The 57671-nt window shown below is 45.2% G+C and carries 43 protein-coding genes and 1 pseudogene (1 of these 44 running past the window's edge); 25 read left to right on the plus strand and 19 right to left on the minus strand.

All coding sequences use genetic code 11. The annotated features are described in order from the left end of the window. The first annotated feature begins 23 nt into the window (after positions 1-23). Positions 24-998, plus strand: a complete 975-nt coding sequence (locus AAEU32_RS10995) for a transposase (RefSeq protein WP_421970703.1) — start codon at positions 24-26, stop codon at positions 996-998. 425 nt (positions 999-1423) lie between these two features. Here AAEU32_RS10995 and AAEU32_RS11000 read toward each other — a convergent pair whose 3' ends face one another. Genes AAEU32_RS11000 through AAEU32_RS11010 form a run of 3 tightly spaced genes read right to left on the minus strand, consistent with a single transcriptional unit; the run spans position 1424 to position 9864 of the window. Beyond that, a complete protein-coding gene (locus AAEU32_RS11000) occupies positions 1424-2362 on the minus strand; it encodes a hypothetical protein (RefSeq protein WP_421970572.1) in 939 nt (312 codons plus the stop codon). Next, positions 2359-6810, minus strand: coding sequence for an RHS repeat domain-containing protein (locus AAEU32_RS11005; RefSeq protein ID WP_421970573.1), 4452 nt, complete (start codon positions 6808-6810; stop codon positions 2359-2361). Before AAEU32_RS11005 ends, AAEU32_RS11000 begins: the two co-directional genes overlap by 4 nt. 21 nt (positions 6811-6831) lie before the next feature. Continuing rightward, positions 6832-9864 (minus strand): FG-GAP repeat domain-containing protein, encoded by a 3033-nt coding sequence (locus AAEU32_RS11010; protein WP_421970574.1) that lies wholly within the window; start codon positions 9862-9864, stop codon positions 6832-6834. 155 nt (positions 9865-10019) lie between these two features. Here AAEU32_RS11010 and AAEU32_RS11015 point away from each other — a divergent pair, with 155 nt between their 5' ends. Then, a complete protein-coding gene (locus tag AAEU32_RS11015; protein ID WP_421970575.1) occupies positions 10020-10349 on the plus strand; it encodes a hypothetical protein in 330 nt (109 codons plus the stop codon). An 18-nt stretch (positions 10350-10367) separates the two neighbouring features. Here AAEU32_RS11015 and AAEU32_RS11020 read toward each other — a convergent pair whose 3' ends face one another. From AAEU32_RS11020 to AAEU32_RS11030, 3 genes are all read right to left on the minus strand, one after another. Beyond that, positions 10368-10793: a hypothetical protein gene (locus AAEU32_RS11020; protein WP_421970576.1), complete on the minus strand. Its 426-nt coding sequence runs from the start codon at positions 10791-10793 to the stop codon at positions 10368-10370. A gap of 165 nt (positions 10794-10958) precedes the next feature. After that, positions 10959-11408, minus strand: a complete 450-nt coding sequence (locus AAEU32_RS11025; protein ID WP_421970577.1) for a MarR family winged helix-turn-helix transcriptional regulator — start codon at positions 11406-11408, stop codon at positions 10959-10961. Between the two features lies 1 nt (position 11409). After that, positions 11410-11892 (minus strand): glutathione peroxidase, encoded by a 483-nt coding sequence (locus AAEU32_RS11030; protein ID WP_421970578.1) that lies wholly within the window; start codon positions 11890-11892, stop codon positions 11410-11412. Positions 11893-12029: 137 nt separating this feature from the next. Here AAEU32_RS11030 and AAEU32_RS11035 point away from each other — a divergent pair, with 137 nt between their 5' ends. Continuing rightward, positions 12030-12536, plus strand: coding sequence for a GNAT family N-acetyltransferase (locus AAEU32_RS11035; protein WP_421970579.1), 507 nt, complete (start codon positions 12030-12032; stop codon positions 12534-12536). 16 nt (positions 12537-12552) lie between these two features. On the opposite strand, the gene AAEU32_RS11040 is transcribed toward AAEU32_RS11035, so the two are convergent. Continuing rightward, positions 12553-12927 (minus strand): TonB-dependent receptor, encoded by a 375-nt coding sequence (locus tag AAEU32_RS11040; protein ID WP_421970580.1) that lies wholly within the window; start codon positions 12925-12927, stop codon positions 12553-12555. A 184-nt stretch (positions 12928-13111) separates the two neighbouring features. On the opposite strand from AAEU32_RS11040, the gene AAEU32_RS11045 reads away from it, so the two are divergent. After that, complete coding sequence (locus tag AAEU32_RS11045; protein ID WP_421970581.1) at positions 13112-14305, plus strand: iron-containing alcohol dehydrogenase; 1194 nt, start codon at positions 13112-13114, stop codon at positions 14303-14305. A 19-nt stretch (positions 14306-14324) separates the two neighbouring features. Here AAEU32_RS11045 and AAEU32_RS11050 read toward each other — a convergent pair whose 3' ends face one another. Further along, the gene (locus AAEU32_RS11050; protein WP_421970582.1) at positions 14325-15203 is read right to left on the minus strand and encodes a LysR family transcriptional regulator; all 879 of its coding nucleotides are present in this window, start codon (positions 15201-15203) and stop codon (positions 14325-14327) included. A 196-nt stretch (positions 15204-15399) separates the two neighbouring features. On the opposite strand from AAEU32_RS11050, the gene AAEU32_RS11055 reads away from it, so the two are divergent. Beyond that, positions 15400-16098, plus strand: coding sequence for a cation efflux transmembrane domain-containing protein (locus AAEU32_RS11055; protein WP_421970583.1), 699 nt, complete (start codon positions 15400-15402; stop codon positions 16096-16098). An 87-nt stretch (positions 16099-16185) separates the two neighbouring features. Here the strand turns inward: AAEU32_RS11055 and AAEU32_RS11060 are convergent, their stop codons facing one another. Then, positions 16186-17271 (minus strand): M24 family metallopeptidase, encoded by a 1086-nt coding sequence (locus tag AAEU32_RS11060; protein ID WP_421970584.1) that lies wholly within the window; start codon positions 17269-17271, stop codon positions 16186-16188. A gap of 583 nt (positions 17272-17854) precedes the next feature. On the opposite strand from AAEU32_RS11060, the gene AAEU32_RS11065 reads away from it, so the two are divergent. From AAEU32_RS11065 to AAEU32_RS11075, 3 genes are all read left to right on the plus strand, one after another. Continuing rightward, positions 17855-18424, plus strand: a complete 570-nt coding sequence (locus AAEU32_RS11065; RefSeq protein ID WP_421970585.1) for a hypothetical protein — start codon at positions 17855-17857, stop codon at positions 18422-18424. Positions 18425-18441: 17 nt separating this feature from the next. Then, complete coding sequence (locus tag AAEU32_RS11070; RefSeq protein WP_421970586.1) at positions 18442-19989, plus strand: S8 family serine peptidase; 1548 nt, start codon at positions 18442-18444, stop codon at positions 19987-19989. Positions 19990-20200: 211 nt separating this feature from the next. Next, positions 20201-21412, plus strand: coding sequence for a M24 family metallopeptidase (locus AAEU32_RS11075; RefSeq protein ID WP_421970704.1), 1212 nt, complete (start codon positions 20201-20203; stop codon positions 21410-21412). 66 nt (positions 21413-21478) lie between these two features. Here AAEU32_RS11075 and AAEU32_RS11080 read toward each other — a convergent pair whose 3' ends face one another. Continuing rightward, a complete protein-coding gene (locus AAEU32_RS11080) occupies positions 21479-21865 on the minus strand; it encodes a cupin domain-containing protein (protein ID WP_421970587.1) in 387 nt (128 codons plus the stop codon). 373 nt (positions 21866-22238) lie between these two features. Here AAEU32_RS11080 and AAEU32_RS11085 point away from each other — a divergent pair, with 373 nt between their 5' ends. Together AAEU32_RS11085 and AAEU32_RS11090 are read left to right on the plus strand one after the other, a co-directional pair. Further along, positions 22239-24257, plus strand: coding sequence for a hybrid sensor histidine kinase/response regulator (locus AAEU32_RS11085; protein WP_421970588.1), 2019 nt, complete (start codon positions 22239-22241; stop codon positions 24255-24257). 9 nt (positions 24258-24266) lie between these two features. After that, positions 24267-25892 carry a sensor histidine kinase gene (locus tag AAEU32_RS11090; protein WP_421970589.1) on the plus strand — a complete coding sequence of 542 codons (1626 nt, stop codon included), beginning with the start codon at positions 24267-24269 and terminating at the stop codon, positions 25890-25892. A 107-nt stretch (positions 25893-25999) separates the two neighbouring features. On the opposite strand, the gene AAEU32_RS11095 is transcribed toward AAEU32_RS11090, so the two are convergent. Together AAEU32_RS11095 and AAEU32_RS11100 are read right to left on the minus strand one after the other, a co-directional pair. Beyond that, positions 26000-26272 carry a hypothetical protein gene (locus AAEU32_RS11095; protein ID WP_421970590.1) on the minus strand — a complete coding sequence of 91 codons (273 nt, stop codon included), beginning with the start codon at positions 26270-26272 and terminating at the stop codon, positions 26000-26002. A gap of 208 nt (positions 26273-26480) precedes the next feature. Continuing rightward, positions 26481-28934, minus strand: a complete 2454-nt coding sequence (locus AAEU32_RS11100) for a S9 family peptidase (RefSeq protein WP_421970591.1) — start codon at positions 28932-28934, stop codon at positions 26481-26483. A 246-nt stretch (positions 28935-29180) separates the two neighbouring features. Here AAEU32_RS11100 and AAEU32_RS11105 point away from each other — a divergent pair, with 246 nt between their 5' ends. The 5 genes and pseudogenes from AAEU32_RS11105 to AAEU32_RS11125 form a co-directional block, all read left to right on the plus strand. Continuing rightward, a complete protein-coding gene (locus AAEU32_RS11105; protein ID WP_421970592.1) occupies positions 29181-30200 on the plus strand; it encodes a LacI family DNA-binding transcriptional regulator in 1020 nt (339 codons plus the stop codon). After that, positions 30197-31426: a glycosyltransferase gene (locus AAEU32_RS11110; protein WP_421970593.1), complete on the plus strand. Its 1230-nt coding sequence runs from the start codon at positions 30197-30199 to the stop codon at positions 31424-31426. Before AAEU32_RS11105 ends, AAEU32_RS11110 begins: the two co-directional genes overlap by 4 nt. A gap of 56 nt (positions 31427-31482) precedes the next feature. Then, on the plus strand, positions 31483-32742 hold the full coding sequence (locus tag AAEU32_RS11115; RefSeq protein ID WP_421970594.1) for a threonine/serine exporter family protein: 1260 nt from the start codon (positions 31483-31485) through the stop codon (positions 32740-32742). 108 nt (positions 32743-32850) lie between these two features. Beyond that, complete coding sequence (locus AAEU32_RS11120; RefSeq protein WP_421970595.1) at positions 32851-33825, plus strand: hypothetical protein; 975 nt, start codon at positions 32851-32853, stop codon at positions 33823-33825. A 9-nt stretch (positions 33826-33834) separates the two neighbouring features. Further along, positions 33835-33981 (plus strand): annotated as a pseudogene (locus AAEU32_RS11125) (threonine/serine exporter family protein); the annotation flags it as partial. Positions 33982-34029: 48 nt separating this feature from the next. Here AAEU32_RS11125 and AAEU32_RS11130 read toward each other — a convergent pair. Continuing rightward, positions 34030-34638, minus strand: a complete 609-nt coding sequence (locus AAEU32_RS11130; RefSeq protein ID WP_421970596.1) for an MlaC/ttg2D family ABC transporter substrate-binding protein — start codon at positions 34636-34638, stop codon at positions 34030-34032. Positions 34639-34943: 305 nt separating this feature from the next. Between AAEU32_RS11130 and AAEU32_RS11135 the strand changes: the two genes are divergently transcribed. Continuing rightward, entirely contained in the window at positions 34944-37004 is a 2061-nt protein-coding gene (locus AAEU32_RS11135) for a S9 family peptidase (protein WP_421970597.1), read from the plus strand. Between the two features lie 50 nt (positions 37005-37054). Here AAEU32_RS11135 and AAEU32_RS11140 read toward each other — a convergent pair whose 3' ends face one another. After that, on the minus strand, positions 37055-37534 hold the full coding sequence (locus AAEU32_RS11140) for a flavodoxin family protein (RefSeq protein ID WP_421970598.1): 480 nt from the start codon (positions 37532-37534) through the stop codon (positions 37055-37057). Positions 37535-37605: 71 nt separating this feature from the next. Between AAEU32_RS11140 and soxR (AAEU32_RS11145) the strand changes: the two genes are divergently transcribed. After that, positions 37606-38061, plus strand: coding sequence for a redox-sensitive transcriptional activator SoxR (soxR, locus tag AAEU32_RS11145; RefSeq protein WP_421970599.1), 456 nt, complete (start codon positions 37606-37608; stop codon positions 38059-38061). A gap of 126 nt (positions 38062-38187) precedes the next feature. Here the strand turns inward: soxR (AAEU32_RS11145) and AAEU32_RS11150 are convergent, their stop codons facing one another. Then, on the minus strand, positions 38188-41106 hold the full coding sequence (locus AAEU32_RS11150; protein ID WP_421970600.1) for a TonB-dependent receptor domain-containing protein: 2919 nt from the start codon (positions 41104-41106) through the stop codon (positions 38188-38190). 390 nt (positions 41107-41496) lie between these two features. Here AAEU32_RS11150 and soxR (AAEU32_RS11155) point away from each other — a divergent pair, with 390 nt between their 5' ends. The 6 genes from soxR (AAEU32_RS11155) to AAEU32_RS11180 all read left to right on the plus strand — a co-directional run bounded on the left by soxR (AAEU32_RS11155) (position 41497) and on the right by AAEU32_RS11180 (position 46070). After that, positions 41497-41952, plus strand: coding sequence for a redox-sensitive transcriptional activator SoxR (gene soxR / locus AAEU32_RS11155; RefSeq protein WP_421970601.1), 456 nt, complete (start codon positions 41497-41499; stop codon positions 41950-41952). A gap of 84 nt (positions 41953-42036) precedes the next feature. Beyond that, positions 42037-43236 (plus strand): Nramp family divalent metal transporter, encoded by a 1200-nt coding sequence (locus AAEU32_RS11160; protein WP_421970602.1) that lies wholly within the window; start codon positions 42037-42039, stop codon positions 43234-43236. A gap of 125 nt (positions 43237-43361) precedes the next feature. Beyond that, positions 43362-43877, plus strand: coding sequence for a hypothetical protein (locus AAEU32_RS11165; protein ID WP_421970603.1), 516 nt, complete (start codon positions 43362-43364; stop codon positions 43875-43877). Positions 43878-43885: 8 nt separating this feature from the next. After that, positions 43886-44377, plus strand: coding sequence for a GNAT family N-acetyltransferase (locus AAEU32_RS11170; RefSeq protein WP_421970604.1), 492 nt, complete (start codon positions 43886-43888; stop codon positions 44375-44377). Between the two features lie 37 nt (positions 44378-44414). Then, positions 44415-45494 carry an energy transducer TonB gene (locus tag AAEU32_RS11175; protein ID WP_421970605.1) on the plus strand — a complete coding sequence of 360 codons (1080 nt, stop codon included), beginning with the start codon at positions 44415-44417 and terminating at the stop codon, positions 45492-45494. A 105-nt stretch (positions 45495-45599) separates the two neighbouring features. Beyond that, positions 45600-46070 carry a hypothetical protein gene (locus tag AAEU32_RS11180; RefSeq protein WP_421970606.1) on the plus strand — a complete coding sequence of 157 codons (471 nt, stop codon included), beginning with the start codon at positions 45600-45602 and terminating at the stop codon, positions 46068-46070. Position 46071: 1 nt separating this feature from the next. Here the strand turns inward: AAEU32_RS11180 and AAEU32_RS11185 are convergent, their stop codons facing one another. The 4 genes from AAEU32_RS11185 to AAEU32_RS11200 all read right to left on the minus strand — a co-directional run bounded on the left by AAEU32_RS11185 (position 46072) and on the right by AAEU32_RS11200 (position 50855). Next, complete coding sequence (locus tag AAEU32_RS11185; RefSeq protein ID WP_421970607.1) at positions 46072-47274, minus strand: anhydro-N-acetylmuramic acid kinase; 1203 nt, start codon at positions 47272-47274, stop codon at positions 46072-46074. Positions 47275-47433: 159 nt separating this feature from the next. Continuing rightward, complete coding sequence (locus AAEU32_RS11190; protein ID WP_421970705.1) at positions 47434-48033, minus strand: substrate-binding periplasmic protein; 600 nt, start codon at positions 48031-48033, stop codon at positions 47434-47436. Between the two features lie 241 nt (positions 48034-48274). After that, entirely contained in the window at positions 48275-49003 is a 729-nt protein-coding gene (locus tag AAEU32_RS11195) for a substrate-binding periplasmic protein (protein WP_421970608.1), read from the minus strand. 298 nt (positions 49004-49301) lie between these two features. Beyond that, positions 49302-50855, minus strand: a complete 1554-nt coding sequence (locus tag AAEU32_RS11200) for a methyl-accepting chemotaxis protein (RefSeq protein ID WP_421970609.1) — start codon at positions 50853-50855, stop codon at positions 49302-49304. Positions 50856-51459: 604 nt separating this feature from the next. Here AAEU32_RS11200 and AAEU32_RS11205 point away from each other — a divergent pair. Together AAEU32_RS11205 and AAEU32_RS11210 are read left to right on the plus strand one after the other, a co-directional pair. After that, positions 51460-54207, plus strand: a complete 2748-nt coding sequence (locus AAEU32_RS11205; protein ID WP_421970610.1) for a bifunctional glycoside hydrolase/polysaccharide deacetylase family protein — start codon at positions 51460-51462, stop codon at positions 54205-54207. Beyond that, positions 54204-57671 carry the 5' portion of a tetratricopeptide repeat protein gene (locus AAEU32_RS11210; protein ID WP_421970611.1) on the plus strand. 30 nt of this gene lie beyond the right edge of the window, so only the first 3468 of its 3498 coding nucleotides appear in the window; it begins with the start codon at positions 54204-54206; its stop codon lies off the right edge, out of view. Before AAEU32_RS11205 ends, AAEU32_RS11210 begins: the two co-directional genes overlap by 4 nt.

Consider the following 57671-nt stretch of genomic DNA (forward strand, 5'->3'; position numbering starts at 1 on the left):
TTCAACTCATGGAGGAGAAGAGCATGGCAACACCGCGTAAGAATCAAATCAGCCTATCTGATACCCCCTACTATCACTGCATATCTCGCTGTGTACGTCGTGCATTCTTGTGCGGATACGATGCATTGACTGGGCGCTCTTATGAGCATCGTCGTGGGTGGGTTGAAGCGAAATTACTCTCCCTCGGGCGTATCTTCTTTATTGATGTCTGTGCGTATGCCGTGATGAGCAATCACACCCATCTTGTATTGTTCGTTAATAGCAAAAAAGCATTGCGTTTAAACGACAAAGCGGTGTTGTTACGTTGGCATAAGCTCTTTAAAAGTTCATTGTTGTGCCAACGCTTTTTAATGGGTGAATTACTCAGTAAAGCAGAGTTATCGGTTGTGCAAACACGCATCGCTGTGTATCGCGAGCGCTTAACCAGTATCAGTTGGTTTATGCGGGTGCTCAACGAGGATATTGCCCGACAAGCTAATAAAGAAGATAACTGCACTGGTCACTTTTGGGAAGGTCGTTTTAAATCCCAGGCCCTGCTTGATGAAGCTGCGCTCGCTGCATGCTTAGCCTATGTTGATTTGAATCCCATTCGCGCGAAAATGGCTGAGGTGCCTGAAAAGTCAGAGTTTACCAGTGCCCAAATGCGTATTAAGGCAACCAAAGAAACAAAGCAACCGAAAAGCCTTCTGCGCTTTGCTGGCAATCCGCGCAAGCATATGCCCAAAGGACTGCCATTTGAGCTCAGCACTTACCTCGAGCTTCTTGATTGGACAGGCCGCTGCATACGAGAAGATAAACGCGGAGCTATTCCCGATGCAGCACGCCCTATATTGGAACGCCTCGATATCAGCCCTGATAACTGGCTTAAACTAACTACAAATCTGACCAAAGCTTTCAAAGCAGCCATTGGCAAAGAGCGTGCTATCACCGACTACACCAACCATATGCATCGACAGCGACGAAGTTGCCTTAGTAATAGCCGAGCTTTGTTTTCTTAACTCGCAGAACACAGCAGATTTGATAAAGAGCCTCCTCTTTGACCTACCTATGTCTGAAATTCGTAAAAACCGATATTTCAGGTGGTTTTTCCGTTTGCGCTAATCACACTGAGTACAAAAACACACGCTTTTACCAGCAAACCATAGAGAAAAGTTATGAACTCTTCTTCCTTTTTAAGGTGGCTGTCTTGTTTAGTTTATTTTTGTTTTTTAGAGTGGGTGTCTTGTTTAGTTATCCTTTTTTGTTTTTTAGAGTGGGTGTCTTGTTTAGTTACGTTTAGAGTGGGTGTCTTGTTTAGTTACGTCCCAGCGACGCTGAGAAAAACGTCATGAACTTTTCTTCTTTTTTAAGATGGCTGTCTTGTTTAGTTGTTTAGTTACGTCTCATTATGAACTCTTCTTCTTTTTTAACGTGGCTGTCTTGTTTAGTCATTCATTGCTCTTTTTTTTAACCTCCCCTTCATTTTTTCTATTATTTCTTGCTTTGATATCAAAGTATTTTTCAATCTATCAAAGGCTTCTTCTGACAACCCATTAATGCGATATAAGGCTTTAGCCTTTTCATATTTTCCAGTTCCCATTAGCTGTTCAACACAAGTATTTAGGATCACACTTTCAACATTAGCGTTACCTTTGGATGCCCCTCTAATGAACTTCACGTAATGCTCTGCACTTATTGACTCACAAAAATTCCTATTCAGATCAAAGATAAAATCTATATCGACCCGATCTAACTGCTTAATTGCATTCAACACAGAGGAGAAGTTACCTATGTAATATAATTTCAGAATATGGTTTTTTGTATTAGTTCCTAACGACCCGTATATAATAACGCTATTTTTTTTGATATTAGGCGGCTTCTTTTTATCCAATTCATTGATGAATTTTTCAAAATCAACTAACTCTTTTTTCTCACCTCTAAGTAGCATTTTTAAATAACTCTGCATTTTTTTATTAGCATGAGGTAATAAAATTTCCATCAAATGCATATCTGCATGGCTAATTGCCCACTCAAAACAGTCTATCGAGTCAGGATAATCAAACTCTAGTTCATATCCCTTATTTAGTAAAACCTTGATTTTTTCGTAGTTTTTAATCTGACATATACCCTGAGCATACGGCACATTGGTATTATAGTCCCCCTCTAGCTCATCATAAGCATTCAAAATTTGCTCATTTAGTTTATCAGTGTATAAAAAGTAATGAGCAATTAAGGGTAAATTATCTATATATAGTTTTGAAGCTTCAATTTGCTTTTCTTTTGCATCAGCTAGCATATTAATATAAATAACATCCTTGTTTGATGCATAAGAGGTGTCGCATAAAACTAATATGCTAATGTAAATAAAAACTAATACTCTCACTCAACACCACATCCCACAATCACCTCCTCACTAACTGAACATGCAGCCGCAGCTTTATAATACGTCAAGGCAGCACTCACTAAAGTTGGAGCAAATCCGTTGGTAACATACCAGCCAACTCCCTGTACCCTTAAGCTCGGAAAATCGTTGACAGTTAATCCATTTTTCAAAGTGAACCTTGGTTTTGCACTTGACATAGCAATTGGAGTCCACACTTCTTTAGCTGCTTCAGTTAAACATATCTGCATTGCCGCACAGTTAACTTTCTTAGCTGAATCATCTCCCCAAAAAGCAATCTCTGATTGCCCACCTTCTCCCGGATATCTAGTCGCTATAGTACCGTCATGATTATATATTAAATTACCATTTTCATCTCTGGCCGCTACCTGACTACCTAAATCTTCCATACGTCTTGTTCTAGGATTCCATTCATAATTTGACAACTGATTGACAATAAATTGGATAGCGCTAGTCACCGCACCGTTTGCAAATTTACCACCTGTTAGACGGGATACAGTGCCTCCAGCTATAGCTTGGATAATCACTCGTCCGTACGAAGCTTGAGTCTGAATTTTTCCGACACCTTTCATAATACCTGCCGAAATAAATCCATGACCAAACTTACCTCCTTGAATATCAGACAGAACTCCGCCAGCGGTGGCATGTGCGGCCATTTGTACTCCCGTATTTTCAACTCCGTATGCTTTAAAACTTCCGCCAATAGCTCCGAACACGGCCCCGGAAAGTGCACCTGTCGCGGCCCCCTTTAGTGACCCCGTCGCGACAAAACCACCCGCAGCCCCGGCTATGGCACCGGACATGGCCCCAACAAAAATACTTCCTGCCGTCGACAACATAGTCGCTGACGCACCAGCCATCGTAATTGTAGTTGTCATACCCGCGCTAATAGCCCATCCAGTTGCCCACTGTGCCGCCAAACCAGCCGTAAAATAAGTAACAACCGCAGCTGCTATCACCCGCCAATACTTCTTCACAAACTTGCCAAGCGCCTTGAAAAAATACCCACTTGGATCGGTATAGCTCAACGGATTATTCAAGACATACGAATAACGGTTATAGTTTTGACTATTCGTTGGTGCTTGAATATGTGGATCAGCCTGCAAAAACCTCCCCAAAGTTGGATCGTAGATCCGACCGTTCATATGAATTATCCCTAACCCCGAGATTTCCTTATGCCCCGTATATCCTTTGCTTTCTGCTGGGCTTTGCTGTTGCAATAACGGCAGCAATAAACCACTGCTGTAGAAACGGTTTTGTTTGCCCCACGCATCATAGTTAATATGCTGCACTACGCCGCCACCGGCATCAGTGATGGTCACCGCTGAGCCAAGGTGGTCTTTGTGCATGTATAACGTTTTGTTTTGGCTGGTATCGGTGCTGTCTATCACCACCGTATCACCCACATAGTACTTACGCTCGACATTCCCCGTTGGCAGGGTTAAACGCTCATATAAACCCTTTACATACAATGCCTCAGTACGCCCTTCACTGCGTTGGTCAATACGCTTATACAGGTTGCGGTTATGGTCATACCCAAACTCACTGTAAATAGTGCCTTTGGTGATGCGTGACGGTTTATCAAATGGGGTGTACACAAAACTACGGCTACCGTCTGATTCGACGTTGCCACGGTTATCATATTCGAAGGTGTGCGTTTGTGTGCCCGATGCATTCTTAATCGCCTTCAGTGCGTATTTATCTGTCACATCTGTGTAGTGATACGTGCCCACACCTTGTTTGTAAGTGATGTTACCAAAGGCATCATACTTCATGTCTTGGGTCGCCGTAGCTCCCCCTGAGCAACTGGTTGTGCCCGCATGCACCGTCGTGTTATCCAAGCGGTATAAGTTGTCGTAGGTGAATGACTCACAAAAATCCGAGCCGCTGCCGCCATAACCAAAGTTATGCGCACGTTGTGTCAGGTTACCCACCGCATCAAAGGTGTAATCAAGATTGTGAAGCATGGTGCTGCCGCGTGAGACCGACAGTACATCAATGCGCCCCGTCTCAGCTTGATAGGTGCGTGTTTGGCGCACACCATTGGCGTAGTCCATCACTGTCGCTTGACCACGGGCATCGACATCCACTAGACGTTGATACACCTTGCCATAGTCACGGTGACCTTGTGTGGCATTGACCGTCGAAACGGGCATACCGATGGCATTATAGTTTTGCTTAGTCACAAATTGACCATCTGGGTAACGAGTGTAGTACGGACGTAAATGATCATCGTAATACTGCTCGGTCACAAACTCTTCGCCGTCAATGGTGGTGGTGGTTCTAAATACCTGACCACTGGCTGTATATTGGTAGTGCTCAGCATAATTGGCATCAGCAAGCGCTCCGCAGCTACTGTAGCTTTGGTTTGCCCCTTTCTTGTAGACAACCGACAGCAGTGCCCCTTGATATTGGCTGCCCGTGTTGTCATACGCCCAACACGTGAGGCCATCAGCGTCCACACGCCCTGTTTTGCGCCCTGCACCATCATAATATAGGTGCGTCGTATGCCCATCGCTGTTTTGCTGCCACACCAACTGACCAAAGCCATTGTAGCTATACTGCCAGGTGCCTTTGGTGTCATCCGTCATCTTGGTTTTACGACCAAGGTGGTCATAGGTAATGGCGTTCACTTCAACACCATTGACCACGGATTTCACTAATTCATTATTGGCACTGTAGTGCATCGCTGTAGACGCAATCACCGCACCGGTGTTGTCCAACGATTCGGATAACACCACCTGCCCCGTGAAGTCGCGGGTAACACGGCGCATTTGCGCCCATTCACTGCTGGTATCATTGGCTTGCTCGTCGTAATGCACCGTAACAAGGCCTTGGCGTGACGTAGTCACATCACCCGTAGGGCGTGATTCTTTGATAACCCGACCAATGCGGTCGTAAAATAACTCCGTTACATGGCTACTGCCTGCACCAAAACCCGGCTCAGATACCGTTTTGGCACGCCCTTGCTCGTCGTACGTTTTATCAATCACGGTCCAGGTGTTTTTAAAGTTTTGCACTTGGCTGCGCACTTCACGACCAAAGCGGTCGATGAATACCTGCTTCTCAGGCACACCTGAGGCCACCTGCGTGGTGCGAATAAAGGCCCCTGCTGGGCATGCACCAGCCAAGTTACTGCAGTATTGTGTATACGTTCGGCTTTGTAGCGTAATCGGGCTACTCCCCGCTTGCGACGTTTTTAGCCCCGGCTTGTCGAAATCACCAAATTGGGTGGTGCTGTAGTTGCCGTTAGTGTCCGATGTAGTCAACGACTTAATACGCCCTTTGGGCTCTGACGAGGAATGGTTGTACACATAGGTGGTGGTGATGTTATCTGCACCAGTTTTGCTCTTGACATAACGACCGCCCGCGTAGTACTGCACACTACTCACCCGCTCATTGCTGGCACTGTTGGTGGCATCTGCCGCACGGAAGGTCTCTGCGGTTTTATTGCCCCACTGGTCATAACCATAGGTGGTAGTGCCAAGCTCAGTGACGCTAGTGTTCAGCATTAAATCACTGTTATAGGTAAACGATGACGTGCGCACAATGTCACCCGCCACACCATTGACGGGGGCTTTTATGCCATTTTTGGTTAAGCGCTTGGTGACCGTAGTTTTGCTTAAACGACCCAGCTTTTTATGAGTCGTGCTGCTACCGTACACGTTGCTGGTATGGGTGTAATGTGTGTTGGCTGTGCTTGTACTTCCATCATCCATCACAACCGTCACCCCAGTCACATTACCATAGCTATCCTGCGCATTGGTCGTGGTGGTACGACTCAGTAATGTGCTCGATGATAAGTCGTCACTTAAGCTGTATTGATGCTCTTCAGAGCGTTGTAGATACACACTCACACCACCGTTGGCTGAGCCCTGCTCGCTCCACGTGTTGGTCGCTTTGCTTATCACCGGCGCGCCATCTTTGGCACCCAACGTTTGTGTGGTCCATTTCGGCATCCCCGTGTACGGGAAACGTTGGTTATACACCGTCTCTGTGGTGATGCAGTTATCGTAGTTGGTGTATTCCACCAGAACCTTCCTGAAAAGGTCATTCCCCTCACTATCTTTACCCATGTACTGAGATACGTACTCTCGGGTTTGTGTACACGTTTGCGGGTCGATAGTGCGCAACACTTCAAAACCTAAATTACCATGGCCCTTTTTATGCATTAACAAGCCGCCATACTGGTAAATCACCGACACCGCCGTATCACTATTAATGTCACTGTCAACACGGTTCACCACAAAATAACCTGTTTTGGGGGCTATATAGTCGTTATTAACAACTTCGCCATCCCAACGGGCACTGGAATCTATGTTTAGGTAGGTTTTTACAACGTTTTGGCGGAAATTATTATACCTCGCGGTAATGCCCGAATAATGAATGCTATTGACCACGTCATGACCATTATTTGAGGATGAAATCACATCCAACAACTGGCTGGGGTATCATGACAAACGCACATTAACCTTGTCGGTATCCATACTAAAGAGATCTAACTTGCCATCACCATCGGCATCACCAAATTGCATGCCTCGGTCTTTTTCGAAGGAATATGTGCCACGACGTTGAAATACTACCTTAGACGGGTTGCTCGGCAACGGCATGACCATATACATACTCCAGTCATCACCCGAATAACTGCTGGTTGCATCCGAAATGAGCAAATCAGAAATACCATCCCGTGATACATCCATGAAATAGGAGTTCTTTTCTTGGTCTTCACTAAACGCGAGGGTGTATTCATACCCATTACTGTTACTCACAACGGCTGTTTGGGTATCTTCAAAACTAACGCCATTTGAAATGCGGTATTTGAGCGTCGACCCCGCACGCCACATGATGTCCGTTAAACCATCGCCGTTAAGGTCTACGGCGCGAGGCTTAGTGATGGAATAATAGGAGAGCTTATCTGCTGGTTGAGACCAATCTTTACCTGAATATAATAGCCACTCTGCATAAATATCTTCCCAGATGCAGCTATTAATGGCTTGGGTCGTGACGCCACCATCATTGAGGCCTCCTGCCCCCTTGGATTTGCCTTGTTTGTTGCCTTTGGTGTCACTTTGAAATGTGTCGTTTTGCGTCGTATCGCTTTGGACTGATGGGTCTGTACTGAACGGTTCCATTCCGCCGTCGTCGCACGTTCGTCCCTGGGATTTCACTGCAAACAGCAAATCCGTAATACCGTCACCATCAAAATCAAGTACGGTCGCATTTTTTGCTTCAGCTGTTTTCTCATGCAACCCGTTCGAGCTCGAGATACTATGTAGCACTCGGTCATATCGATACATTGCAGCACCTGAAATCGGCACGCTGAATAGTAATTGCGACGGAGCGAAATAGCCGTCTTTTATGTTTTTATAATAATAAAACGCCGGACCGCTATCGGTTGTGTGGTACACAATGTCTTGCAAACCATCACCGTCAACATCGGCAACTTGCGCGCTAGTGGTTAAACCTTTTGCCACAATACCCAGATTAATTGCTTTTTTAGATGTTGTGACAACTTCACCTATTCGCTCATCATATTCGCTACTTTTCTCTGGCACACTGGTTAACGCATACCAGTTTTTGGTGCTCGACTCTGCGACCAATAAGTCGAGGACACCATCACCATTGTAATCGATGATTTGTGCATGCTGAGCTTTATCATCCAACGCCGTAATGCCTGTAATTACTTCGTTCGAATAGTAATGCGGACCATAGCTTACGCGCCAACCACTGTTAGGGTAGACGATGTCCGCATAGCCATCTCCGTTGAAGTCAAACACAAAGCCATTACCCACTTTTGAGTGTGAGGCCACTTTGCTATTTGTGCTTTGGAATGGTTTAAACGGATCGGTGACTGGCTGCTCCCAACACTGTATGCTTTTCGGAGTTGTATCTTCGACCGTACAATACTCCTCGGTATTGGTAGTGATGGGCGCTGATTTTTGCCACTCAAACGTCATCACCGCAGAGCACTCTTGACCATCACACTCTTGAATGCTCTCTAAGTAACTGCGCTCATCCATGTAAGTCGATTCATAGTAGCCTAGCGTGTAATGACGATATTCTGCACCATCAATTGTGACATCGATGCTTCTGAGCATACTCGTCATTGCATACGGTGAACCCGCTCGCCATCCTACGCGTGGTTTAGCGTGGTTTTTATCATCTGTTTCATTACCTTTCGTATACACAAACTTAATAACCGCGTAAGGGGTGGCATCAGCAACATATCTATTGCCCGTGTATTCAATCGACTCTATGCGGCTCTCACCAAGGTGGTCATCATACTTACTAAAATCAGAATAGCGGTACAGAATGTAATTGCCTTTGACATCCTCAATCGCTTTGAGTAACCACGCGTGGGCCGCATTGGCATTTGTTTTTGCTTTTAAAAAGGCGTCATTGTAACCCGTTTCATTTATGCCCAATGAGTTTTTAAACCCCGTCGCAAACGATTTACCAACTAAACTTGTACCGTTAAATTGGCTAACATCACCAAAGTAACGCACTTCGCCCGCTTTATTCTCTACCGTAAAACCACGCAATGACCCACCATTATAGTGTGGTTTAACCGTAATAAAGCCATCAATGGCTGTGTGGTACTCCGCTGTCGTTGCCCAATATTGTGCATCTTGGTGATTTTTATCAAAGTCATGGGGGGCATCAGTGGTGTCACTTAAAATCAAGCGTTGACCATTGATACACAGACGGTCATTAGTACTTAAATCAACCCCGCCTTGCTCATCGTCAAAGACAAAGGATTTACCACAGCGACTAATTGACTCCAAACCGCTGACATTCCAGCCTCGGCCCATAATGCCATCACCGCCTAGTGAGTTGTACGACAGGGCTAGTTGCGGCTGCACCCCGGCAGTGCCTGGTGGCAATGTAATTGGCACATTGTAGGTCGCTGCACCTTGCTCATTGACTCTAAATTCTGCGTTAATTGTACCAACATGCTCATCATTCAGGTTACTGGTTTTAGTTTGTAGCGGGCGCGTACCTTGTACATCACCTATCTCAACATCCGTTGTTTGGGCATAGCCTGAACACGCAAGGTTGCCTTGGGTAAACGCTGACACATCACAGCCCTCCCCAGTCATACAAGCCGATACCTCAAATGAATACGTGCCCTGAGCAATGTAGTTATCAATAACAATTTGATTATTACTGGCTGCAACTTGCTCCGCACTTTGGCACTGCCATGCGCCATAGGAACCTGTCACCGCATCTTTAGTGCGAAAGTAAAATGCCTTACTGGCCCCAATATCCTCAACATTAATGTATAAGTCACCTTGAGTAGTGCTTGCACTATACGGGGCATTACCACTAAGAGCTACCCGCGGCAAAGGCACTATCGTCGTAGTATCACCCGTACCAATCGGTAACCACACAGAGCCCGATTCTGACGCTAAAACAGATGAGGAAGCGGTTGCTGTAGAGAGTATTGTTGCGAACAATATACGAAGTGCACTAATCCTTTGCATAATTGGACCATCAATGTTGGGTCTTGAAACAACATCATTTTCAAGATAATTTACACGTTCCTAAAAAACTAACATTCGAAAGTGGCATTATCAATGTTTAATTCAAATGCGCTATAATAAAAATTGAAATAGATTTATGAAATGGAATTTAAATAATGAAAAAATCAATTATATTATTACTGTTTTTTGTTAGCTTTATTTTAAATGCATACGATGGCTGGTCTGGAGCCAATAAAGTCTCAACGATAAGAGTATACTCGGGTGAGTATGTGCTAATAACAATGGCTAATGCTAACAACCCCTCACAATGCAGCGATAGTAATTACATAATGTTAAAAAATACAAACACTGAGAGTGGCCAAAGGCAATACTCCGCCTTACTTAGTGCATATATGGCAGGAAAACAGGTAAACTTAGCACTCACGGGGTGTAGCCAAGGTGGAACGAGCGGATATCCATTAATTGAGCAGGTTTGGTTGCAGTAGAATTGTAACTACCATTAACTAATCGTTTTGGTATGAATGTTTATCTGTGTCTTTACATAACGCTTTAACCATCCCCAGTGCCACCACAACATCAAATGAGATACACAGGTATACATACCAAAGCGGTGCGAATTGACCGTCTTGAACAATCAGGTGCAGACCGACGTCCCACACTGGATGCAACAGCCATCCGATTGCCAGAAAATAAATGCTATAGCGCTTTGCTAACCAGAATAAGAGTGAGCACACCCCTACTCCTGCAAATTCAATAACAAGCCAAGTCGTGTTTGCATACAGTAGTGCGAAGAAAACGTAAATAAGGGCTGCAATAATAAGCCCTGCGCCGAGGATGTTGCTTGGGTGCTCATTACCTTGGCGATACGCAAATAGAGTAAGAACCCAGCCCCCAAGTGTGCCCACAAGCAAACACAAAAGCATCAACATCAGCAAACCTCCCTTGCAATTGTGACCTGCGCCGCACACATACACAGCAGTGTCGCTGCAACAAGTGCTTTGTGATACGGTATTTGCATGACTCTTCCTTGAATAATATTAGGTTTCCTAAATAACAAACAGCAACGTTCAACACGCCCTTAAGATGCTCTGTTCTTAGGGCTGCACATCGAGTAAATTTATAAACTCATCCAGCTGCGCTGCTAATTGTGACAACGCTTGCTCATGACACAGCAGGCCTTCGCTTAATTTAGCACGCCATTGCTGCGCTTTTGGCATAAGATCCACGCCCTTATCGGTCAGTGTTAGTTGTAACTGGCGCTCATCAATTTCACTGCGAACACGCGTTATTAGTTCAAGCTGCTGCATACGTTTTAATAAGGGTGTTAGCGTGCCTGAATCAAGATGTAGTTTATCGCCCACCGCTTTGAGTGATAATGGCAGTGCGGCTTCTTCGTGCGCTTGCCAAAGCACCATTAACACCAAGTATTGGGGATACGTCAATCCTAGTTCTTTGAGCATGGGTTGGTAGCCTCGCACCACTAAGCGCGAGGCCGTGTACAGTTTAAAGCACAACTGGTTATCAAGATGCAAAGACTCACTCATATTAGGCGCCTAATAATGCCTCAATGTCTTTGCGGATTGCTTCTGGCTTGGTCAGTGGTGCGTAGCGCTTCAATACCTTACCGTCTTGGTTAATCAGGAATTTTGTGAAATTCCATTTGATTTTCTTACTTCCCATAATGCCCGGCGCGTGGCTTTTTAAGTAGGTAAATAATGGATGAGCGTTATCACCATTAACGTCAATCTTGCTCATGATAGGGAATGACACGCCGTAGTTGAGCTCGCAAAATTCACTGATCTCACTGTCACTACCTGGCTCCTGTGCACCAAACTGATTACACGGAAAGCCCAATACCACAAGACCTTTGTCTTGGAGGTCTTTATACAAATCATTTAACCCCTGATACTGTGGAGTAAAACCACACTTACTCGCGGTGTTAGCAATCAGCATCACTTTGCCTTGATACTGAGCCAAACTAACCTCTTCACCGCGATTATTCGTCGCTGAAAATTCGTAAATAGACATGCGTCACCTCTGATATTTATATTGTGCACAATATAATTGATCAAAATGTACTTGAAATCAAACTCACAGCTTGTGACACACACATAAAAGTGAGATAAAAGATGCCATTAGCACTATCAAAATAAATAATTAAAAACATGAATTTAGTTACCCCTAATCCGGCATTACACAACAGTTATTGCAGCTATATTGAAGAGCTAGGTAGCGAAGAGCGCTACCCTTTCCCGTTAGATTTTGATTACAGCGACTTTACGTCTTTGCTTACACGCTTAGAGGAATTTGCAAACGGCATCAATCTGCCCCAAGGGTATGTACCAAGCTCCACTTTATGGTTAGTTGAAAACGATGAAATTGTCGGTGTTACCAATATTCGTCATTCATTAAATGACGACATCAAAGAGTGTGGGGGCCACATAGGATTGAGTATTCGCCCTTCAATGCGCGGGCAAGGTTTAGGAAAAACACTCATGGCAAAATCAATTGCCTTTTTACACGAGCGCGGCGTTAATCACGTGCACATTCATTGCTACAAAGACAACGCGGCCTCAGGCAATACCATTCTCGCCTGCGGTGGTGTGCTAGATTCTGAGCTGTTCGTTGGCGATAAATGCGTGCAGCGCTATATCGTGGAACATAAAAGCTAGTCGCTGCTGGGGGAGTTTATTCTTTAGTGCAACGAATAAACTCTATTTTCATCAATACCATACCTGAAAATACTGCAATTGATGCCAGAGCCAATACGGGGTCTATCGTCTCAATTGGCACAAACTGACCGTAATACAAAAACAAACCGACTAACACGACAACCGCACCCAGTTGATGCACGTAGAATTGCACTATTGCTATTTTCGACGTCGAATTATTGAGCCATAACTTATGGCATAATCCATAAATAAAAGAGAGCAAGAAGCCAATCAGCATAAAGTGTGCATGAGTAACATGCTGTGCGGGGTTCTTCGATGCCGCCATGTAAATGCCTAATAACAAACCCAAAATGGCGTAACCAAATGCCGATAAAATGAATTTGCGATCCATGTTCACCTCTTTTTATTATCTTTGTATTGCACTAGGGCGTGCCCTAGAGACAGTGTAGTTCATGGCGTAAAAATGGACACGTTACAGCTCATTACATGCTCACGAAGACATAGGCTATAGCTTTACCTGTGCAAATCTGTTTATATAAAAGTCAATTATTCAATAAGTTACAAGCGGTGACAGCGTGGGGTTCAAACATCTTTATTATCGTACTTATCACTTTGGACTCAAGCTCGCTGCGTTATTTCTACCTATTCCAGAACCGCACATTTTTCACGGTAAAAATGTCATTTCTCAATGGCTTACACAACTCAAAGCGAATAAATGCCAGCGAATGTTATTGGTGGTTGACCCCGACATTTTGGCACTAGAGTTACATCAGTCTCTTTATCTCGCTCTGATTGAAGCGCATGTTGAGGTGAGCATATTTAGTCACTTCAGCGCCAACCCAAACATCAATCAAATAGAGCAAGGTGTGTTTGCGTATAAACAACATCATTGTGATTCACTGCTAGCCCTTGGTGGCGGATCAGCCATGGACTGCGCCAAACTCATTGGTGCACGCATCGCCCGCCCAAAAAAATCGCTGCAACAAATGCAAGGCCTGTTTCAAGTATGGGGTAAATTGCCACCCCTTTATGTGATCCCTACTACGGCTGGCACAGGCTCCGAGGTAACCGTAGCAGCTGTTGTCAGTGACACAGAGCGTCATATTAAATTCTCGATTAACGACTTGTGCTTAGTCCCTAAAGGCGTTTTGTTCTTACCCGAGCTGACTACTGGCTTACCTGCCGCCCTAACAGCAACCACGGGGATTGACGCACTCACTCATGCCATTGAGTCTTACATCGGTATTAATGACACTCGCTATACACGGGGCAAAAGTGAACAAGCAATAAAGCTAATTTTTACAGCGTTGCCAATGGCATTTCATCAGCCCAATAATGTGGCGGCGCGCACTGACATGCTATGGGCTGCAATGTATGCAGGACAAGCATTTACCCGCACATCAGTGGGCTATGTGCACGCCATCGCGCACCAACTCGGAGCGCTTTATGGCATAAGTCATGGACTTGCCAATGCATTGGTGTTGCGGGCGATGTTAGATTTTTATGGGCAACGAATTGACACCAAGCTTACGCAACTAGCTAAACAAGTAATTGGGGAGCATAGTAATGCCAACACGCTGCGCTCGCGCATTAATGACTTACTCGAAGAACTACGCATTCCCTCTCATATCGAGCAATTGCGTGAGCAAGACATTCCCCTGATTGCATCGAATGCATTAGCCGAAGCACACCCTGACTATCCCGTGCCGCTTTTTATGAGCCAAACAGACATGGAAGACGTGTTACGTTCTCTGCTTAGCAATAATTAATGTGATGTACGCCAGCTCATCACTGTTGAGCTAAGTATTGTTCTAACTCTTTCGCTAACCACTGGGTGAGTCCGCCCAATTGGCTATAACGATTCTGAATCATGCCATAGGCTTGTTGTTTCATGGCTTGATCGTAATTGAGCACCCTTACACTGCCATCTCGCAAATAAGGCGTGATCAATACCGAGGGGACATTGGAAAACCCCGTGCCGTCGAGCACCGCATTGCGCAGATGCTCGTAAAAAGGCAGCGCAATGTAATTACTCGATGCCGGCTCTACCGCTCGCAGCCCCTCATCATCAATTGTCGCTAATGCAAACTCGGTATAACGAGCTAAATCTGAACTCACGACGTTTGATAGTTTACACAGAGGGTGAGCACTATTCGCCACTGTCATCATGCGAATTTCCCCCAACTTAACATGATGAGTATTGGGAAGTTTATTCGTGTAAGGCAGTAAACAGTACGCAATATCAACCATATTTTGTTCCACCATGTCGTTCAATTCTGGAGGCGGCGCCATGTAAACCGATACACTGGTGTTTGGGAATTGCAGGCTCATTTTATGAATAAGTTCACGCCAATAAGACTCCGGCAACGCATCATCTCGAGCAATACGCAGTACCGACTCCACACCTTGCAGGTGCTGCTGACAGCGCCCTGCAATATCGTTCGCTATCATTACCATGCGCTCACAGTCATTTTTAATGACTTGGCCGATGTTGGTGAGCATCACCTGATTGCCTGTACGTTCAAGCAGCTCAACGCCAAGCTCATCCTCCAGCGCGCTCAATGACGAACTCAACGTTGTGCGACTTTTGCCGATTCTGCGTGCTGCCTCAGCAATAGAGCCAGATTCACTGATCGCAAGAAACATCTCCAATTGGCTTATTTTCATTTTCAGGCTTCCAAAGTGCATTGATGTCGAAGTAATGGTCATCGAGGTAGTAAACGATGAGTGAAACTAATCACCTATAGCGCCGATAATATCGTCGCTCAGAGATTTTGGAAATAACAAAAATGCCCATAAAATGGCCCTCAACCGAGATACGCACTATCAGAAGTGACGAAGTTTCTATTAAACCGAGGTGTTTATGCCAAGCAAGCATTCATTAGAGAAAAAATTACTGACCTTCTCCGTGCTATCTGCCCTGCTCTTTGCATTGATGGGGATTGGCTTGGGTGTTTGGATGGGCTCGTTGGTGATCCTGTTCGACGGCGCTTATTCGTTTGTCAGTTTAATGCTCACCATGGTGTCTTTAGGTGCCACATGGTATATCAATTCGCCTACAGCAAAACGCTCAACCCCACACATAGCCCTGGTAGAGCCACTTGTCATCGCGGTAAAAGGGTGTGCAATTACGCTTATGTGTGTGGCGTCTTTCACCTCTGCGGTGTTCGCCATTATGGCGGGCGGCCGTGAAGTTGATACTGATTTAGCGTTAGTATTTGGCGTAATTAACTTAACTGGCTGCCTTGCAACCTACTGGGTGCTAGCAAATCGCGGAAAACGATCGCAATCCGCGCTCATTGATGCCGAGTCAAAACAGTGGTTAATGGACTCAGTAATAAGCGCGGCGGTAATGGCTGGATTCGTACTTGCGGGTATTCTCACTTACGCTGGTTTATCCCAGTACGCGGTGTACGCCGACCCAATGATGGTGGTGATGGCCTCTGTGTATTTTACAGTCGTGCCGCTAAAAATGATGTTTGCGGCACTCACTAAAGCATATGACATCTACACACAAAGCACAGAAAAGTGCTTTGCACATGCCGCGCACAAAGCGGGATAAACACGTACCCAAATGGCGTTGAATTACGCGATTTTTCAGGTGTTCTTTAATCATAATCCCGCTTTTTGTAGCTTACTCAACAAGCACTTAAGGCCCTAATATAAATTGCTGTGGCGCGTGCGTTAGGCATTCATAACCGTTTTCAGTGACCACAATGTCCTCTTCTAGACGCACACCGCCAAAATCTGGGATATAAATACCTGGCTCAATGGTGATGACATTGCCTGCTTCAAGCTGATATTGCACACCGGGCTTCAAAAATGGGATTTCATGTAAAAACAAACCTAAACCATGACCAAGACCTTCTCCTGCATACTGTGCGAATGGGCTAGCTTGGAGCACTTCATGGGCTTTGGCGTTAAGATCATGGGCTGTGATCCCAGGCATTACGGCATCAAGCGCAGCACGCTGGGCCGCCTGTACAGTATCGAATATGGCCTGCTGCTGTGCACTTGGTTGCCCCCAAACATAACTGCGGGTCATGTCTGAGCGATAGCCATTTACCACGGCGCCAAAGTCTATCAGGATAAAATCTCCCTCTCTTAGCTGTTTGTCACCGGGACTACCATGAGGTAAGGCGCTACGCTCAGCAAAGAGTAAAATCGTGTTGAATGACGTTCCCTTGGAGCCTCGTAACTGCATTTGATAATCGAGCTCGATGGCCAGATCACGCTCTGACATCCCTGTTTTAACCTGAGCCAACGTATGAGCAAGCGCGCTGTCGGCAATCCCAGCCGCTTCTCGAATGAAATCTATTTCATTGGCATCTTTAATACGGCGTAACGATTCCACTAAATCCGTTCTTGGATTGAGTTTCGCTGCGTTTAGTTCGCATGCAATTGCCTGCCATTGCGCCACATTAAAATGCACAGCCTCACAGCCTACATGCAGCTTGGTGCCAGCTATGCGGGCGATACATGCTCCGAGGGTTTCATTGTCGCGGTCTCGCTTGACCACCTCAATATTGTTAGTTTCACTTACAGCGCGTTGGTAATAACGGTAATCGGTGATCATGGTCACCTTTGATGGCGTCACCAGCAGTGTTGCGGCATTGCCCGAAAACCCGCTCAGGTAGGAGATGTTCTCAAACCCCTGAACAATTAGCAGCTCATCTCCAAGGCTTGTTATCAGTTCTTGTAAGCGTGCAAGACGCTTTGAATAGGTGTTCTTCATGATGCCAAATACTCTCTAGGTGGCTACCTTACGATCTCATACACATAGTTAACCAGCGTGCATTCTAACTGCACGCTGATGACCTCAAACTCACAGAAACAATACCCCCATTACAGCTATTTATCTTGGTTTTGAGATGAGTGATGCGCTGCTAACCAAGGGCGTGTTGAGCCCACGTATTTTTACCGAGCATTAAAGCTAGCAGCACAATAAAACAAATATTTAACATTGCGGAAGGCTGTACTAGAAACACCTCTTTTTACGCATTTTTACACATCAATATTTAGACATAACACTCTAAAAAACATAATAAAAACAGACTTTCACACTCTCGCACAATTAAGTACACAATGATTCATCTGTTACCATCACCGGTTAACTTATTCTTAACGCTGAGTTTTTTCATCTGATTATTTTTAGAGCACTGATTCCAATCTTGATTTAGCCATCTGGACATATTGTAAACAACACGATCTTTCTCTAATTATGATGCCAGTCATATAACTCGAGCACATCGGTATTAGAGGTAATGCTGATGAGAAGTACTCGAGAAAGAACAACTAGAAAAACCAAGGAACAACCCATGAAAGCTCCACAATTAGGATTACTCATTCTCGGTGTTGCTGCTGCCCTAAGTGGCTGCGCGAAGCTTGATGGCCGAGTTACAGCAGGTGGCACACTAAACTCCAAAGGCGGTGCAGGTAATGCTGTATTTACAGCCCACGCCGCGCGCTGCGATGGTAATGTTAGCGGCCGAGTAAATTATCAAGATAAAACAGCCATTGATTATCAGCAAACCGGCGGTATCGCATTTAATGCTGAAGTATTTGGCGCTGGCCTGTGTAGCGTGGATCCTGTTTCGCCGGATGGTCTAGAGGATGAAACGCGTCATTGTAAACAAGATATCTGCACAGAAGGCATGTACCAGGTTGAGTTTAACTATGACTCTACAAACCCAAATGCCCCTGGTGAAGGCCAAGGCTTCGCTTGCATGATGGATATTGGTGAGGGTATTAAATCAGGATTTGGTGCCAATGGCATCCTGAACATTATGCTGCTTGAGTCTGGGCCATACGCTGGTTACAGCAACATGGGCACAATCAAAGGCAATGTACAATTGCACGACTGTCCAGCTAGTGATGACGACGCATAATTAAGGGAGCTAACACGATGAATACAATTAAGAAAACACTTCTGGCGGCAAGTATAGGTACATTATTGAGTATGCCAGCAATGGCATCACAATCTTTACGTATGGTGGTTGAAGTAGGCAACGCACAAATGGATGATGTACGTGCTCAACTTATTGCCCAAGGCGTTGAAATAAATCGTGAATTGCCTACTCTTGAGAGCATGGCGATTACGATAAATAAAAGCCAACTGAGCACAGTCGCTGACATCAAGGGCGTACAAGCTATGTATCCTGATGTTGAACGCGAAATGATGTCGCAAGGGCCTACACAAATTATTCCTTACGGCCTAAGACTCGTACAAGCAGACCAAGTAAACTATTACGGTGGACAAAAAGTCTGTGTCATTGACAGTGGCTATGCCCTGACACACCCTGATTTGCCAAACAACACCGTGACCGGTGCCGAAGATGGCGGCGCAGGCGTGTGGTATGAAGATCCATTCGGCCACGGTACCCATGTTGCGGGTACCATTGCCGCTGTGAACAATGATATCGGCACCGTAGGTTTAATTTCTGACAAATCGCTTGATATGCACATTGTACGCGTATTCGCAGGTAATGGCCGCTGGGCCTATTCTTCTGATCTCGCTCACGCAATAGACGAGTGTCAGCAAGCTGGCGCGAACATTGTCTCTATGAGTTTGGGTGGCCCATTCTCAAGCCCGCTAGAAGAAAGAGCATTGGCCCGAAGTGCGCGAGACAACATATTGATGATTGCAGCCGCAGGCAACTCTGGCCAAGCGCAGCACAGTTATCCTGCTTCTTATGATAGTGTCATGTCAGTTGCGGCCGTTGACAGTGTGAAAAAGCGTGCAAACTTCTCGCAGCGTACCAGCCAAGTTGAAATTTCAGCGCCAGGTGTGCAAGTACTGTCAACAACACCTGTTGGACGTGCCCGTTGGGATAAGTTTAACGTTGTTCAAGAAGGTCTAGGCATCGACAACTATCCGTTTATCGGCTCTGCTATGGGCTCTGTCACTGGTGAACTAGCAGATTGCGGACTTGGTACTGAAAGTTGTGGTGATATGACAGATAAAATCTGCCTGTATCAACGTGGCCAAATTCCGTTCTTCGAAAAAGCATTACAATGTGAAGAAGATGGTGGTCTTGGCTTTATCGTTTACAACAACAGTCAAGGTCCATTAATCGGAAACATTTATCCGACACATCTTGTGGGCGGCACAGTGAGTTATGGTGAAGGGCAATTGCTAAAACAAAACATCGGCAAGCAAACCACTATTACCGCTGTAACTATGCCAGATCATGACTTTAAGTCAGGCACATCAATGGCAACACCACATGTTTCTGGTGTAGCCGCATTGGTGTGGAGTAACTTCCCTGAGTGTTCAGCAAACGGTATTCGTATGGCGCTACGCGCGTCTGCTCAAGACTTGGGCGAAGAAGGTTACGACTATGCATATGGTTGGGGCCTAGTACAAGCGAAAGACGCTGTTGATTACATTAATGAGCATGGCTGCGCCGCACCAAAAGGCAACTTGCGCGGTGGCGAAGGTACAGCTCGATAAGATTCACCCTTAATTATTGTCAGTCAAAGCGCTCCTCGGAGCGCTTTTTTTGTAAGGCAACGAAAGTTGTATCACTGCAGGCAACGAGCAAAAGCGCACGCTTGTCGCAAACGAGTTGTCAGTGCAAATACATGCAGTAAAGTGAGCGCGACAATATAAGATTCGATGCGATAACGCATCTTGCGGCAGACACCACTAGGAGCAACAGGTGATGAAAGGTATTGGCTATCAAACACCAGAACAAGCATTGGCGCAATTGAGCGACATGACCGGCGACATTGAACCTATTCAAGAGGCTGAATATCGCGAGCGCATAGCCAAAGCACAAGCCTATATGCAAGCCAACGACATTGACGCGCTCTATCTTAACGCGGGTACCAATATGACCTATTTTACGGGGCTTAAATGGTATGCAAGTGAACGTTTAGTAGGAGCCATACTGCCTGCCAAAGGCGACATTGCTTTTGTTGCGCCTTTTTTTGAAATTGGCTCATTGCGCGACTATCAAGTTATTGATGCACCCATTCACGCATGGCAAGAAGAAGAAAATCCCTACGCACTTGTGCGCGATGTTATGACAACACTCGGCTATGCAGACAACGCCACGTTAGCCATTGATGAAAGCGCGCAGTTTTTCATTGCTGACGGCGTTAAAAAGGCAGCCCCGCATTACGCATTAATCAATGGTGACGAAGTGACCAAGCATTGTCGCATGCACAAATCTGCAAATGAGCTGGCGCTTATTCAACGCGCCATGGACATGACCCTCGAAGTACACAAGGCCGCGGCGTCTATTCTGCATGAGGGGATTTCTACTCGTGAAGTCGAAGCCTTTATCAACGACGCTCACAAGAAGGTGGGAGCCGCAAGTGGTAACTACTTTTGCATCGTGTTGTTCGGTGCAGCCACCAGCTTTCCTCATGGCGTTAAAGACGCACAAATCCTTAAAAAAGGTGACATGGTGCTGATTGATACCGGATGTCAGCTCAAAGGCTACTTAAGTGACATTACCCGTACTTATGTGTTTGGTGAGGCGACAGAGCGACAACGTATGTTCTGGGAAATCGAAAAAAATGCACAACTCCACGCTTTTGCAGCGGCACAAGTGGGAAACACCTGCGGTGATGTTGATTTTGCCGCGCGCAACTACTTGGCGCAGCAAGATCTTGGTCCTGATTACCAGCTTCCTGGTTGCCCCCACCGCACAGGTCATGGCATAGGTATGGATATTCACGAATGGCCTTATCTGGTTAAAGATAACCCGCAAGTATTGGCGCCTGGCATGTGTTTCTCAAACGAGCCTATGCTGGTGATCCCCGGTGAATTCGGGGTGCGATTAGAAGATCACTTCTACACCACTGAGGAAGGACCAAAGTGGTTCACAGCACCGGCTCACAGCATCGATAACCCATTTGGGCTCTAAGCAGCAATAACTAGAGCGTGTTGTTCTTTGAAGTATGAATTTTGTTCAAATCAAAACCAACACGCCCTAATCAACATTCACACGCACAGGCTTGCCCTGCTCATGGACACGAAAAACCATAATAGAAACGGCTTCATCCCCAGTGATTGCGGTGTGAATTTGCTTGAGCGGTATTTTCAGCGTATCGCCCGCTTTCATTAGGTGGTTTTCTTTGCCTTGTTGCCAAAGAGTGACTGTGCCACTGAGAATGTGGACATACTCCTCGCCATGATGCCAATGCTTTGGCAAGGTCGTGTTCGCTGGAATGTCGACTCGACTTACAATCACCTCTGTATTAGCGGCAACCGCTGATGGCTCTTTAAGCAAGTGATTAACCTGAACATCGTTAGCTAGCACCGACCAAGATGACATCATCCACAACGTCATTATCAATACATACTTTGAATTGAACATACGTTTCCTCTGTTTTAGTTTTTATCTGTTTTTAAGCATTAATCTGTGACAGCAACTCTATCACACTGCGACGCAGGCTCTTCCTTGCCCCCCCAATTGACTGCTGCAAAAACAAACAGTAAAGAGCAACACGCCCTAATAATCGTCATCTATACTAAAGCATAAACAGGGTTATTTTGCTTACACTCTAAATTTACAGCAAAAATACCCTGTAACTAACGGACTCTTCACTAACAACGCAAACTGATGCGCACATGTATGTGCCAATACAATGGGAATATAAAAGCATGCATGGGCACAACCGGTTTTTTCAACAATCCGTCTTTATCGATATGTCTCAATTTGGCTATGTACACATATATAAGGCTGCTCCATGACATCAGGGATTGAAACAGTTGAGGCATTACACGCTCGTATTGAGAAGCTAGAACATGAATTAACGCTGGCCAAAAAAGCCAACTGTAACCTCAAGCTACACCAAGATTTATTTGCAACGATGCAACACGAAGTACACATGTGGGAACTTGTTTATAACGCTGACAACAGCATTAAAACGTGGCGTTTAATTACCGCCAATCCAATCACCCTAAAATCTTGGGGTATGCGCTTGGAGGATATCCAAGGCAAGCTTGCAAACGACATATTTAACACCAATGCCACCGAGCAATTCATGCCCATCGTTAGCAAGATATTTGCTGAGCGAAAAGCCTATAGCTGGGAAAGTTTCTTCCCTGCAACTGGGCAACACTTGGGGATGACAAGCATTCCCTTTGAAGGTTATTTCATCAGCATTGGCGTAGATATAACCGATATAAAGGAACGAGAGCTGCTGCTTAAAGACACCTTAGTAAAATTACAAGAGGTGATCACAGCCAGTAACATTGGATTGTGGAGTTGGGATTTAGAAACGAATGAGACCCATTTTTCGCCTGAGTGGAAAGCGCAGTTAGGGTATGAAGATCATGAATTAGACAACACATTTGAACAATGGGTAACACGACTTCACCCAGAGGATTCTGAACATGCGTTAGCCATTGTGGATAAAACCCTGCAAAGCGGCGGCGACTATTACGAGTCAAAATTCAGAATGGCGCACAAGGACGGTTCGTACCGCTGGATTATGGCTCATGGGTCTTTACTGCGAGACGAGGAAGGCGTACTGAGGCGCCTAGTAGGTACTCATGCTGATATCACTAACCAAGTGAAAATGGAACAAGCCTTATTGCGCCAGCAAAAGGTGCAAACACTCGGCACTTTCGCAGGAGGAATAGCTCATGATTTCAACAACTTACTAACTCCAATACTTGGTTACACTCAACTACTAGAATTAGCATTGCAGGGCCAAGATGCTCCTTTGGGGTATGCAAGAGAGCTTGAAAAAACAGCCCTTAGAGCCAAGGATTTGGTGCAACAAATCTTACTCGTTAGTAATACAACCGCAAGCTCTAGCAATGACTTTGAACCAACATTATTGCAAGATCTCATAGCCGAAATTACCACACAACTTAGTACGACTAGTCGTGTTAACGTTGACATATCACTTGATTGTGAACCTCAACTGCCGGCAATCAATGCCAATGCAACTCAAGTACATCGCGCTATCATGAACATTATGACCAATGCGATTCATGCCATGCCACATGGCGGCAAACTTACCGTGACCCTACAACGAAACCGCGTGCTATTAGGAACTGGCGATGATGCGTCTTTGAATCATTGTCTGACCCTTAAAATCGCTGACAATGGCATCGGCATGGACAGTAAAACGCTTGCCCATATTTTTGACCCCTTTTACTCAACGAAAAAGAAAAGCGAACAACGAGGCACTGGACTGGGGCTAGCTATTGTCGCAAATGTTATGGAGCAACATCACGGCAAGGTCGATGTGCACAGTAAAGTTGGTGAAGGCAGCTGTTTTTCATTGCATTTTCCTCTTGTTGAAGGAACTCAATCAGTTACCAAAGTTACCCCATCGCTGCACAAAAATGACGCCATAAAATACATTCTATTTGTAGATGACGAGCTGGCGTTGTGTGAGCTAGGTCAAAACATGTTGACTGAAATAGGTTATTGCACACAGGCGTTGCAAAGTGCCAACGACGCCTTGGTGCACCTCAAAGCCAACCCCACTAAGTATCAATTAATCTTTACCGATTATGCGATGCCAGAGATGGACGGCATTGAGTTTATTCGTAACCTTCGCAAAAACAACATTGATATTCCCGTGGTGATCACCACCGGATTTACCAATATGGTTAGTGCACAAAACCAACAAAAATGGCAATGCCAAGGGATCCTAGCTAAACCATATTCACTCACTGCTTTAAGTGAAGTAATTGCTAACGTCGCCATTGACAGTGGGCTTGCAGATGAAAGTCAACCAGCTAAGTAGCGCGAACCTATGAAAGACACGTCTTATCACAAGTTTTTAAGCTTCAAATATTTTGAATATATTATTGGCCTGTGCTTATCCTTGTTTGTGGCCGCAATGGTCTTTGTCATTTTGGCGTTTATAAGTAAAAGTGAACAACAGCATGGATTAGAGCAAAATTTTAAACTGGTACGCCTATCTCAAGAGCTCCGTTTGAGCTCAGATCAACTCACTATGATGGCCCGCGCTAACGCAGCGACAGCAAATCCAAAATATAAAAGATTCTTTGAGCAAATCCTTAGCATTCGCTCAGGGCAAAGCCCCAGACCCATGCACTTAAACAGAGTCTACTGGGATATGTTAATGGTCGATGGTGGGAAAGCACCGTTTCCAAATGGTCAGCCACAGTCTTTGTTAAGTCTGCTCGAGGAAAATGGTGCCTCCAAGGAAGAACTTGAAGCACTCACGCAGGCTTATGATCAAAGTCAGTCGCTCGTCTTGTTAGAAAATCAAGCATTCAATTTAGTAGAGCAAGGTAAAAACCTTGAGGCGCTCGCTATTTTGTACAATGAAGAGTACTTACAAAGTAAAGTTAGAATAATGACTTATATCAATGAGTTCCTGTTGCTACGCGAACAAAAGCTGGCAGATTTTATCGCGCACTCATCCATGAAACTCACCCTGTATTACCTTGGCGCATTGATATGCTTTTTAGCGTTATTGTGCGTGCTCATCTTCTTTTACAATGCCCGCTCACGCATACGCAGAAATATCATCACCTTCTTAAATAGTGAAGTTAAAGCACAGACCGACGAATTAGTCTCAAAAAATACGGCTCTCAACGAGGCCGTATACGACCTCAAACAGGCTCAAGTTAAATTGTTACACGCTGAAAAATCCTCGACTCTTATGCGGCTAATCCCTGGTTTAGCACATGAAATTAATACGCCTGTGGGTATCGCCGTTACCGCCTCGAGCAGCCAGTTGGTTGCGCTTGCCGAAGTCAAAGACAAGGTGAGTAACAATACCCTAGCAAAAACTGCGCTATTGGAATCTATTGAAAATATCGAAAGCTGCGCAACCTTGGTTGAAAACAGCGCAAATCGCATTAGTAGCATTATCAATAAGCTAAAACTAATCACCCAGGATGGCTTTAAAAATAATGCTCAAGTACTCAGGCTCAAAGAAGAGATATGTGCGTGTCTAGACGAAGCCGACACCCTAGGAAAAACGGTTAATATTAGCCTCGACATAGACGAGGGCATCAGTGTACATGCGCCGGCATTTTTGCTACGCCAACCGATTATCGAGCTCATTGAGAATGTCTACCAACATACGTTTGGCACACACTTTATGGACAAAGCAATCGACGCGCAATTGACCATAGAAGCACGCCAAAACCAGAGCGAAATCACAATCAATGTCATCGATAATGGTGAGGGAATTGATGATGCCTTAGTGCATAACATGTTTGATGCATTTGTTGTTGGTAACCGCCATGCTAAGGGCCTAGGCCTAGGGCTGAGCGTTGCCCTCACAATCGTGAATCAATATTTTTGTGGTTCATTATCATACTCACCTTCACCACAGGGCGGTGCATGCTTTGCTATCACTATGCCTATAGATGGCTTTGAACAAGCATTAAAAGCAAACTAATTTCATACGCTCATGATAAGAATAAAAAAGGCTGGGCATAAGCCCAGCCAATAGACACTCACAAATGGAATCAATGTGATAGCGTAGACTGCACGAGAGAGATTCGTTTACGCCGCCTCTTTGGCTTCTTTGTTTCTCGCTCGCAAATCAAAGCCGTCCAACAGTAACAAAATGTCTGCTGTGTGTTTTCGCAATACCGACAACTCACCCGTTTTTTCCTTTTTAGTGATGAGATAGCGCTCTATCTCAAACAACCTCGCTAACAAACGCTCTAAATCTTTGGGCGAGTCTAAATTCGTGTTCGCTGGCAACTTATATGGTGAAGCCGCGAGCATTTTTGCTAATTCACTTGTTACTTTCTTGATGCGTACAGAAGTCATAGTTATGCCCACTCAGTTATGTATTAGAAAAATGTAGTAGGTCAATTGACTTATCAGCATGATCGAGATCAATGAAACAATCATAAACCAAACCTAAATCAGGTACTTACCTAAATCGTAGACAACTTTGAGCAAAGCTTCCTAGTACGTATGTATTACGGGTGCAAAAAAAGCCACCTTGATGGCGGCTTTATCTCTTTATGCTAGTTCACTGACTCTGTGAGTCATCTAACAAATATTTTTCTAACCACTGTTCTTGTTCCCACAGCACGTGAAGTAAGCTTTTGCGAGCGCGATAACCATGGGCCTCATAAGGCAGCATGACTAAACGTGCGTCCTTACCCAAGCCTTTCATAGCAGCATACATGCGCTCACTTTGCATGGGGAATGTGCCACTGTTAGGGTCTTCCTTGCCGTGGATCATCAGCATGGGCTCATTGATCTTTTCAACGTGGAAAAAAGGCGACATAGCAGCGTACACCTCCTGCCCTTCCCAAAAGTGACGTTCTTCACCTTGAAAACCAAATGGCGTTAAAGTGCGATTATATGCCCCACTTCGCGCGATACCTGTTTTAAATAAGTCGCTGTGCGCGAGTAAGTTAGCCACCATAAACGCACCATAAGAGTGGCCAGCAATGGCAATTTTATCTTTATCTGCAACACCTTTTTCCACCAACACATCAACCGCAGCTTGCGCGCTAGCAACAAGTTGTTTTCTAAAGGTATCGTTAGGCTCTTTACCTTCTACACCAACAATGGGCATTTTCGGGTCGTCAAACACCGCAATGCCTTTGGCAAGGTAGGGCATCGGTCCCCAATAGCCAATATAGGTAAACTCATAAGGTGATTCACGCACCTGTGATGCAACATTTTTGTCTTTATACTCAAGTGGGTACGCCCACATTAGCACAGGGATTGGTCCTTGATTGGCATCATAGTCAGCGGGTAAATACAAAGTCCCTGATAGCTCAACACCATCGTCGCGGGTATAACGTACTTGCTCTTTTTTAATGCCTTTAAACGCTGGATACGGATGCGGGAACTGTGTGATCTGCGTGAGGCTTTCTTCATTCAAATCACGCACAAACAAATTAGGTTGTTCGGTTTTAGACTCTCGTACAGTGATAAAACGACGCGCTTGGTCATCGAGTAAATCCACCACGCGTTCATAGTAAGGCGCCTCACTGCGCCACAGACGCTCAGTGCTGTTGGTTTTCACATCATATCTATCTAAAAATGGGATATTGCCTTGTTCTGAAGCGCCATCACCCCGTAAATAAATATAACGATCGCCTATGACCTTCATCACGCGAGCACCCAAATCATTGAGAGTGTAAATCGGGTCGCCTGGGTCTTTATATGCATCGTTGTAACTGCGTTCAGAGAACAGAACGGGTGTTGCATTGGCATTATCAGGTGCAATCACCCAAGTGCGAACTTGGCGATCGCTAAAGCGCCACTCTGACATCATCGCGACATTGTCATTGCCCCAAGTAAAGCTTGAAAAACGGCGCTCTGTTTTTGCAAACAGACTGGGGTCACGTCTAAATGGTGCGCTAAGTGTATAAATATGGTCGTGATAAGGCACGTCGGTTTTCATATCTCCACCATCTTGCGCCTCGGCCCATATGAGGGTTGCCCCCTTATCAGCGCGCCACTGGAAACGACGGGGGCCGGTACGCACACTATCAAAACCTTGCGGGATGTTATCAGCAAGGGGTTGCTTTGCCAGCACCTTGAGCTCATAGCCGCTCATGCCCCACACAGCCCATGTGCTAGCGAAACGGCTATAAGGCACCTGATACGAAAACGGCTCATCAAGAGATGCAACGAGAATGTTGTTGCTATCGGGTGAAATACTAAAGTTGCTGAAAAGCGCGGGCTTGCCAATGGCTGTAGCTCTGCCATCAAGGCTCACACGCATCAATTGACCTTGGCCGTAAAAAGCGAACAAGGCCTCATCATGTGGGCTCGTTAACAAGTTTTGGTAAGTACGCGCTGGCGCCTTTTCACCGGTTGTTTGCTGAATAACCGGCACCACAGTAGAGGCATTGTCTTGCGGTTGCTCCTTACCCATATTAACTGCATGGTTAATAATAAGTCCGCCGGCATCTGGCATCCAATAATACGGTGTTGCTGTGATCACAGAATTGAGTGCGTAGTCGCTGAGCTGTTTTAATTGCCTCGTTTTTAGGTCATACAGCCACAGCGTCGCCGCTTTAGGCGTTTCATAAACGAAGCTAAAATAGCGGCTGTCACTTGAGAACTGGGGCGATCGCACAATTCCGTCATCAAGATTTGAGACCGTAATGGTTGCTTCACTTTGCAAGGACTGAAAACTCAAGGCCGTGTATTTGTTGCGCACTCGTGAGCGTGAAAAATTATCTGAGTTGAGCTTAATACCAGCGAGTTTAAGCTCTGGCTTAGCTAACTCTTGTAAGCTCTCAACACGCCTACGTTCAAGCAAAGCCAGCCATTGACCATCTGGCGAGAGCATCGACCGTGGCGCAAGCTTGGCATCAACCACCTGAGCTAATTCTGGTGATGGCTCTTGGTAACCGTCAGATTGTGCCGCCTGGATTGGAGCTGCAAAAGCGAGCAAGCATCCCACAGTGGTGGCAAACGCTGCCGCAAACACCCCTGTGGTGAAGTCATATTTCATAGAAAACCCTTTATTATTTTTGTTCCTGTCGCACACAGTTTAACGCGGCCACTGAGGGTAGCAACTTATTGTCGATAAAATGAACATGCCAACCTTATTGGGCATAACGCTGAGCAAGCGCTAAGCCAATACCGCGATTGGCCCCAGTTATGAGCACTGTTTTCATTGTTTACTTGTGTAAATTGGGCTCACGGATCAGCGCTAAACCTGCTAATATACAGAGCTGGATCAACGCATTACAAGACCATGGCCAACACAGCTTCTCGCCCTAGAATCACGATTATAGACGTTGCACGCCAAGCAGGTGTGTCTAAGTCAACGGTTTCCTTGGTGATTAACAATGCTGATAATGTCAGTGCCAATACCAAAGAAAAAGTTCGCCAAGCGATGGCTGAGCTAGGTTATGTGTATAACCGCGGGGCGGCATCGCTGCGCGCAAAGCACTCGACCCAAGTCGCCATTGTGCTTCCATCTTTTACCAGCGCCGTCATGAGTGATTTAGCACAGCAGCTGCAACAAGGCGTATTTGCCATGGGCTACGTGCCTATGTTGTTGTGCAGTGATGACAATACAATCACCCAAAAACAGCTCATTGAACGCCTGCAAGAAGCCAATGTATCGGCCATTATTCTGTGCCCTGCAACCAATACCGATGTTAACTGGCAAAATAGTCTGCATCACCTCGGCATTAAGGTCATCAACGTCTTGCGTGAAGTGCCTTTTAGCGAAGCCCCCTGTGTTTTAGCCGATTGTAAAAGGGCCGCATTCATTGCCACAAAAGCGCTGGTTGATGCTAAGTGCAACCCAACACTAATGATTGGCGGAACCGCACATAGGAGTGACTATGAGCAATACTGCCAAGGCTATGAGCAAGCGTTAGCGCAATATGGTGCATTATCGTCATCCCTGATGCTACCATGCCCCCTTGATAGGCGCGCTATTATGGATATGATTCCACAGCTCATTGCTCTGAATAACCGCGAACAAGCGCTGGGACTTGTATGTTATAGCCACCTTGTGGCGCAAGTTTTAAGTGATGAATTAGCTCACCATGGCTTACTCGCTGGCAAAGACTTCAAGCTCATAGGGTTTGGTGATCTGCCTGATTTGGCATCGCGACACATACCTTTGAGTGCAATCTCTTTTAACACCCAAGACATTGCCAGACACACGTTAGACAACCTAAACGCCTTGCTCCAAGGGAACAATGTAGCAAGGCGCACACTTATTGATGTTACCCATATAAAACGAGCGTCGTGTTCATGACCCAAGTATTAGTAATTGGCTACGTATGGCCAGAGCCTAACTCCTCCGCAGCAGGGACACATATGATGTCGTTGCTCACACTATTTCGCAGCCAAGGTTCGAGTGTCGAGTTTGCATCTCCCGCGCAACGTACCGAGCATATGGAAGACCTGAGCTCCCACGGTATCACTAGCGCTGAGATTAAACTTAACTGCAGTAGCTTTGATGACTACCTAAAGAAGGTGCAACCCGATATTGTCATGTTTGACCGTTTTATGATGGAAGAACAGTTTGGCTGGCGAGTTGATACCTATGCACCTAACGCATTGAAGATACTCGATACCGAAGATTTGCAGTGTTTACGTGGCGCTCGCCATGACGCGCACAAGGCGGGCAGAGCGTTTTCACCTAGCGACTTGCATACTGATTTAGCCAAGCGCGAAATAGCGGCGATTTTACGATGCGATGTAAGCCTAATTATCTCAACTTATGAAATGCAGTTATTGCGAGAGGTGTTCAAAGTAGAAGATGCGTTGGTACACCACCTGCCCTTTTTGGTTGATTTAGATTCATTGCCAAAGCACCCTCGCGCATTCGACGAACGCCAACACTTTATGACCATAGGTAACTTTCGTCATGCCCCTAATTGGGATGCTGTTTTATATTTACAACAAATATGGCCGCTTATTCGTAAGCAACTCCCCAAGGCTGAGCTGCATATTTATGGCTCTTACCCTCCACCTAAAGCGACCGCTTTGCATAACCCAAAAACAGGGTTCTTGATCAAAGGCTGGGCCGACGACGCCCTAGATGTTATGAGCAAAGCTAGGGTGTGCCTAGCTCCGCTTCGTTTTGGTGCGGGCATAAAAGGTAAACTCTTGGAAGCGATGATCACCGCCACCCCATCAGTTACCACAACCATAGGTGCAGAAGGAATGCACAAAGAGTTACCTTGGAATGGTGAAATACATGATCAACCGCAGCAATTTGCTGATGCAGCGGTGCGCTTACACCAAGACTATGACGCCTTTACCTGCGCACAACGCCAAGGCCGAGCTATACTTGAGCAAGTATATGATAAGCAAGCATTATCACTGGTTTTGTTAGACAAGATAGATAACTTACGAGGCAATTTAGCAGCACACCGGCAGGCTAATTTTACTGGGCAAATGCTTAAGCATCACACCATGCGTAGCACCCAATATATGGCGCAGTGGATTGAAGCAAAAAATTCATCAAAAAGTTGATGGAAATCAGTAGACATCGGATGTGATGACACTACAATGCCACGCTTTTGGCGGCCATGGCCAACTACATTATTACCGAGGACCCGTGCGTGGAAGACGCGATTTTTAAAGAAAAACGAAAATTCATCGTTAAGTTAGGCAAAATGCTGCACAAATACGGCACGCCAGCTTATCGTTTAGAAGCGCACTTACTTGAAGTAGCCACCTACTTAGAGCTGAAGTCTTCATTTGTTATGTCACCAACCTCTGTGACTTTTGTGATCTGGACTGAAGGCCATGAAAACGAATACACCCACGTAGCGCGTGTAGACCCAGGCGACCATGACCTCGGTTCGCTGGCCAATACCGACGAAGTCGTCAACTCGCTGCTCAAAGGTGAATTAACCATCAGTGAAGCTGACAAACGCCTAGATGAAATCGCCGTGATGCCAGCGCCCTACAACAAACTCACTACGGCTACTGCTTTTGCTATGTCTGGTGGTGCCTTTGCAATGCTCATGGGCACCAGCTGGAATGATGTTATATGGGCGGGAGTGTTAACCTTGGTGGTGTACTTGTTTGTACTGTGGTCAACCATGTCACGACGCGTTGCCCATATGCTTGAGCCATTGGTTGCTGTGGTATCAGCTATTCTAGCCTGTGCGGTCAGTGTGTATCTTGACCCATACATCAATATTCGGCTGGTGGTGCTATCGAGCATCATCGTATTCATTCCCGGCTTGGCACTGGCACTTGGTCTTGCTGAACTCGCGGCGCGACATTTGGTGTCGGGTACCGCGCGAGTCATGGACTCGTTAATGCTGTTGTTCAAACTCTATTTTGGCGCATTCATAGGGATTGGCATTGGCTTTGCGCTATTTGGGCAGGCTGATTTCGTAACCCCTGAGCCACTACCAAAATGGACTGCTTGGCTCGCTATTTTCCTGCTCTGCTCGTCGCTGGTAGTCATTTTTAGAACAAAAATGAAGCACGCGTTATGGTCTTTAGCTTCTGGCTTTATCGCCTATGGTGCAAGTATTGGCTCAGCTGCCTACCTAGATTACACCTTAGGGACATTCGTTGGCGCACTTGCAGTAGGCGTATTCAGTAATTTATTTAATCGCATTGTGAATGCCCCTGCTTCAATTGTGGCGATGCAAGGACTCATTGTGTTGGTTCCAGGTTCAAAAACCTATATCGGACTTAACTCTTTAATTGAAGGCCAAGACTTTGTGTATGCCGATCACATAGGTCAGCAAACATTCTTGATTTTTATGTCGCTCGTGGCGGGATTAATATTCGCCAACGTGGTGATGCCACCGAAGAAGAGTTTATAAACTTTGGGCTTGAATTAATATAATAGCGATGCCCTCTTGTTGACATTATGGATACACTACGTTTATGGTGTCAGTCAATTTATAAACCTTAGATAAAGGATTAACTAAGTGAATAAGTTTATATTGTCAGGCCTACTGCTCTCTACAGCTGTGTTTGCGGAACAAAATGCATATTTGTGTGATAGCTGTGTGAGCATAGATGCAGCGAAACAAGTCGCTAAAACTTTTAGCCCCTCGCTTAAATGTTCACCTACCTTTAACGAAGATATCTATTGCTATTCAGATACTAAGAACATAACTCTCATTGACACAACGAGCGGTCAATCATACTCTTTTAATGTCCATCATAGTGATGTCGCACCTTGGCCAATATTAGCGCAGGAAATTCCTGTTAATTCGGATACGGCATACGCATATCGTGAAATCGCAAAAACCCACTTCGATTTATTACAAGCAATAAAAAATGCACAAACGCAATCCACCAAGCACTATGACGAATATGCTGACACGTCATATTCGAACTCCGCTACTTGCCCCCAAATAACAGCGCTAACAACTTTAACCGATCCAGCTAAACTGAATGCTTTAAAATCAAATATTACAGCTTCTATCGAACTCTCAATGTCTCAAATCAATCAACAAAATGTTCTCCCTGATTCTACGAGTGAGGGATACTCTCTTCAGTTGGGACCCATAAGTTACTCCGCTAACAAACTACCAACCACAAGAGAGCAGGCCTACGTTGTGACTTATGATGATTCAGAACGACCAATGCCCATAAAAGATGTGTTAGCGTTCGAGGTGGACATACTCGGTTATGATAGTAACAACAAACCTGTTTTAGTGCTTTCGGTTAGTGATGCTTCCAGAGTTGCAGGTTATACTCTTCCTGGTTTGAGAGGCGACTACGGAGCTATAGAGGTTGACAATACATGTGTAGAGAATAACTTAGACAGACTAACAGAGGCTGGGATCATATCTAAAGAATCGGAGATAATCGGTGGGAGCTTTGAGCCTAGTTGTAAATTGGTACAATTTTACCAGTCTGGAAAGCTTTTGTACCGCTTTAGAGTTTGCGGATGATTCCATCTTGCCTTAGCAGTAGGCGTATTCAGTAATTTATTAAATTGCATTGTAAATGCCGATCACATAGGTCAGCAAACATTCTTGATTTTCATGTCGCTAGTGGCGGGGTTAATATTCGCCAACGTGGTGATGCCACCGAAGAAGAGTTTATAAGGCAAGCATCATACACGGGTATTGCTTGCCTTGAGGTTTAACTTTTTGTTAGAGCTTCGCAAGAAGCTCTTGATTTACCTGATCAATACCGACCTCAGAGATACGTGCAACAATTTCCTTTTGTTTTGCATCAAGCAACGAAATCCCTTCAGCAACAAGGTCATACACTCGCCATGTACCCTGCTTGTCTTGACGTAATTTAAAAACGATGTCGATGGTTGGTTTACCCGACTCCACTATTTCTGTTTTGATAGATGCAAAACCATTACTTGATGGTGCATTAGGCTCAATAAAGCGCACTTCTTGGCCTTTGTAACTCATCAATGCATTAGCGTAAGTTGCACCCAAATAAGATTCCACAGACTCAATGAACGCCAGTGCTTGCTCTTTGTTTACCTCGCGGACATGCTTGCCCAATAACTTGAACGACACAAATTTGATGTCGATGTGAGGGATCAATTGTTGCTTTACTAACGTACGCAACTGCTCTTTTTTCTGCTGCTCTGGTACGTCAATTTTTGCAATATCAACAAATAACTGCTCACCTACTTGCTTTAACAGCGTGTAAGGCTGTGTTTGTTGTGCGTTACTAACACCACTGAAAATAAAGGCAAAAATAAAAATCGCTGGAAAAATAAACGTTCGAATGCTCACCAAAATACTCCGCAATTGAGATTAGGGGCGCATCATAAAGGAATCTCTAAAGCATGATAAGTAACAAATTTGCACATCTTAGACTTTATTTATGCACACAGTAGCTACGCCTTTAAATATAGCAAGTAGTTGCCAAAATGATGGGACATATTACACGCGACAAATAACTGTGCCCTGCTGCCATTATGATGCCTTTGAGATTGATATCCCGTTATTGATCCCGAATATCGCTCCCCCTATCGCAAACACTAGCATTGCGACATTGGATTTGTAGAATATGACCCACACCTAACAAGTGAAGGACAGACATGAAACTACTAAAAACAACTCTGGCGTTGGCCATTGGGTTTACAAGTGCCAACGTACTTGCCAATGACACCATTACCGTTGAAGACATCCCCAAGATTAAAAGTGTGATCCAAACGGCTGTAAGCCCAGACGGTGAACATGTTGCATTTACTCGCTCACTACCACGTGAACTCTACGTTGAAGAGAATGGCCTTAACTACAGCGAATTGTATGTAGTAGACGATGAAGGCTCTGAACGTCCTTACATTACTGGCAAAGTAAATATCAAAAGCATCAGCTGGTCGGCTGATGGTAAAGACATTTACTTCCTAGCGAAAATGGCCGATGACAAGCACACTGCGCTGTACCATATTCCTGTGGACGGTGGTCAAGCGCAACAAGTGATGGCGCTCAAAGACCGTTCGATTTCAAGCTATGAGCTGAGCCCGAATGGCAAGCAAGTGGCGCTGCTTGCAATGCCAGCAAAAGACAAGTCTGAGAAAGAGCTTAAGAAGCTCGGTTTTATGGCCGAAGTATACGAGCTTGGCCTAGATGATAAACAGCTTCACATTGTTGACTTAGCTAAGTCAGACAAGCCTCTTAGCCCAGATGCGATAGCGATTAAAGGCTACGTGAGCGACATGAATTACTCAGCCAATGGCGAGAAGTTACTTGTTAAAACGCAACCTACGGCACTGATTGACGACAAATACACCAAGTCACAATGGCACCTATTTGATATTGCAAGCAAGCAAGTCACTATGTCATTCAAGACTGAAGGTAAGCTTGACGGTGCAGAACTTTCACATGATGGTCGCTATGTTGCCATTCTAGGCGCTGAAGATAAGCACGACCCAGCGACTGGACGCTTATTCCTTGCTGATACTGAATCTGGTGAAATCAAAGAGTGGCTGCCGAATTTTATGGGCCACATCAGTGATTTCGAATGGTCTAATAACAGCAATACTCTGAACTTTGTAGCGCAGGTAAGCCCAGAAAGCTTCATTGGCCAAATCAAAGTAGGCTCAGGCAAATATAAAAAGCTGGTCAAAGAAGGCAAATTTATCGCGGGTTCTCTGAGCATTTCTGACTCAGACAAAACCATTGCATTGCGTGCAAATACTGCTAAACACCCAAATGAAGTGTTTATGGTGCGCGGCACTAAAGCGACCCGCCTTAGCGATTCAAACCCATGGTTGAACGACAAGCGTTTTGCTAAGCAAGAAGCGCTGACATTTAAAGCACGTGATGGCGTTGAAATTGGGGGCGTGCTTGTTTACCCACTCGATTATGAAGAAGGAAAACGCTACCCGCTGATCATGGCGGTTCACGGTGGCCCTGAAAGTCACGACAAAAACGGCTGGACGACCAGTTACTCAGATCCAGGTCAGATGGGTGCAGCGCGCGGTTATGCCGTGTTTTACCCAAACTACCGAGGTTCAACTGGTAAAGGCGTAGACTATTCAAAGCTTGGCCAGAACGACTACGCGGGCAAAGAGTTTGACGATCTCGTTGATATGAAGCAATACCTTGTAGATATGGGTCTTGTTGATACCAATCGTGTTGGTATCACAGGTGGTTCATACGGTGGTTACGCATCGGCATGGGGCGCAACGAAACTCACAGAGCATTTCGCTGCAAGTGTTATGTTTGTAGGCGTGACTAACCAGCTGTCAAAGTTTGGTACTACGGACATCTCTAACGAAATGTATCTTGTACACGCACGTTCGTACCCTTGGGAAAAGTGGCAGTGGTACCTAGAGCGCAGCCCAATCTACTGGGCAGGCCAATCTAAAACGCCATTACTTATCATGCATGGTAAAGACGACCCTCGTGTACACCCAGCGCAATCAATGGAGCTATATCGCTACATGAAAGTGCAAGGTAAAGACGTACGTTTGGTTTACTACCCGGGTGAAGGCCACGGCAACCGTAAAGTTGCGGCTCAGTACGACTACAGCCTGCGTCTAATGCGTTGGATGGACAATTACCTGATGGATGGCAACAAAGAAATGCCTGCATTCGAAATTGACCATGCTGCAAAGCTAAAAGCGGTGAAAGACGCTAAAAAACAAGACTAATCTGTGCTAACTACCAAACAAAAGCCACCTTTTCTATAAGGTGGCTTTTTCTATATTGCTTTTCGCTCGACGATACTGGGCTGACTCGCCTTGGCATGGTAATGGGTGACAAATTCCATCCCTAAGTACTGAGCAGTTAACCTAAAAGGCGCCACAAACGCATCTAGCCCTGCGCCATCATTGCTAGTTGATAACACAGACATATTTTTTTGTCGTAAGCGTCGCAGTTCCACCTGCAAGCGTTCATCGTTCAAGTATTGGGTGAGGCGATCAAAAAAGTTACGGTGTGTTACCGTGGTGTTATACCAATAAACTGGCGATGCAAACACCCAATGCTGATACTCCAGCAAATGCACCATCAAACTAATAAAGTCATCATCATAATCATCAATGTCGTATCGGTATGGTTTAATCTCGTAGTTGTCTAAATGAATGATATTTGCCTCAAGCTGCTCGGCCAATGCTTGAGCGGCTACATAGGTATTGCCTTGCTGCCGCGCACTACTAAAAAGAATAATGTGCTCAGTCATGTGTGTACCGACGGTTAATTTAACAGTAGACTCACTGTAAAACCTAAACTTAAGTTAAGGTCAATAGGACTATGACATTAGAAGCAAACTTATCAGTGGGCACAGTGGCTAAACGAGCCAATGTTGCCATATCCGCCCTGCATTTTTACGAAAAGAAAGGATTGATTCGAAGCTGGCGCAATCAAGGTAATCAAAGGCGCTACAAGCGCGACGTGCTTAGGCGCATCGCTGTAATCAAAGCTGCACAGAAAATGGGGATAACCCTCGAAGAAATAAAAGAAACCTTGGGCAAACTACCTGAAAAACGCACCCCAACTAAACAGGATTGGGAGTTAATGTCGCGCCACTGGCAGCGCCAACTTGATGAGAAAATAGCATACATGCAACGTGTTCGTGATTATGTTGACGGATGTATCGGCTGCGGCTGTTTAAGTATGACAAAGTGCCCTATGTATAACCCCGAAGACACTTTGGCAAACGTCGATAAAGGGGCTGTGTTACTTGAGCATCCTGACATCAATCTTTAATCCACAACATTGAGCTTTTGCAGTTGGCTAGGTGCCAACAAACAACGGATTGATAATGACCAGCATGTGAGTTACATAAAAAAGGCCAGCTTTAAGCTGGCCTTATAATTTTTTATGACTGCTTAATTAGAAAGTCACGTTTACGTTAGCATAGAAGCGACGACCTACAACATCGTAGATTGCTTCGTTACCACCGCTCGCCTGAATGTATTCTGGCGGAAGTTTATCAGTTAGGTTACGTAGACCTAGGTCAACTTGCATGTTGTCTGTTAGCTGATAACGAGCAGCTAGATCGTGAGACACGATGCTACCAACGAATGCTGGAGATAGATCCTCTGGAGAATCACCTTCAGGTGATACATCGAATCGAGCTGAACGGTCAGTGTAACGTGTAGTCCATGTAAGGTTTAGGTCTTCCCATGAATACTGAACAGTAAAGCGACCTTGCCACTCAGGGTCACCAACTTCGCCATTTTCCACGTTAACTTTGTCTGGACGGTTTTGGAATTCAAAACTTTCTAGCTCTAGTAAGTGGTTGATGAATAAGTTGAAAGTCAACTCACCTTCAAGATCAAAGCTGCTCAAATCAGTGCGGTAATCAAAGTCAGCATCGATACCACGTGTAGTTAGTGCAGCTGCATTCAAGTAACCAGAGCGTACTAGCTCAATATCGTATGTCGTTGGATCACGGTCGATTTGGTTACAGAAAGATGCATCGAACCCTCCTGGGGCGTCAACACAGTTATCAGCAATGCTTTGAGCAGAGATAAATGAAATTGCATCTTCAATTTCAATGTCGTAGTAATCTACTGTCATTGAGAAGTTTTCTGCAAATGTTGGCGTCCATACGATACCCGCCGTGTAAGAAGTTGATTTCTCAGGCTTAAGGTCTGGGTTACCACCACTTAATGTATCAATACTCACGTTATCGTTAGCTTGGAAGTCAGCAGGGATACCAAGTGCCGCACAGTTAGCTGCACGGTTCGGGTTATCACCGATGTTATCCGCATCACATGGATCTGATACACGACCGAAACCTGGAGATACAGGAGAAAACGCTTCAGCAATGTTAGGAGCACGTTCAGCTTCACCAACTGTACCACGAATACGAATGTCATCGAACGGTTGATACATTAGACCTACTTTCCAAGAGCTACTAGAGCCTGTGTGTGAGTAATCTGCCGTACGGTATGCAGCGTCTAGTGATAGTTCTTTGGCAAAAGACATACCAGCAAGGATAGGCAAGTTAATCTCAATAAAGCCTTCTGATACGTCATACTCACCGTATGAATCTGGTGTAGCAGCTGTAGTTAGGAAACCTGCTTTAGCAAACTCATCAGTGATAGTTGCTGAAGTTTCTTCCCTGTACTCGAAACCAGTCGCGATACCGATAGGACCACCTTGAAGCTCGAAAAGCTCTGCAGTGTCAAATGAGATGTATCCACCGATAACTTCCTGAGTAATTCTGTCTGTGCGTGTAACATCAGCACTTACCCAATCTTTTGCGGCTTCAGACGCTTGGTCATAGCCAAATGGGTTGTAAGGAGCACAGTCACCACCGTTTACACTTGCAGGGTCAGTGTAGCCTGCACCTTGCGCAGAAGGAACTTGGCTACGACATGCTGCTTCGCCTGTTGCAGGATCGATAACAGCATCAAGCGCTGCTACGAAGTTATCAGGGATTAAATCGTTCAACGTGTTACGTACGTTGTCTGTGCGACCAAACACATAATATGTATCGTATGTGAAGTCAGTTTCGCTCAGAGTGAACATGCCCTCAAAGCCACCAACAAAGCGGAACAATTCACGCTTGTTTGCCGCGCTTCGGTTACCTAGTTCACCAAAGAATTTAGAGAAACGAACTACGCTTGCGCCTTGGTCAAGAAGATCTTGACGTAACGTTTCATCAAGATAAGGGTTATCTTGAACATTGATCACAACATTACCAAAGCGGAATGAAGGCTGGAACTGCTGCTTGATGTCTGAACGTACAAATTTAAAGTCACTGTAAAAAGCGTGGTTGTCTGTAAGGTCAAACTTGAATGTAGAGCCAACTGTCGTTTTGTCTAGATCAGGATAAACGTTCTCATAGTCCTGAAGTTTGAAGCAGTATGCACAACCGTCAGGGAAGTTACCAAACGCAAAGCTGTTAGTGTATTGGCGCTCTGGCATCAAAACAGGTGTACCATTTGCATCAAATGTCCAAATTGAACCTGCGGCACCAAATGGATTAATTACACCATGCTCACTGATACGCTCAGACATAAGGTTCGGAACAGTAATACGGTCTGGAATACCATCTTCTTCGCCCGTGTCATTCGGGTTGATTACACTACCGTAGTTATTTACTTGACGAATATCATTCGCCATGACTTCCTTGATGCGGTCTTTACCTGCGAAGAAAGTTACGTTACCGCGACCATCGAAAATCTCACCACCACCGATGATGCTGAAAGAGTGGTTCTTTGTACCTACGCCTTCTGTTGAGTTACCAACAGAACCATTGAATTGGAAGCCTTCAAAGTCGTCTTTCAGAATTACGTTTACTACACCAGATACAGCGTCAGAACCATAGATTGCTGATGCACCACCAGTGATGATTTCAACACGTTCAATCAATGCCGCAGGAATCGTGTTCAAGTCAACTTGAGCACTACCCGGAGCACCTGCTACGTGACGTTTACCATTTACTAGAGTCAATGTACGTGACGCACCTAGACGACGCAAGTCTGCAGATGTTACACCTGCTAGTGCGTTGCTATTGTTATTACCGATCAAGGTATCAGTAGAACCGATAGCTGGTAGTTCAGCAAGCACGCTTCCTAAGTCTGGAACACCAGCTTGAGCGATGTCTTTAGCGCCAATCGTTACGATCGGAGCAGGCTGAGATAGCTTAGGTTTAACGATACGAGAACCGGTAACTTGAATTTTTTCTACTTCTTCTACGCGTTCATCCGCTTCAGCGGCAAACGCAGCTCCCGCTACCATAGAGCTGGCTAGCATCGAGCATTGAATAGCTTTTGTGATTATTGATTTATTAAACATATCAATTCCCTGAATTTGAACTTAGATGTATCGTAACTCAGCATTTACTACACACTAAGCCACAGTCAAAATAACATTTACATAACATCAGCTACATTTTCAACGAAAAGCGGCAAAATAACATCACGATTATTTGTAAAATGTAAATATATAATTACCCGAAGCAATATTTATCCAAAAACAATCTAAATAAAGCATACTGGTGAATTATTTATACATGAAAACCAAAATAACAAACATAAACACCTAACCTCCCCCGTGTTTTCGCACAACCACTTGATGAAGTTCATTAAGATAACAAATGGATACACTGTCTTCGAGCATTGTTTACATCATGATTGATGCACATTATAAGATTCTCTATCGGGTTTAATGTTACTGGACAACAATATGATTACTGAGGCGAACTTATCAGTGGGCACAGTGGCTAAACGAGCCAATGTTGCCATATCCGCCCTGCATTTTTACGAAAAAAAAGGATTGATCCGCAGTTGGCGCAACCAAGGTAATCAAAGGCGCTACAAGCGCGACGTGCTTAGGCGCATCGCAGTAATCAAAGCTGCACAGAAAATGGGGACAACCCTCGAAGAAATAAAAGAAACCTTGGGCAAACTACCTGAAAAACGCACCCCAACTAAACAGGATTGGGAGTTAATGTCGCGCCTCTGGCAGCGCCAACTTGATGAGAAAATAGCATACATGCAACGCGTCCGAGATTATGTTGACGGATGTATCGGCTGCGGCTGTTTAAGTATGACAAAGTGCCCCATGTATAACCCCGAAGACACTTTAGCAAACGTCGATAACGGTGCGGTATTGCTTGAACATCCTGAAATAAAAAAATGACCTCATTACCAAAAGTTGCAACCTAACAACAGTTTATAGTATTGATAGTGACGGCCTCGTAAATAAAAACAAAAAGGTAATGCCATGAAAAAATTTGGTCCAGGGTTACTCGTCACAGCTGCATTCATAGGCCCCGGCACCATTACTACGGCATCGGTTGCGGGCGCGAATTTTGGTTTTGCACTGGTGTGGGCGTTGCTCTTTTCTGTGTTTGCCACAATCCTTCTGCAAACTATGGCCGCTCGTCTGAGCGTTATCTCAGGACTCGATTTAGCGCATGCTCTGCGTCGACATATCCATCACCCAACTATGAAAGCGGTTGCCATATTGTTGGTGATCAGTGCAATAGGCATTGGTAGCGCAGCCTATGAGGCAGGAAATTTAAGTGGCGCAAGTTTGGGCCTGCAAAGCCTCTTTACTTCTGTTGCGTCTTGGGTGTGGGTGCCGGTTATTGCTGCGCTTAGCGCACTACTGTTATTCAGTGGCATGTACAAACTGATTGAAATTGTTCTTATCTCCTTGGTTGTACTGATGGGCTTCGTTTTTGTGAGCACACTGTTTATCGCGGCTCCCAATCTTACGGATATACTCGGCGGCCTTACACCAAGCTTGCCTAAGGGCTCCATCATAACTGTTTTAGCACTCATTGGTACCACCATAGTGCCATACAACTTATTTCTACACTCAGGCGTCATCGCCAAAGAAAGCCAGCAAGATAACAATCAGCAAGGCGCTATCAAAACACACACCACTGACACCATCTTATCCGTTGGTGTTGGAGGGTTGATCACACTTGCGATTATGGCCACCGCAAGCGTTGCCTTTTTTGGACAAAACCAAGGAGCGCTGAGCGCTGCTAATATGGCAAAGCAACTCCAACCACTTCTTGGTGATAATGCACAATACTTTTTCGCACTCGGATTGTTCGCAGCGGGGTTAACAAGTGCCATCACCGCCCCCATGGCAGGCGCTTACGCTGTGTGCGGAATGTTGGGCTGGGAAATGAGCATCAAAGATACGCGTTTTAAGCTCATAGCCTGTGCTATTTTGGTGTTCGGCACCTTGGTTGCCAGTCTCAATTTAAATCCTATCGAGGTGATCATCTTTGCCCAAGCGACTAATGCATTGTTGCTGCCAATTGTTTGCGTTTACTTGTTGTGGCTTGTAAATAACAAATCTGTCATGGGCAGATTTAAAAATACGCTTGCCCTCAATGTTGTAAGTGTTCCTGTCGTCCTTACTATCTGCGCCCTCAGTGCGTACAAGTTGTTGTCGCTCTTTTGATTTTGTGCAAGGGAAAACAGGTTTGCGAATTTCACGTGTACACTCTAATACATATTTTCACTTGTATGTTATAGCTTTGTGAACCACATTTAGTAGTATTAAAAACCCATATGTAGCAACCACCTATGAAATATTTCAGCCTTGTCTGCTTATTGTTTTTTAGCCAATTCATCCATGCTGGTATGGAACTGGACCCTAAGCTTAAGGTCTTCGAACCCTACCTTGGTACATGGGAAGCAACATTTGCAATGGCCGATGGGCAAGCTGATTTAGTTGATGTCAGTAGCTGGGAGCGGGCTTTAAATGGGACCGCAATACGAACCAAACACAGCATTAATGAAGGGGTTTATGGTGGTGAGTCGTTTATTTTTTGGGATAAAGACAGTGAACAGCTCGTTTTTTATTACTTCACAACCGCAGGCTTTTTTACTCAAGGACAGCTTGAGATATCAGAGGACGGATCATTTGTCGCCTACGAGGATGTATCAGGGAGTGAAGAGGGGATCACACAAGTAAAATCGACCAGTACATTTGTCGATGGGAAGTTTGTCGTTGCCACTTCATACCTAAAGGAAGGCCAGTGGACAAAGCCTGAGCAACGTACCTACACACGCTCTAATAAGAGCGTAATTTTTAAATAAGTGTGCACATGGAAGAAGTAAAACAAGATGTTCTCATTCGAAAAGGCAACTACAACGATGCTCACTTTATAATGGCATTGCTCAACGAGCCTTCATTCATCAAGCACATAGGTGACAAACAGGTCACCTCTGAACAAAGCGCGAAGGAATACATCGACAACACCTTCATTAAACCGCTAGAAAATAATATCGGTGCTTATATGGTGACATTACCCGATGGTACGCCAATTGGTATGGTGGGCCTATTTCAACGCCCCCAACTCGATGCCCCGGATCTGGGGTTTGCATTGCTCGAACAGTATCATCGTAAGGGCTTGATGTACGATACTTGTGAGCTCTTTTTGAGCAACTATACACAGCGCTGGCCACACCTATACGCTGTTACATCACACCACAATAATGCGAGTTTTGCGTTATTAAACAAACTTGGATTTTCGCAAATAGGAGAGGTAACACTTGATGGCCAAAACGAGCCATCTCGTTTGTTAAGATATCAATAACACCCAGTATCTTGCGTCATAATAATAAGGAGAAGCCATGCGCAGCACATTGTTAACCATTGCCCTGAGTGCTTTGGTATCAACCAGCAGTTTTGCCAATAACAGTGATTTTAAAACGGCCTACAACAACTACATCAATGCTATTGAATCTGGCCAGCCTGCAAAGGAGTATGCAAAGCAAGCATATGAATTAGGGCTGGTGAAATTTGGTGACAATGCCCAAAGCACAGCTAATTTAGCCGTAAATTATGCCAATGCGTTAAGCGCTATTGATAAGCAAGAGCGCGTACAACGCGAAGAACTGTATGAGCAAGCAATCGATATCCTCTCCCAAACCAAAGGAGAGTTGGATATTAGCTTGCTCGACCCATTATTGGGGCTAACCGAGACAACACGCCGTTTTTCTATCGCCGAAGACAGTACTGAGCGTGCTGTAGAAATTGCCGAGCACACCAAAGATGATGCATTCATAGCACAAATTAAATTAACTTTTGCCGAAGCATTACTGAAAAAATTCAGTGATAAAAGGCGCAGCATTATCAAAGAGTACCTAATGGATGCGCAGCAATATTATGCGCACAATCAGGTTGAAAACAGCCTTGATAATGTAAAAGTTAACATGTACTTAGGGGTATACCATAGCCGTTTTGGGAAATTAGCCACCGCTGAAGGCCACTTAAACCAAGTGATCAAGGTGTTTGATGACAATCTTGATTTTGACCACCCCCTTGAACTACAAGCCCACTCTTTGCTGGTTGACTTATATGAAGACAAAGGCTTAAGCGAAAGAGCGACTAAACACTGCTTGGCGATAGCACAAATGACTCCGTGGACGGATGATGAAGAACAAGTCCCTCTCTACCGTGTTCACCCCTCACCGTCTATCTCAGCTTGGCAAAGTACAAAAAAGGGTGAAAAGATAGCTGTAGAGCTCGAAATTACTGTTGACCGAGCAGGATTTGTCACAGATGCCAATGTGCTTTTTGCACAGGGGCACGTTGGCTTTAAAAAAGCAGCCCTTGAAGCCATCGAGAAATGGCGTTATGCGCCAAAGTTTGAAAATGGTAAACCCGTTGAAGCAAAGACTAAGATCCGGTTTGACTTTGAGTTGGGCTGATACCCTAAGCCGGATTGATTTGTGCGGTTGCATTGATAGCAATGTAATAAATCTGTCATCTTGCTGATGCATAATTAACCTCATACAGTTAATCATCAGCAAGATATGTCGCAGTTTCGATCCCCTTTAGCGCTTTTTACACTTCGTCACGAACAGCAGTTGAGTCAGTTTGAAAGTATGACCCAAACTGTGCAAACGCTCGGTGGCTCAGGTGTTCCCGTGCAGCTTTTATGTCGCTTGCCAAGTAACACCTGCGAGGGTGATTATGTGCATGCCAGCGTTACATTCAGCCACCAGCGCGGGGCTCTCTTAAGCGCTAAACACGATATTCAAGAGCGCGATATCGGCAGCGGTATGATTGCTATGACATTATACTGCCGCACAGATGTGAACACCGCACAGCTCAAAGGCTCAGCACTATTGCAATTGAATTTGCATGGTCGCCACAATATTATCAAAGAAAGCGCGCAATATACGGTCAATATTCACCCAGATGCGATTCACACATGCGCCACACCAGCAATACAACGTACAATGAGTGAGCGCCTAAAAAGCTATTGCCAACGTTGGTTTTGAGCTAGTCAGGAAAACTAATTTTGCCCATACTCACATTGGGCATGGCGCTGTTATGACTCATGCTGATCGGCCTCCCAGCCAATGTTTCATTAGCCAGCAAAGCAAATAACACGGCCTCCTTAGCATCTGGGTCAATACCCAAGTTGCCAAGTGAATACACCTTTACATCTGCGCTCAAGCGTTCATTAATTCGCGCCATCAACAAAGGATTGTGCAGCCCGCCGCCGCTTGCATATACACTGACATTACCATGTTCCAAAGCCAAACTATTTAACTGCTCAGCAACGCTGCATGCACAAAATTCTGTCAATGTCGCTAGTACATCGACATGTTGTAGTGCCAGCGTGCTGCTTTGAGTTTGACATGCTCTGAGAAAGTCGAGGTTGAACACTTCAGGCCCGGTCGTTTTTGGCATGGGGTGTGCCAAATAGGGATGCGCCAATAGCGCCTTCAGCAACGCCCTGCTCACCGAGCCTTGCATTGCTAATTCACTGTCTTTATCGAAATACTTAGGGGCAAAATAGTGCTGCACATAAGCATCGAGCATGGTGTTGCTTGGACCAATATCTGCGCACACAGTGTCGCCCATCGCAGCGCCTTTACCCAAGTAAGTGATATTTGCGATGCCTCCAAGGTTTAACAAAACCCTGTTTTCGTGCTCACTGCTGAAGTAAAGATAATCTCCATACGCGGCAAGTGGTGCCCCCTCTCCTCCAGCTGCCACATGCTTTTGACGAAAATCACTGACAGTTAAAATACCTGTTGTCACTGCTACATGGCAGCCATCGCCAATTTGTAATGTCGCGTTTGGGTAGTCTGGCAGCTGATGTTGTTTTTGCGGGCAATGAAAAACGGTTTGACCATGACTCGCTATCACGTCGATATCCTCTGCGCTTACCTGCCATTGAGCCAAACATTCATTCACCAGTTGTCCATGCAGTTTACCTATCCAAGGGTTGAGCACAGTGAGGTGCTGTAAATCCACTTGGCGTTTCGCAAATACCTCTCTGACTCGTTGTTGATAGCCTTTTGGGTATGCGCACGTTTTAAAATGCCGTACCGTGATTGCGGTATTGCTACCAAAGCCAGTTACATCACACAAAGCGACATCGAGCCCATCCATTGATGTGCCGCTCATTAAACCGATAATGGTGCGTGTGGGTTTGTCAGCGAGTCGAACGAGGTTTTCAATGTGCGGGTGCATGCTCAGTACCTTGGGTTAGCCTATGGCCAATTTAGTGTTAAATTAACGGCAATACAATAGGGTATGGTGAACTTTGCTTTTTGTTTTTGCAGCGCAATTGGGGTGTTTGGGCTCAGCTAAAAGTCAATGTACGTCGTCAGGCCAAAGATGAAGCTCCCCCTAAGGGGTTGCATTACCTTGTGACAATATGTGGGCGATCGCTTCACTATTTTCAGTGATTGTCCTATTAAACTCAGCCATGAACGATTTGGAAGCGAGTTTGTGGCTTATCATAAAGTAGATATCTTCTGTCGCGAGTATGTCTGGATGTAATACGATGTCAGTTGCTGGAAACAAGTTGAGTAAATGTTGTGCTACGAACTTGTCTTCAAGACTCATATCCACTCTACCTGCAGCGAGCATTCGATAGCGCTGCAACGGCGCAGAGACATCGACTATCTGACTGGCATACTGTTCACTGTTTAGTATCGCGTTTACTCTAGGGCCATAATAAGCTGCTGCGTTGAGAACCAGCGATCGCTTTTGCGACAATAAATCCTCAAAACGTGCATGGGTATCCGATACCTGCCGTTGCCGAATCATCATCCGCACCTCTTCAACACGATATGGCTGTGAATAAACACCATATTTTAGCCTTTGCGCGGTATAACTCGCTCCGGGCACAATATCAATGCGCCCAGCTTCAAGTTCAGTAAGTAAGCGCACTGATGATGGCAATCTAACGTAGTGCACACACTTATTCAGCTTTTCGAACAACATTGTCACAATTTGCACGTCAGTGCCCGTAACAAAATCATTGCTCAACTCAATATACGGCGGCCAATGCGTGTTTACGCCCAATTTGATAGGTGTTGTACATTTTGCAAACACCAAACAGGGCAGTAGCAAGGTTAGACAAAAGATAAGGCATCGAAGCATGAGGTTTACAGAGCCAAAATAAAAAATCATCAACAAGGGACTAGAGATAACCAAATATATCTAAATGAGACCACACCGTATATCATTTCACCGCCCCGACGACATTAATGGGTACCCTATCTAATATAGCATCAATTTTGTTCCGATTCCGTGATATGGCACTGTTGAGCTGAGATACGAACGCCTGTGTCGCTAATGTTTTGTGAACCAAATAATGAACGGGCTCCACCGCTAAGGGCTGTGCACTCAAACTTACGTCGGCATCGCCAATGAGGGCAAACAAATACCGCGCCACTTGCTCATCGATTACAGTCATATCTGTATGCCCCGCAGCGACTAGGGAAAAGCGTTGAGGCACCCGTGATACATACACAATTTGCTCAGCATATTTAGGCTGCAAACGGATGTTTTCTACCATTTCACCAAAATAAGTTTCTCGAGTGAGCACTAGAGATTTCCCTTTATCCATTAATTCAGTAAGCGGTAATTCCCTGTCTGCTTCATTGCGAGCATTGACCAGTAATCGGCTTATTTCATTGCGATAAGGGTGTGAGAATACTCCCAAACTCGCGCGTTCTTCGTTAAAGCTTATGGCCATCAGCAAATCGATGCGCTGAGCTACAAATTCTGTTCGCATCCGAGCGGGAGAAGGCAACTTTATGTATTGTGCGCACATGCCCATGTCTAGCAGAAGCATGTCTAGAATATCCACCTCAATACCGCCGACCAAGCGGTCATTAATAATAAAATAGGGAGGCCAATGAGCACCAATACCAACGCGAATTGTCGTACCACACTTAGACCAAGCCATCAGTGGTAGAAAAAGAAAAAGACCGAACACTATTTGTCTAAGCAAACCAAGTAACCGGATTATTGCTGATATTAAAATCTTAATTCACGGACCAAATATCGCAACTACATGTGCACTTAAAATTACGACATCAATACTATCAATAGGCAGAACATCCTTTTTGCAACGTCAAGCATACTGGCTAGCTATATGCGTGAAGCTCATGGTAGCCAGTTGAAATATATCAAATAATGCAATTAACTAAAAAAGCTGCACAGGGCAGCTTCTTACTTAATGCGAGGGGAGAAAACATCCAATGTTAGTGCTTAGAGAAACGCTCAACTAATTCGCATAACTCATCAGAAATATGGTTCAAGCGTGATATGTTGTCTTGCGCCTGCTCAGAGCTTTGTTGGCTTTCGTTAGCTAATTGCGAAATGCTCACCACTTGCTGGTTAATATCTTCTGATACATGAGCTTGCTCTTCCACAGCTGCCGCCATTTGTGTCGCCATATCATGAATATTGGCAACCGCATCAACGATACCAGAGAGCATCTTCGTACTGCGCTCAACCTCTTCGACACCCATTTGCGCTTCATATTGACCTTGTTGAGCAATACTTACCGCTTGCTCAGTCTTAGTATTTAGCTGATTGATAATTGACTGGATCTCACCCGTTGATGTTTGCGTACGCTGAGCTAGCTGGCGCACTTCATCAGCAACCACCGCAAACCCACGTCCTTGTTCACCTGCGCGAGCAGCTTCAATCGCCGCGTTCAACGCCAACAAATTTGTTTGCTCAGCAATTTGCTCGATAATTTGTGCCGCGGCTCCTATGTGCTTCGCTTGCTCAGATACGTCAGCGACTGACACACTGATCTGCTCAACAGTGCCACCTAGCTTCTCAATTGATTGTCGCGTGTTTGTTGCAACTTGCGCACCTTCCATCGCCAGTTCATTGGCCGATCTGGCTTGTTCTGAAGTGAGCTGAACATTGTGAGAGACCTCAGAAATCGTCATTGTCATCTCATTCATTGCAGTAGCAACTTGCTCTGTTTGCTGGTGCTGTGCATCAATGTGTTGCCCTGAAGCACGCGCAAGTTCATAACTCTGTTGAGCATTACTCGCTACATGGCCTGCGCTATCGTCTATGCGCGTCAAAATCGTGTTTAAATGCGCTCTTTGCGCTTTCACCGCCACATACAATCGCCCAAGTGAACCTGAATAATCGCAATAACTTTTAACCGCTAACGGATCGTTGAAACTGGTACTGATGAGACTGTCTATTTGCTTCTTTAGGCGCACTCGGGAGAAGGTATTAACTGCCGCAAAGCTCAATACACTGGCTACCATTAGCATTTCAGCAGCCCCTGAATGCCCAAAAAACCACAGTATAAGGGCCACTAAGAAAGCTGCTGCTAAAGCATAAAACTCGGTATTTTCAGGGACTGAAAAAGACGTTTTATTCGCCAGAACTTGGGCGTATAAATGATTGGCTCGGCTCACATCTTGGCGCGATGGGCAGCTGCGTACAGATTCGTACCCCACCACCTTACCGCCTTGAGAAATAGGCGTTACATATGCATCAACCCAATAATAATCACCATTTTTACAGCGGTTTTTGACCAACCCCATCCATGGCCGACCGTCTTTTAAATAACGCCACATTGTTGCAAACGCCTCAGGTGGCATATGTGGGTGACGAATCAGGTTATGTGGCTGCCCAATTAATTCCTCTTTGCTATACCCGCTAACATCGATGAAAGCTTGATTACAATCGGTGATGATCCCTCTTAAATCAGTCACCGAGATCAATTTATTCTTGGGTTCAAAGAAAACTTCATTTTCCGTCACTGGAAGATTTGTACGCATTATCTATCCCTTCAACTAAAACACTATTTAAGCATCGATCATCTCGAACTATGAATGCTTAAAAACACCATTTTATGATTTAAATCAAAGACTATGAATAAATATTTACGATAATCAACAGTTTTACCCGTTATTGGTACAACACTATTGCCAATTCATGATAACGTTATCACTATGTTTAATGGTTGTGTTTGGGTTCCTGTGTATGGCGATGAGGTACACGAATCGCTGTCCCGCAATCGTTGTAGCTTGTAAAGTGTCAAAGTGGTAAAAATAGGAGATAAAAGTCTGCCAATTAACAAGATAATGACGTTATTAAGGCTTTGTCACACACTAAAGCACAGCCTTCACTATGCCTTTAGTTACAACATGATACGGTTGCCGATAACATCGAATTCACTACTGTATAATTAAAATATTTAAATTCAGTGCGCTAGCGTCTATTACAATAAATTACAGGGTCAGATTTTGATAGAAATCATTTGTAATATTATGGACAATAGTCATACAAATGTGACAAAATCACGCGACTTTCAACAAAAAGTATTAGAAAATAATTTAGTACATTGATTTATTAAGGATTTATATTTCTTTGTTAAAGTGCATGCGGTCATTACATTATTGTTGGTTAGTCTGCTTTTCTTTGTTATTCAGTGCAGGCTCAGCTGATGCGTTTGCACCACAAAGCGCGTCGTCTATTGCCTTTTATTACGCTGACATTGATACAACACTAGAGCTAAGTGGTTACGAGCGCGTGGTGGTTGACCCGCAGCACCTCTCCCCTTCGCAAATGCAACAATTAAAAGATGCCAATACGCAAGTCTGGGCGTACTTAAGCATTGGTGAAGCACCTTCAGCGATAGCAACACACTTTCCCAATGCCCTGTTAGGCTATAACGAGATATGGCAAGCCAACATTATGGACGCAAGCGAGGGCACTTGGCGTCAGCACCTTATTCAACGAGCAAATACATTACGTGATCAAGGGTATGATGGTGTTTTCCTCGATACGCTCGATAGTCATGCTTTATTAGATGACAGTGCTGAACATGCCAATCAGCAGCGCTATCTGGTTAGCCTAATTAATGAAATTCATGCCCAGTTACCTATCATTCTTAACCGCGGTTTTGATATTTACCCTCAACTTGCGCAAAAACCTCAGGCCATCGTTGCCGAGTCACTTTTTAATTCTTACGACTATACCAATAACACCTATGTCACTGCGCCAACTGCAGACAGTCAGTGGCTTATAAGCAAACTTAATGCTGTAAAGGACAGTGGCATAGAAGCGATTGTCATTGATTATCTCGGTAGCGGTAAACAACAGCGTATCGCTGCGGCGCAAAAAATCAGCGCATCGGGCTTCACGCCTTATGTTAGCGATGCGTTATTGACACAGTTTGGTGTATCAACTCATTATCCTATTCCCAAAAGAGTGCTGGGGTTTTATGACTCTAAGGTCAACCTTCAAAAGAATTCTGAGTGCCACAAGTTCTTATCTACGCTCATCGAATATTATGGTTATGTACCGCAATGCATTGATATACACAATCCCTCAATTAGTAACATCGACTTAGAGCGCTATGCCGCCGTTATATATTGGCTACCTCAAGCCAGTTATGACGTTAAGCACCTCAGAGAGTTGCTGCTGCGTTCAATTGAACGTTTACCCACAACGATCATCGGCCAACTGCCACAGCATCCAGGCGTGTTATCAAAGCTTGGTGTAAAAAATGCGGGCTGGTTCGCAGGCAAGCTGGATGTGCAAGGAGTACCGCTGGAATTTACGTTACCTGGCGCAGCCCCACAGCAACTTGCACGTTACCAGCACTTAGAGTCAGATAACAGCAATGCGATAACGCTTGTGGATGAGCAAGGTAATCAAGGCATAGGGGCTGCTAAAATGCCTTGGGGAGTATTGTGGTTAGAGCCTTTGGGCGTGCATGAGCTGATGGGGGACCGTAGTCGTTGGCCGGTCAACCCTCTAGATCACCTTATGCCGTTAATAGACTTACCGACTATACCTGTAGCGGATGTAACTTCAGAATCTGGCCTACGAATATTTACCGCTCACATTGATGGTGATGGCTTTCCATCACTAGCATGGCTTCCAGGTAAACCTTTCGCGGGGAAATCTATTCTCGATAACGTCATTAAAAAGTATCCATTACCTCATACTGTCTCTGTTATTGAAGCTGAGGTAGCATCACATGGGCTCTATCCTGATATTGCTCCACAACTTGAGACAGTTGCTCGCGATATTTTTACACAGGATAACGTTGAGCTGGCATCGCATACCTTTAGTCATCCGTTTTTCTGGGACGACAGGATCAGTGTTAAAGAAAAAATGTATGGTGATTCTCTACCCGTAGAAAATTATGAACTTAACTATGACAGGGAAGTATTTGGCAGTGTTCGTTACATTAACGAGCGTTTGGCACCAAGGGACAAACAAGTAAAAGTATTTTTATGGTCGGGCGCAGCAAATCCAACCCCCGATGTAATAAGAAAAACATCACAGCTTGGCATATACAATGTAAATGGCGGCAACACCTTTGTGCTAAATGATAATTTTTCATTGTCTCAAGTCTACCCGCACATCAACTCCTACCAAGGTGCCGTGCAGGTATATGCACCGGTGATCAACGAAAACTTATATACACAGCTGTGGACTGAGAATATGGGCGGGTTTTCTCGCGTCTGGGAAACATTCGAGCTATTAGAGAAGCCTCATCGACTCAAGCCCGTCAATCTTTATTACCACATGTATTCAGGGGTCTACCCGGCCTCATTGAAAGCGCTTGAAAGCGTGTATTCATGGGTGAATGAACGTGAGTTAACTCCCCTGTATTTAAGTGAATATGCGCAGCGTGCGCAATCTTTATATCAAACGTCACTGTCCCGTTCGATTTTTGACGATGCTTGGTACATCTCGACCACCGGCGTTCGGTCTATGCGCTTACCACCAAACCACGTACCCAGTGGCCAAAGTGAAGGCGTTGTCGGGACCAATCAAGGGCCTGATGGCAACTATATTTCCCTTGCATCGCCACGCTCCAAACTGGTATTAACCGATGCCTCATCGCCATTTTCAGGCGAGTTATATCTACAAAAAGCAAATGCTATTATCGAGGATTGGCAAAGCCGTGATGGTCACTACTTCGTGACATTTTTAAGTCACGAACCCTTATCAGCCACGTTCGACAATGCACAAACCTGCAACATAATGGGCGATACGGCGCACGTTTTTGAGGTTGAGCGCACAGCGCAATCCCTGTTAGTAACCACGAAACAAAAAGGCCGCTTTACCTTCACTGTGCACTGCACCAACGCTGAGGCCACGGCCTTATGAACCCTCCACAGTTTGCACTAGGGAGTCGCGATGAAAAGGACAAGCGTATTGTTCTGGCGAACCGCCGCACCTTGTTTACGCTAACAATTGCGACCCTTGCTTTGTTGTGGATGTTGCAACCAAACCGTGCCTTACTCATAGACATGCTAGATGATGCCCAAGACCCCGCGGTAGCCTTAGCCTTTTTACGCGTACTTAAAGACGACTCACCGCGAATAAACCTGGCCTTTGCTAAACAGTATATGCGTATCGGTGATCACGCAAAGGCGGCAGAGTTTCTATCACCACTTTCTCAATTCACCCAGACCTCTTATCAACTACAAGCTCAACGTTTGTATGCACAAAGCCTGTTGCAATTGAGCCAAGATCCAATTCAAAAAAAGGCCGCATCAGAGAAACTAGCACTGCTATTTGCTGAGCTGCCAAACAATCTAGACAAAGAACAGAGTCAGGAATTTGCTGAATTCGCGCTGCAAATTGGCGAACCGAAAATTGCCTACGCATTATTGCGTAAACATGCCGCTAACGACCACGCACAAATGTATTCTCTCGCACGTCAAGCTGGCTTGCAGGAGCAAGCACTAATCCATGCCCAAGCGCTATATAAAGCCCATCCAATGCAACAAGAGTTCAAACAGCTTTTGTCTTTGTATAGCGAGTTGCAAATGTGGCAACAAGGCTTAGCATTGCTGATGCAATTTGCACAAAATGAGGCATGCGATCTGGTGTGTTTACAGGCAGGGATAAGCTTTGCACGAAGTGCCGACAGTGCACAGCATGCTCTTAAACTCGCAACAATAAAAGCACAACGCAGTAATGATGCCAGTGACTGGTTACAAGCCAGTGAGTTGGCAGCCAGTGCGGGCGATTTTACTTCAGCGATTACATGGTTAAGCAAAGTGAATGCCTCCTCGCCATCACTCGCTCATACCAAACAGCTGCATACCTATTACACTTGGGTAGGTGATATTGACGGTGCGTTAGCAATGAGCAAACAGTTAGTTGCTGCACAACCTAGCACTGAGCATTTGCGCCAAGGTGTTAAAGAAGCCTTAGCGTTGAGCGATTTGTTTGCGTTGAGTGACTTTTACTATGAACTTGCCAAGCAACAAAAGCTTTCTCAAGAAACTGTCTTAAGTTGGATAAACTACAACGATAAAACCTACGGTGCCTATCAAACACTCGAACGTTTAGAGGACATGCACGCACGCTTTGCATCAGACCCTTTTTACTGGTTCCAGCTCGCGCGTTTTTATCATTTCACCGGGCAACCGCAAAAAGCAGTTGCGCTGTGGCAACGCTTTGATGTTCCAAGCCCAAGTGCGTATTCAGACTTAAAGTATTTTGCCCACAGCTTCGTTTCGTTAGGGATGATGGACCAAGCATTAGCGGTGTTTTCCGAGCATACAGAGTCACATCAGCTTGAGTTAAGCCAATTACTTGAATTGCAAGAACTCGCTGGTTACACAGCCGATGTTACTTTGCAAAAGCATTACCAAGCTTTGCGTCTAAATAAAGGGGACAACTCACTTAATCCATATGACATGTTAGCGTCATTTAGCAGCTTGAACGCGGAAGATTTACCCATTTTATGGCAATACTACGAGCAATCACACTCTGCTGTAATACTGATGGACATAATTAATAACGCTTTAGATAGTAATGACCATGCACGTATTACCAAAGGACGCGAGGCGCTAAACGCTTACCACAGTGATGACATGACATTAGCAGTGCAGCTAGTGCGTTTGCGTCTCGCTATGTACGATAATGACTTGATGCTGGCGAAGAACTTATTACAAGAGCTCGTCTCGCTGTACCCTGACAATACCAACTTGCAACAAACTGCACTGTGGCTTGCGATTAGCAGTCAAGATCAACAGTGGCTTAGAAAACTTTATTGGGAAATCAGCGTCGATAATGTGAACACCGCATCACTGTATCAACCGCTTGCCATAGCCGCTCAGCAACTTGGGTTATATCAACATGCCAATATGTGGTTTGAACGTTTACAATATAGCGGACAAATCACTCCCGTGGATAAACTCAACTGGGCGATTCAGTTAGAAGAGCAAGGTAACGAGAGTAAAGCTCATACACTGCGCTACGAAGTATTGTCACAACTGAGCGAACAATTACGTCAATATCCAAATGGCGAAATTAGCTATCGCTCTTTATTAGCGCTTTTTGTGTCTTCAGCCTATGCAGACGCAACGCTCACTCACACGCTGTTAGAAAATGCCACTGAGCAAGATATTGAGTCTTTAATCTCCAGCCCACAGACCAATGCCATACAAAAGTTTATGTTGTGGCAGGTGCACCATGCCTTAGCTAATGAGCATACGAACAAGGTGGTGCAACTGGCCCTTGCTGTAGCCAAAGCAGATCGCCAGCACATTTATCAGCTAACCTATGACGATGAGCTTTTGGGTGATGCTCAAAGAGCCTCGGCACTTGCCCTTGTAGGTGAAAATGCAAGTGCTTGGCAGTTGGGGGAGCAAAGTATTGGCCCACACACGCCAAAGCGAGAACTTGCCTCAAGACAGCGTCTGCTAAGTGAACTGCACTCTATTCGCAGCCATGGCGTGCGCTACGAGCATGAAGTTAAAGACACATGGCAAGTTAATTCAGAGCAACTTCGCTACTATCGCCCACAACACAATGGGCAACTGCTTATTGACGCCTCTTATGACCATGGTTCGCCAGCATCAAGCCTGCTAGATGACTACACGCATAATAGTATTAATTTTACCTGGCGAATGCGCCCTCAAGAGACGGTCACTAATGCAGACATAGGGGTGCATGTTGGTGAGCGTCACGGGCAAGTCCATTTTGGTCAGTTTGGCCAGGCTAACCTGAAGCAATCCGCACGCATCAGTCATACTGTGCAAGTTGCCCACAATATGCCAAGCGAGCAAAGTGAAAACCTTTATCTATTGGGCCGTGAAGATAAGCTCACTTGGCAAGTGGCATGGCAACCCACTCGCTATGAACAAGTCAATGTTAATGTCTCTCGCGCGTGGTTCTACACTGATTTTGGCGATAGCGTCGGCGAACAATGGCAAGGCTCCTTACGCGTGAGTGAGAACATTAACTTCACACCAAATTGGCAGCTCTATTTGCAATACGATCATCAACAAAATAGTTTATCTGACGCACCTTTGTTGGATACATCCGTGTACTTAAACACACCGGCACCGCTTGTTGCAGAAGATTTTATCTCACCTAAGTATCAACGCTTGGCGTTAGGGCAACAGTTGTTGCATGGCAATGTAGGTGAGCCCTCATTGGATGTTCCGGGGATCAGATACTGGTTCGATGCCTCCGCAGGCTACAACTTTGTTAACGATGATGTGGATTTTTCTTCAAGCTTGGGGCTTGGGGTGCGCGTATTTGGAAGCGACGAGTTATTTATAAAAGGGGTGTGGCAAAGCGCCGACCAAAATGGTCGCCAAAGCCTTACC

The organism is Pseudoalteromonas maris, assembly GCF_049257235.1.
Taxonomy (GTDB): domain Bacteria; phylum Pseudomonadota; class Gammaproteobacteria; order Enterobacterales; family Alteromonadaceae; genus Pseudoalteromonas.

What these genes read in the sequence shown, in the direction of transcription:
- AAEU32_RS11205 (WP_421970610.1), top strand. Translation starts at nt 51,460, where the DNA reads ATGCGGTCATTACATTATTGTTGGTTAGTCTGCTTTTCTTTGTTATTC.
- AAEU32_RS11060 (WP_421970584.1), bottom strand. Translation starts at nt 17,271, where the DNA reads ATGAAGAACACCTATTCAAAGCGTCTTGCACGCTTACAAGAACTGATA.
- AAEU32_RS11180 (WP_421970606.1), top strand. Translation starts at nt 45,600, where the DNA reads ATGTCGCAGTTTCGATCCCCTTTAGCGCTTTTTACACTTCGTCACGAA.
- AAEU32_RS11030 (WP_421970578.1), bottom strand. Translation starts at nt 11,892, where the DNA reads ATGTCTATTTACGAATTTTCAGCGACGAATAATCGCGGTGAAGAGGTT.
- AAEU32_RS11070 (WP_421970586.1), top strand. Translation starts at nt 18,442, where the DNA reads ATGAATACAATTAAGAAAACACTTCTGGCGGCAAGTATAGGTACATTA.
- AAEU32_RS11175 (WP_421970605.1), top strand. Translation starts at nt 44,415, where the DNA reads ATGCGCAGCACATTGTTAACCATTGCCCTGAGTGCTTTGGTATCAACC.
- AAEU32_RS11020 (WP_421970576.1), bottom strand. Translation starts at nt 10,793, where the DNA reads ATGTTGATGCTTTTGTGTTTGCTTGTGGGCACACTTGGGGGCTGGGTT.
- AAEU32_RS11015 (WP_421970575.1), top strand. Translation starts at nt 10,020, where the DNA reads ATGAAAAAATCAATTATATTATTACTGTTTTTTGTTAGCTTTATTTTA.
- AAEU32_RS11200 (WP_421970609.1), bottom strand. Translation starts at nt 50,855, where the DNA reads ATGCGTACAAATCTTCCAGTGACGGAAAATGAAGTTTTCTTTGAACCC.
- AAEU32_RS11040 (WP_421970580.1), bottom strand. Translation starts at nt 12,927, where the DNA reads ATGGATCGCAAATTCATTTTATCGGCATTTGGTTACGCCATTTTGGGT.
- AAEU32_RS11035 (WP_421970579.1), top strand. Translation starts at nt 12,030, where the DNA reads ATGAATTTAGTTACCCCTAATCCGGCATTACACAACAGTTATTGCAGC.
- AAEU32_RS11100 (WP_421970591.1), bottom strand. Translation starts at nt 28,934, where the DNA reads ATGAAATATGACTTCACCACAGGGGTGTTTGCGGCAGCGTTTGCCACC.
- AAEU32_RS11090 (WP_421970589.1), top strand. Translation starts at nt 24,267, where the DNA reads ATGAAAGACACGTCTTATCACAAGTTTTTAAGCTTCAAATATTTTGAA.
- AAEU32_RS11135 (WP_421970597.1), top strand. Translation starts at nt 34,944, where the DNA reads ATGAAACTACTAAAAACAACTCTGGCGTTGGCCATTGGGTTTACAAGT.
- AAEU32_RS11185 (WP_421970607.1), bottom strand. Translation starts at nt 47,274, where the DNA reads ATGCACCCGCACATTGAAAACCTCGTTCGACTCGCTGACAAACCCACA.
- AAEU32_RS11165 (WP_421970603.1), top strand. Translation starts at nt 43,362, where the DNA reads ATGAAATATTTCAGCCTTGTCTGCTTATTGTTTTTTAGCCAATTCATC.
- AAEU32_RS11140 (WP_421970598.1), bottom strand. Translation starts at nt 37,534, where the DNA reads ATGACTGAGCACATTATTCTTTTTAGTAGTGCGCGGCAGCAAGGCAAT.
- AAEU32_RS11105 (WP_421970592.1), top strand. Translation starts at nt 29,181, where the DNA reads ATGGCCAACACAGCTTCTCGCCCTAGAATCACGATTATAGACGTTGCA.
- AAEU32_RS11085 (WP_421970588.1), top strand. Translation starts at nt 22,239, where the DNA reads ATGACATCAGGGATTGAAACAGTTGAGGCATTACACGCTCGTATTGAG.
- AAEU32_RS11065 (WP_421970585.1), top strand. Translation starts at nt 17,855, where the DNA reads ATGAAAGCTCCACAATTAGGATTACTCATTCTCGGTGTTGCTGCTGCC.
- AAEU32_RS11050 (WP_421970582.1), bottom strand. Translation starts at nt 15,203, where the DNA reads ATGAAAATAAGCCAATTGGAGATGTTTCTTGCGATCAGTGAATCTGGC.
- AAEU32_RS11150 (WP_421970600.1), bottom strand. Translation starts at nt 41,106, where the DNA reads ATGTTTAATAAATCAATAATCACAAAAGCTATTCAATGCTCGATGCTA.
- AAEU32_RS11075 (WP_421970704.1), top strand. Translation starts at nt 20,201, where the DNA reads ATGAAAGGTATTGGCTATCAAACACCAGAACAAGCATTGGCGCAATTG.
- AAEU32_RS11095 (WP_421970590.1), bottom strand. Translation starts at nt 26,272, where the DNA reads ATGACTTCTGTACGCATCAAGAAAGTAACAAGTGAATTAGCAAAAATG.
- AAEU32_RS11195 (WP_421970608.1), bottom strand. Translation starts at nt 49,003, where the DNA reads ATGGCTTGGTCTAAGTGTGGTACGACAATTCGCGTTGGTATTGGTGCT.
- AAEU32_RS11110 (WP_421970593.1), top strand. Translation starts at nt 30,197, where the DNA reads ATGACCCAAGTATTAGTAATTGGCTACGTATGGCCAGAGCCTAACTCC.
- AAEU32_RS11055 (WP_421970583.1), top strand. Translation starts at nt 15,400, where the DNA reads ATGCCAAGCAAGCATTCATTAGAGAAAAAATTACTGACCTTCTCCGTG.
- AAEU32_RS10995 (WP_421970703.1), top strand. Translation starts at nt 24, where the DNA reads ATGGCAACACCGCGTAAGAATCAAATCAGCCTATCTGATACCCCCTAC.
- AAEU32_RS11025 (WP_421970577.1), bottom strand. Translation starts at nt 11,408, where the DNA reads ATGAGTGAGTCTTTGCATCTTGATAACCAGTTGTGCTTTAAACTGTAC.
- AAEU32_RS11115 (WP_421970594.1), top strand. Translation starts at nt 31,483, where the DNA reads ATGGCCAACTACATTATTACCGAGGACCCGTGCGTGGAAGACGCGATT.
- AAEU32_RS11010 (WP_421970574.1), bottom strand. Translation starts at nt 9,864, where the DNA reads ATGCAAAGGATTAGTGCACTTCGTATATTGTTCGCAACAATACTCTCT.
- AAEU32_RS11190 (WP_421970705.1), bottom strand. Translation starts at nt 48,033, where the DNA reads ATGTTGTTCGAAAAGCTGAATAAGTGTGTGCACTACGTTAGATTGCCA.
- AAEU32_RS11170 (WP_421970604.1), top strand. Translation starts at nt 43,886, where the DNA reads ATGGAAGAAGTAAAACAAGATGTTCTCATTCGAAAAGGCAACTACAAC.
- AAEU32_RS11080 (WP_421970587.1), bottom strand. Translation starts at nt 21,865, where the DNA reads ATGTTCAATTCAAAGTATGTATTGATAATGACGTTGTGGATGATGTCA.
- soxR (WP_421970601.1), top strand. Translation starts at nt 41,497, where the DNA reads ATGATTACTGAGGCGAACTTATCAGTGGGCACAGTGGCTAAACGAGCC.
- soxR (WP_421970599.1), top strand. Translation starts at nt 37,606, where the DNA reads ATGACATTAGAAGCAAACTTATCAGTGGGCACAGTGGCTAAACGAGCC.
- AAEU32_RS11160 (WP_421970602.1), top strand. Translation starts at nt 42,037, where the DNA reads ATGAAAAAATTTGGTCCAGGGTTACTCGTCACAGCTGCATTCATAGGC.